This is a genomic window from Acidisoma sp. L85 (genome assembly GCF_009765865.1).
GTDB lineage: Bacteria > Pseudomonadota > Alphaproteobacteria > Acetobacterales > Acetobacteraceae > Acidisoma.
Genome location: NZ_LMUQ01000047.1, coordinates 15,830 through 71,783 on the forward strand (window position 1 = coordinate 15,830; position 55,954 = coordinate 71,783).

Below are 55,954 nucleotides of genomic sequence, written 5' to 3' on the forward strand. Positions count from 1 at the left end.
GTGATGCAGGCGAGCGTGCCCGCGCAGATCAGGCATATGATTGACCGAGCCGTCCGGATCGCCAGCGCGCGGCGCGTTGTCACCTGTTTGATCCTTCCGAATGACCTGCAGTTGATGCCGTATCAGGACCCTCCTATGGCCCATGGCGCGACCCATACGGGGGTTGGCTATGCTTTACCGGCGAAGCTGCCGGATGAGGGCACGCTGCGGGAAGCAGCTTCTATTCTGAACAGCGGCAAGAAGGTCGCCATGCTGGTCGGTGCGGGCGCCTTGGGTGCGACCGACGAAGTCATCGCGGTCGCCGACAAGTTGCAGGCGGGTTGCGCCAAGGCACTTCTCGGCAAGGCGGCTTTGCCGGACGACCTGCCGTGGGTGACGGGCTCCCTCGGCCTGCTCGGCACCAAGCCGTCCTGGGATCTGATGCAAGGCTGCGACACCTTCCTGATGGTCGGCTCGTCTTTCCCCTACAGCGAGTTCTTGCCCAAGCCCGGCAGTGCCCGCGGCGTACAGATCGATATCGACGCCGCCAGTCTTAGTCTCCGCTACCCGATGGAGTTGAGCATGGTCGGTGATAGCGCGACGACGCTGCGCGCGCTGCTGCCGCTGTTGGAGCAAAAGACGGACACGTCCTGGCGCGGGGGGATCGAGAAGGGTCTGCAATCCTGGTGGAAGCAGCTGGAGGAGCGGGCGATGCAAAGCGCCGAACCGCTCAACCCGCAACGCGTCTTCTGGGAGCTGTCGCCCAGGCTGCCCGAGAACGCCATCATCACCGCCGATAGTGGATCCGTAGCCAATTGGTATGCCCGAGACCTGAAGATGCGGCGGGGTATGAAGGCTTCTCTATCCGGTGGTCTTGCCTCGCTGGGTGCCGGCACGCCCTATGCGATGGCCGCGAAGATGGCCTATCCCGAACGCACGGTGATCGCTTGCATGGGAGACGGCGCTATGCAGATGAACGGCCTGAACGTGATGATCACCATCAGTAAATATTGGAGGCAGTGGTCCAACCCCAAACTGATCGTGCTCGTTCTCAACAACCGGGACCTCAATCAGGTCACCTGGGAGGAGCGAGTAACGCTAGGCGCCGGGAAGACTGAAAGCACGCAGAGCATTCCGGATTTTCCGTATCACAAATACGCCGAGTTGCTCGGCCTGAAGGGGATCTTCGTCGATCATCCCGACAAGGTCGGCGCTGCCTGGGATGAAGCCCTGTCGGCTGATCGGCCCGTGATACTGGAGGCTTACACTGATCCCAATGTTCCGCCGCTGCCGCCACATATTACGCTGAAGGATGCGCGCAATTTCATGACGTCTTTGCTTGATGAGCCTGAGCGAGCCAGCGTCATCGTCAATAGCGCTAAGGAGATGCTCGCGAGCGTCCTGCCCGGAAAGGGTTGATCGGTGTGCCCCGATGCGGCGATTGGCCGGGTGACCGCGCGCGCCTACACGGTGCCGACTGACGCCCCGGAGGCCGATGGCACCTTCGCCTGGGACAGGACGACACTTGTCGTTGTCGAGGTCGCGGCCGGTGGCGAGACAGGACTGGGCTACACCTATGCCGATGCCTGCCTTTTGCGCCTCATCGAGAAGACACTTGGCCCCGTTATCGCGGGGGCCAATGCGATGGACATGCGGGCGGCTTGGACGGCCATGCAGCACGCGGTGCGGAATCTTGGACGATCCGGCCTGGCGGCATGCGCTATCTCGGCGATCGATGTCGCGCTCTGGGACCTCAAGGCTAAATTGCTCGGCGTTCCCCTCGCCTCGCTGTTCGGCCAAGAGCGCGCGTCGGTGTCAATTTACGGCAGTGGCGGCTTCACCACTTACGATGACGCGCAGCTACGCGATCAGCTTGCAGGCTGGGTGGAGAGGGATGGCTGCCGGGCCGTCAAGATGAAGATCGGCACGCATACCGATCAGGATCCCCGTCGCGTCGCCATTGCCAAGAAGGCCATTGGAGACGCGGCTCTGTTTGTCGACGCAAACGGGGCTTTCGGAGTGCGGGAAGCTCTCCGCTTCGCGCATGTCTTTGCTGACAGCGCGGGGATCCGTTGGTTTGAGGAACCTGTGTCCTCAGATGATCTTGAGGGCCTACGGCTCGTTAGAGAGGCGGCGCCAGCCGGGGTGGATATTGCCGCCGGCGAATATGTCTACACCCAGGACGATGCCCGGCTTATGCTAGGCAGCGGGGCGGTTGATGTGCAGCAGGCGGATGCCACGCGTTGTGGAGGGATAACGGGCTTCCTCGCCATCGCAGCACAGTGCGAGGCGCACCATATCGATCTCTCCGGGCATTGCGCCCCCGCTCTCCATCTCCATGCGGCCTGCGCCGCACCGGTTTTTCGCCATCTCGAATGGTTCCACGATCATGTGCGGATCGAGCACATGCTGTTCGATGGCGCCCCGGTTCCGAAAGGTGGCGCCATCCGTCCTGACCTCTCGCGCCCTGGCCTCGGCCTGACCTTCAAACATTCTGACGCCGAGAGATACCAAGTATGAATACAACGAGGCCGACAGGCGATGTGGCAACGGCCATCGCTCTGCTGAGCGGGGCAACGCTATTGGGTGGCGTCGCCTTGGCGTTGCGTCCGCCGAAGGCGCCGACCGACCCGCGTGAGACCACGCTGCGCGCCGCGCGCCGCCTCAACCGGGCCGCCGGCGCGCTCGCGGCTTCGGTGCTCGTCGATAGCGCCATCGAGCACTATCGCGGTTCCTTCCACAACAAGGCGATGGTGACACCGCTTGTTACGGCATCCCTGTCCTTACTGGCGAGCCTTCACGGTACTGGCGATCGCCGCTACGGCGCCCATGTGGTGCGGGACATCATCTATGCGGGCGCCGCGTTGACCGGCGTGATCGGGACGGGATTTCATCTCTACAACATCAGCAGAAAGCCCGGCGGGTTCGGATGGCAGAACCTTTTCTACTCGGCACCCCTCGGCGCCCCGGCTGCCATGTCCCTATCCGGGATGCTCGGCTTTCTGTCCGAGCGGCTGCGTGACAACCTCCCCGGATCCAGGCCGACGATCCTCGGCATCCCCGCCGGCCGTGTCATCGGCGTCATGACGAGCCTCGGCCTGCTGGGCACGACGGGTGAGGCGGGGCTGCTCCATTTCCGTGGCGCCTATCACAACCCCGCGATGTACTTGCCCGTTACCATGCCGCCAATAACGGCCCTCCTGCTGGGCGCCAGTGCTATGGGCAGCCTCGGGAAACGGCGCAGACTGACCCGCTGGTGGCTGCGCTTGACGGCGCTTCTAGGCTTCTCGGGCAGCGGCTTTCATGCCGTCGGCGTGGCTCGCGGCATGGGCGGATGGCGGAATTGGAGCCAGAACCTGCTCAATGGGCCGCCAATCCCGGCCCCGCCCAGCTTTACGGGGCTCGCAATGGCCGGCCTTGCGGCGCTCGGGCTGATGGAGGATTACCCCGATGACTAACCTCTATCCAGGCTACGATGTGCTTGCCAAGCGCCGCACGCCGTCTTGGAATGAAAAGACGCGAGCGGTGATCGATCATCGCCTGGCGATTCCGCGTGAGCCGCGTTTCCTGTCACCAGAGCTGTTCGTCATCCTCGAAGCATTTTGCGCGCGCATTCTGCCGCAGCCCTCCGATCGACCGCCAGTGCCGCTTGCGGCGCTCGTCGACACGAAGCTGTTCACGAATCTTCAGGATGGATTCCGCTACAGCCAGATGCCGGACCAGGGCGAGGCGTGGCGGTGTGGTCTGATGGCACTGGATGAGGCCGCACGCGCGCATTACGACCGCGGGTTTACGGCCCTCAGCGGCGAACAGCAGGACGACGTCCTACGCCGCATGGAGCGCGGTGAATTGTCAGGCGGAGCGCTAGGCGACATGCCCGCGGAGATGTTCTTCGAGCATCGTGCTGTGCTCGACATCGTCTCCTCCTACTATGCGCACCCAACGGCCTGGAGCGAGATGGGTTTTGGCGGTCCGGCAAGCCCGCGCGGCTATGTCCGTATGGGCCTCGATCGTCGCGACCCGTGGGAGGCGGCGGAGGCCAAGTCCGATGAGGAGGAGCACGCACGGCGGGAGAACCAAGGTGTCGGCTGATCCCTTCGCGGCGCCGCGCGCAATTGGCGGCCGGGCGCCGGATGTCTTCAAGCCCGGCGCCTGGGTGGAGATGCAGCAGTATGAGGAGGATGAGGCGGTCGATTTTGTCGTCATTGGCACAGGGGCCGGCGGCGGCCCGTTAATCGCCCGCCTGGCGGAGCAGGGTTTTTCGGTCGTCGGCTTTGATGCAGGTCCGTATTTCCGCCCGCTTGAGGACTTTGCGTCTGACGAGATGGAGCAGCAAAAGCTCTATTGGCTTGATCAGCGCATCATCGACGGCGACAACCCGATCCGCATGGGTGGCAAGAACAGCGGCAAAGCCGTCGGCGGCAGCACGGTCCACTTTGCTATGGTCTCGCTACGGTTCCGGCCTGAATGGTTCAAATCCCGCAGCGTGCTCGGCTACGGCGCGGATTGGCCGCTCGATTGGCGCGAGATGTGGGATTACTACCGCCGCGCCGAGAAGGCGCTCAGCATTGCCGGCCCCGTCAGCTATCCATGGGGACCGAAACGGCCGCGCTACCCTTACCGTCCGCACGAACTGAACGGCGCGGCCGAACTGCTGGCGCGCGGCGCCGAAGCTATGGGGTACAAATGGACTGCGACGCCACTCGCCACCGTTTCCGCGCCGCACGGTGATTCGCCGCCCTGCGTCTATCGCGGCTTCTGTCGCTTTGGTTGTTCAACCAATGCGAAGCAAAGCCAATTGGTGACGTTCATACCGCGCGCCATCGCGGCCGGCGCCGAAATCCGCGATTTGGCGATGGTCGGTCGGATCGAAACCGGGCCGGACGCGCGGGCGACCGGCGTGCATTATCATCGCGAAGGTCGCTGGCGATACCAGAAGGCTCGCAATGTTATCGTCGCGGGCTATGCGATTGAGACGCCACGCCTGCTGCTGGCCTCTGCCAATGATCGCTACCCTGAGGGCCTCGCCAACAGCTCCGGTCTTGTCGGCAAGAACCTCATGACCCAGTCTAACCAAGCGGTCTGGGGCGTCATGGATCAGGAGGTCAGGTGGAACAAAGGTCCTCCTTCGCTCAGCATCACCGAGCACTGGAATTATGACGACCGCAAGGACTTTCACGGCGGCTATTGCTGGATGGCGCAGGGGCCGTTGCCGATCGAGTGGGCAACCGTCGTTACCGGGTCGCGGAAGCTCTGGGGGACACCGCTGCGCGAGCAGATGATGCGCTACAATCATCAGGTTGGACTCAAGATGGTAGGCGAGATGTTACCCGACGAGCGCAACCGCGTTACGCTGACTGATGAAGTCGATCAATACGGCCTGCGTATCCCCCGTATCACCTATAGTTGGAGCGATAATGACAAGGCATTGATCCAACATGCACTTGGCCAGATGCAGACGAGCCTAGAGATGGTCGGGGCCGAGGATATCTTCCGGCAGGAAGATGACACCAACCACCTAGCTGGCACCGCCCGCATGGGCACCGATCCGCGCAGCAGTGTCGTCAACTCGGATTGCCGAAGCTGGGATATTCCTAATCTCTGGATTTGTGACGGCTCGGTCTTCCCGACGACCGGCGGCGTCAATCCGTCTCTGACGATCACGGCCATCGCACTGCGCGTGGCCGACCGAATCAAGGCACTCGCCGCGCGGGGCGAGCTGTAGGGCGCTCGTGCGGTGGTAATGGCCTGTATCGAAGCGACGAAACGCCGACACTCGAGCAGGGCGCTGGATGCCGAGAATAGCTATTGTGACGGTAGCCGCCGGTGTTGGCCGCGCAACGGTTGGGGCGTGTTCAGCAGAGGTTATGACGTGATGCTTCCTAATACGGGAACAGTGCTGTCTCGGCAACGCAATTACCGAGATCAGAACATCTGGCGTGCAAAACGGCCGTCTTCTCGAGGGATGTCTCCGATGCCCCTGCAGTTGACAGCGCCGCCGAGGCTATCAAAGGCGAGCTTGTGCCCATCGATGTCCGGGTCATTGTATGTTCCCAAAGTCGAGGGCGCCATAGGAGATTTGAATCTCAACCGAAGTCCGGGGAATCGTCCGGATTAGTGCTCGTCAATCGGTGACCGCAATCGACATGACGCAAGGTTAAATGAAATGAATCGGACTCACACCATTCGATCCACCCCACTATGTCACTCGCTGTCTAATACGTCATGTCCAAGACCAGCACAGGCCTGATAACGCGCGCCGTGGGCAGTCCTATTCGTCGGCTGCGCAAGGGCGTGACAATGGGCCTAACGGTAATGGCGGCCGGTCTGCTTTCAGGCTGCTCGGTGCTTAGCCGCGGATTTCTGGGAGCGGCCGGCCCGGTCGCTGCGGCTGAGCGGCACGAATTCTACCTCGTTGGCGCCGTTATGCTGCTGGTGATCGGGCCAGTGCTACTACTGACACCACTCATTGCCTGGCACTATCGGCTGGCCAACACAAAAAGCGCCTTCCGTCCGCAATGGGGTTTCTCCTGGATCTTGGAAGGGCTGATCTGGATCCCGCCCACCATTATCGTCATTGTACTTGCGGTCTTCCTGGTGGATGACACAGTGCGGCTGGATCCGTATCGGCCCCTTTCGCCTGGCCTGTCACCGCTGCAGGTGCAAGCCGTTTCGCTGGATTGGAAGTGGCTGTTCATCTATCCGGACCAGCACATCGCCTCCGTCAATCAGCTGATCCTACCTGCCGGACGGCCTGTGCATGTCAGTCTGACCAGCGGGACCGTAATGCAGTCGCTTCTGATGCCGCAACTCGCCGGACAGATCCTCGCCATGGCCGGAATGACCACGCAGCTGAACTTCGCGATTTCGCAGCCCGGAACGTATTGGGGAGAAAATGCCCAGTATAACGGCGCGGGTTTCGATAAGCAGAAGTTTCAGGTCCTGGGCGTAAATCCGGTTGATTTCAACCGCTGGGTTGCATCGTCTCGACAGACACCTCGCCTGCTCGATGACGCGGCCTATCGTACCCTGTCGCGCGAATCCGTGCTGTCGCAGCCCGTGACCTTCGGTAGCGTTGAGCCCGGCCTCTTCGCCAAAATTGTTCATCAGGCCATCCGGCCCGGCTATCTGCGCCAGCACGAGGACGCCAACTCTCATGGGTGACCGATGACCTTCTGGCATATCCTGCTCGGACGGTTGACCTGGGACTCCCTCGTGTTCGTCGAGGCCTGGCGGAATCCGACGATCAGCGAAATCATCGGCGGTCTCGCGGGCGGCGTCGCGGTGCTGGGTGCAGCGCTTCTGTTTGGATTGATCACGATCCTCGGCAGATGGCGATACCTCTGGACCGTGTGGCTGACGAGCCTCGATCACAAGAAGATCGGGATCATGTACATGGTCTTCGCCGTGATCATGCTGTGCCGAGCGCTCATCGAGGCAGTCCTCATGCGTACGCAACAGGCAATCGCTATCAATAATCCCGGTCTGGTCGCGCCCGATCATTTCGCGCAGCTTTTTTCAACCCACGGGACGATCATGGTCTTCTTCGTGGGCATGCCGCTTCTTACCGGGCTCATGAACTTTGTGATGCCCCTGCAGATTGGCTCTCGCGATGTGGCCTTCCCGTATATGAACTCGATCAGCTTGTGGCTGACGGTCGGTGGCGGCATCATGATGATGGCTTCACTCGTTGTAGGAAAATTCTCAACCGGCGGCTGGAGCGGCTATCCGCCCTACACGGAACTCGCCTTCAACGGCGGCGTTGGACCCGACTACTGGATCTGGGCGGTTTCGCTCAGCTCGCTCGGCGCGATGATGACGGGCATCAACTTTGCGGTGACGGTCTATAAGTTCCGGTCGCCCGGCATGAGGTGGATGCGCTTGCCGCTCTTTACATGGACCACTCTCTGCACCGCCATCCTGATGATCTTCGCGATGCCTCCGCTAACAGTCGCGACCTTGCTCCTGGCCGCAGATCGATACCTCGGGATGCACTTCTTCACGAATGATCTCGGCGGCAACGTGATGAACTTCGTCAACCTCTTTTGGCTTTTTGGCCATCCGGAGGTCTATATCCTCATCTTGCCGGCCTTCGGCGTCTACTCCGAGGTAGTTTCTGCCTTCTCGTCGAAGGAACTCTATGGCTATACCTCGCTGGTAATCGCCACTATGGTGATCGCGATCCTATCCTTTACGGTCTGGCTTCACCATTTTTTTACGATGGGGCAAAGCGCCGGCGTCAACTCGTTTTTCGGCATCGCGACGATGCTGATCGGTATCCCTACCGGCGTGAAGATCTACGACTGGATCTGGACAATGTTCTGGGGAGAGGTGCGGTTCAGCACCTCAATGCTCTTCTCCATCGCCTTCATGATCACCTTCGTAATCGGCGGCATGACCGGGATCATTCTGGCAACTCCGCCTCTCGACTACTTGGTGCACAACACGCTCTTTCTCGTCGCCCATTTCCACAACATGCTGATCCCGGGCACGCTCTACGGCGTGATCGCCGGTTATTACTATTGGTTCCCGAAGGCCTTTGGCTTCCGCCTCTCGGAGAAATGGGGGCGCATCGCTTTCGTCTGCTGGGTGCCCGGCTTCTATCTTGCCTTCATGCCGCTCTATGTAATGGGCGCGTCGGGAGTGGCGCGGCGCACGCAGGAGCTTTTTGATCCGGCACTTCGGCCCTGGGTTATCGCAGCCGAGATCGGTGCTTTGCTGCTCCTTGCGGGGCTCGCCAGCCTCTTCATCCAGCTCTATGTCAGCATTAGACAGCGTCACACTACGCGTGTGCCCGTCGGCGACCCTTGGGATGCCCGTGGACTGGAATGGTCAATGTCTGCGCCGCCGCCCGAATATAATTTCGCGGTGATCCCTCAGGTCAGCCGACGAGACCCGTTCCATTGGCAGAAGATCAACAATGGCGCCTATAAGCCCGCCGACCACTACCGGGATATTGAAGTGCCTAAGAACAGCATGTGCGGCGTTTTGATCGGGCTTGGCATGACCGCCTGCTTCACAGGCCTCGTGTGGCATATGTGGTGGCTCGCCGTCTGCGGCTTTACCTTTTCACTCGGCACCGCCATCGCACGCAGCTTTATGCGCGATGTGCGGCGGACGATCCCGGCGGCCGAGGTGGAAGCACAACACCGGCGGTGGTTGGAAACCACCGCCGCAGCTCTACCGATCCCTCGGCACCTGGAAATGACGCCGGAGAATGAGGGATTAGCCAAATGGCAAGGTTGACGACCGAGCCGGAGCTACGCCATGCCGGTCTCAACCTCGCCGACGACCCGCGCGAGGTCCGCGAACAGGTAGAGAGCGACGTCTTCGGGTTTTGGGTCTTTCTGATGAGCGACGCAGTGATGTTCGCGTTGCTTTTCGCCGTTTACGGCACGATGCGCCATGCCACCGCCGGCGGACCAGGGCCAGAACAGGAGTTCAAGTTCCATTCCGCCTTCTGGGAGACGGCGCTCCTTCTCACCAGCAGCTTCGCCTATGGCATGGTATCGCTTTCTATGAAGCATGCGCGCGGACAACTTTGGCTCGCTTTGTGGCTCGGCATCACCTTCTGTTTGGGCGCCGGCTTCTTGAAGATGGAGATCCATGACTTTTTAACGATGTTCCATGACGGTGCAACGCCCGAAAGAAGCGGCTACCTCTCTTCCTTCTTCGTGCTCGTCGGTATGCACGGCTTTCATGTCTTGAGCGGCCTCACCTGGATCCTGCTGATGGGCGTGCAGCTCGCCGTCTTCGGTCCGGACGACCGTGTCAAGGTCAACCTCATCCGTCTCGGATTGTTCTGGCATTTTCTCGACCTGATCTGGGTCGTGATTTTTTCGGTCGTCTATCTGGAAGGTCTCAGTCTATGAGGAGCTCCTCATCCTTGCGCCGAGACTTCATAACCTATTGCTTCGGCTATCTAGCCGCGCTTTCTTTGACCGGGATCGCCTTCGCCTGTGTCTTCTATCGGCTCCTACCGCCGGTCCAGACCTTTGCACTCGTACTCGTGCTGGCGCTCATTCAGGTAATCGTACACATGCGATGTTTCCTGCATATATCGCTCAAGCGGTCGGCGCGGGCTGACCTGCAGCTGATACTCTTCTCAGCCATGATCATTCTGCTGATGGTCGGGGGCACGCTCGTGGTGCTCTTTAATCTGAGCGCACGCATGATGTAGGCCCGCGATGCTCCGCTGCGGCCAAACGAAAGCTAACGCCTCATGACAAGACGAATTGACGACTACGCCATGATCGGTGACGGCCAAACCGTGGCGCTGGTCGGACGGAACGGATCAATAGACTGGCTTTGCTGGCCGCGCTTTGACAGCGATGCCTGCTTTGCCGCCCTACTCGGCGAAGACGAGAACGGTTGCTGGGCCCTTGCGCCCGAAGGCCGTGAGATCAAACGCTCCCGTGCCTATTGCGGCAACACACTGGTGCTGGAAACGGAGTTCACAACTGAAGCCGGAGCCGTGCGTGTGGTCGACTTTATGCCTATCCGCCACGGGGAAAGCTCCACCATCGTCCGAATTGTCAGTGGCCTGGACGGCGTTGTCGATTTGCGTTCTGATATCCGGCTACGCTTCGACTACGGCAGCGTTGCGCCGTGGTTCCAGAAAGCAGAGGGCGCGATCATCGGAACGGTTGGACCGGACCTCATCGTGATCCGCAGCGACGTTCCGCTTGAGCGAGATGCGGAGACCATCAGTTCCCGCTTTGCGATACGCGCTGGACAGAGAGTGACCTTCACATTGCAGCATACGGCATCCACCGCTGCAGCGCCTGCGCAAGTTGATTCGGACAGGTTACTTGGCGAGACGAAGACTTGGTGGCTCGACTGGATCGGCAAGTTCAGCCGGCAGACGGAGTGGCCGGACTTCGTCAAGCGGTCTCTCATCACTCTCAAGGCGCTGACCTATTTTCCGACCGGTGGCGTGATTGCGGCGCCGACCACGAGCCTTCCCGAAAAGCCCGGCGGTAGTATGAATTGGGATTATCGCTATTGCTGGATACGAGATTCCACCTTCACGATGACGGCCTTTCTCAATGCCGGTTTGAAGGATGAAGCGTCGGCATGGTTGCGTTGGCTCCTTCGAGCCATCGGAAACAGTCCCGACAGCATCCGCATAGCCTACCGCGTGGATGGCGGGCGGCGGCTGGAGGAATGGACGGCGGGATGGCTAAGAGGCTTCGGCGGCGCGCGGCCGGTGCGGATTGGAAACAGTGCGGCGGGCCAGCGACAACTCGATATCTTCGGGGAGGTGCTGGATTCAGCCCATCTCGCGGAACGCGCCGCGCTCGACCGCAGTGACTGGGAGTTTGGGATCGAACACCGTCTCGTGCAACATGTTTCCGAAATCTGGCGGCAGCCTGACCAGGGCATGTGGGAATCCCGAGGCTCGCCCAAGCAGTATGTCTACTCCAAGGTCATGGCTTGGGTCGCGGTCGACCGCTTTCTCAAGATGGGACGCGCGAAAGCCGAGCTTCCGCCGGCCACCTTCGAGAGATTCCATAAGCTGCGGGATGAGATGCACACCGAGATCTGCCAAAAGGGCTTCAACGAGAAATATAACACCTTCGGTGCGCAGTACTATTCTCATCAGCTCGATGCGAGCCTTCTCCTGCTTCCGCTCGTCGGCTTTCTGCCGATAGATGATTCGCGCATCGCGGGGACGATAGCCGCGATCGAATCTCAACTCATGGAGAGCGGACTGGTCCGTCGGCATAGGGCTCCTGCATTCGGAACTGAAGAAGGCGCCTTCATCGCCTGCTCTTGCTGGCTGGCGGACTGCATGGCTCTGCAGGGCCGACGCGATGAGGCTCGCGATCTTCTAGCGCGCGTCATCGCACTCGCCAATGACGTGGGTCTGCTGTCTGAGGAATATCATGTGCCCCAGAAACGCCTCGTCGGGAACGTACCGCAGGCGCTCTGCCATCTTGCAGTTGTCAACAGTGTCCTCGGTCTATCCGGTCCGGTATTGCAGCGGGGCGGCGGATAGAACTACCTGTCCGAGTATCGAGGATTGTTGGGAGCATCGGTGTTCTCGGCAGGCCCCCGGGCGCGCTCAATGTAGGCTTCTTGGACCACCACGAGCGCCACGGCTGCGATGGGCGTCGCCAACGCGACACCCGCGAGCCCATAGAATGAGCCCACGATAGACATTGATAGGAGAGTTACGGCCGGGGGCAGGTCGACGGTTCGGCGCTGCACGAGAGGCGCCAGAAGGTAGCCCTCGACGAGATGACAGAGCAAAAATAGGCAAACGGTCCAGATTGCCGTCTGCGTATTAACCGTGAGGGCCATCAGAATGGCCGGCACTGACCCAATCCAAGCACCGAAATAGGGCACGAAAGTAAAAAGTCCCGCCAAAGTGCCGAGTGTATATGGCAACGGCACATGCAGGATCAGCAGACCCACGGTCGAAATCGTCGCGACAGCCAGCATGTCAATCGCTTGTCCGAGCATCCACCACTGCAGAGCGTGCCCGCAGTCTCGCATTATGCGGGAGACCTGAGCGCGCGTTTCCGGTGGAAACATCAGCACGACCCCGTGTAAATATCTGCGAGGTGCCGCGGCGATGTAGGTTGCTGCCAGCACCACCACAACAAGCGTGCTGATCAGGCCAAAGCTGATCCCAAGCACAGAGACTGCGGGCCCCTCCAGACCCTTAGCCCCAGTGCGCAGATGCGATATCAGGTACTGGCCCCATGAAGTTGAACCGTAACGTGCCTCCAGGCTGGCCACGGCCGGGCTTAGCTTTTCATAAAGGTCCTGCAGCTCGGCGATAAAATGCGGGCCGCGATAGTAAACACTGATTCCACTCAACAGCACTAACCCGAGGGTCACGATGGCAACCGCAAGGCTTATCGGAAGCCGCGGTATCTTGGCCAATAACTCCCCAAGTCCGCGCAGGAGCAAGCTCAGCATTGCGACGACAAACAGCTCAAGCACCAGGTCATTCAGCAGCCAAAGTATTAGTCCAACGCTCGCGACTATTGCCAAGACCCGCAAGGTGCGGGCAATCATTGCGAGCGATTGTTCAGCGGGCAAGTCGGCGCCGGTTCTCCGGCGGAAGATGCTCATTCCCGGCAAACCGGATGACCGTCAAGGGCCAGCGGCGGTTTCGACGTCCGGATTGCGTTATCCATGTTCGGATGCCCTGACCCGTGGCCGATTGCGTGCGTATCTTGCCAAGATCATTCAGAACGCACAACGGGACGCGACCAAAAAGCGACTGGCTGAGCCGAAGGCAGGCAGGGTGAGAATAACGGAGCAAACCAATCACCTTCGACATCCTGGCTTGCCGGATAGCTAATGGAGGTCTGTGATTATTCGCGTGTGACTCGCACAAACGTGTGAGCACCGTCGTTCAGTTCGGCTAAAAGCGCTACATGTGATGGTTTCAAGCCGGGAGGTGCTTCTATTGACGGCCGAACGGATTTGCTTTGAAGACGACGATCAGCTCTTGTTCTGGCTCAAGGGCAGTATTGCTCTAGTGCTGCGCGGCCGAATAAGTCGAGATCTAGGGATGCGACAGCTTGCTGTCTTGCTGATATGCCACACCTCTAGTCGCCGAGAGACGATGACGACGCTTAGCGAGAAGTTGGGTCTTCGTGCGCAAGCAGCCCATTACTCGATCAACCGACTGACGGGGGCAGCTCTAGTGCGACGTCTGCCACATCCATCTGACAAACGCGCATCTTTGATCCAGGTAACCCAAAACGGCAGAGCGCTTTGCCGGCGCCTGAGGCAAACGATCTAACTCTCCGGATTTAATGAAAGATGCAACTGACATTCCGGAAATTGAAGTGGTTGGACCGACATTAATAGTCGCTCGCACTAGCTATGGAATTGATGCCGTAGCGCTGACAAGGGGCGTTTTTGGTTATCCTCTCGACGATGAGTTGCGCCACCCTTGCAGCAGACGATGAGCCAGTATTCGGAAAAGGGCCTCTCTTTTGCGGACGGGGCAGTGCTTACTTTAGTGGGAGCCTTGGGCATTGGTGCGCCGCCTTGCCTGAGGTCAGGCGCGGGCGGTGGCGTCACCGCCGTCCGCGCCGCATTATCTGCGTTGCCCGGATCGCCCCAAGGCTTCATGTGATGCGCCTTACTAAAAGAGGAACCCAGGTTAAGGGATATCAGTGGGCAGAGAAGAGATGTTGCGTGTCCGCGGCTTCACTGTGCGGGTTGAGAAGGGACGGGGAGGCCTTCACCGGCCCAGCTTCGCTCTGGGATGGCATGCTTACCGTCTGGACCAAGAAAGGCAGCAAAACGAGCCCAGTCGGAATCCGGTCTGCAGCGGTTGTTGGAAAAATGCTGCTCGAAAGCAATTGTTGATTAGATCAAGTTGGTGCGTTCCAATGTTTGACAAGCTACTGCTTGCGGCCTCTGGTGCAGCGCCCTAGACGAACCGCCTATGGGCACCTCCGGCGAGGCTGCACGGCGGCAACCCAGTCGGCGTTGGCAGCCCTCGCCTCGAGCCGAAATCGAGCCGTGCTCGAAGCGACCAATAAACTATATCACGCCGCTCGGGTGCTCAAATGAGCAAATATCGGGACGGATCCAGGGGTGATCAATGTATGCACTGATGGCCAAGTTCCTCACCCTTCCGGAGACGCGTGACGAGTTTATTCAGATCGTCTCCGCCGGTGCAAAGGACATGGCCGGGTGTCTGAGCTATGTCATTGCCAAAATTCACTTTACAGGCTGACGTTTTGTGGGTCACAGAGATTTGGACCGACAGCGAGATCCACACGGCATCGCTCAAACTGCCTTCGGTCCGCGAGGGCCTGGCGAAGGGTAGGCCGTTGATTACCGGCATGGGGCCTAGAATTAACGGAGCCTGTAGCAGGCGTCTGATGAGACAGCTCGGCTTCGAGTTCAGTTCATCGACAATGCCTCACAAGCCTTCCTCGATCTCGCATCCATGATTGCGAGAAGGAGCGGCGTTCGCCAAGCACGGGTCGCGGCCATTGATTGACCAACTGCGGCATTGGCAACCTCCCCGTCCTCCTGACTTCAGGCCATCTAATACAATAGCGCATCGGTGCCGAGGAGCACAGTTTCCAAGGGGCTCAGGTCAGCCTCTTCGAATCCCCCGGCGAAGTGCTCATCCCGTTCGATGAAATTCAGGTCTTCATCCAGTGCTCGAAGTCTTGAGTCATGAGTAAAGGTCCTCGTGTCGTTCAAGCTGCCGTCGGTGATTATGTCGACGGTTTTCTTAACAAGCCACTCGCGCCAGGTGGCAATTCTCCAGGATGCCAATGTGGAGAGGGGGCCAGCGCTCCCGAAACGCCGATCCACTAGTCTAGTGTCTTTCCCTGGAGTGTCGGGCGGCTGAGCCTTCAGGCTGTGAAGGTTTCGCCTTGTCGGTGCTTGTGACCGAAGAGGGGCTTGACATTTTGTCGCATTGCTGTGCAGTGCAGGCGTTCGATCGTGGCAAGGCCATCATGCCCAGCGTAAAACCTGTCGAGACGACCATGCTCTCGGAAGCGAATACTACCGCGACAAAGTAAAGAAAAGCTGTGATGATTGGGACCTGCAGTTAAACCCACGGATCGTCGTCGGCAATAGCGGTCCGACAATCAGGAGATGATTGCCGCGATCCAGACGCCACTCAAGGCTCCGAGGGAGGAACGGGAGCACCCTGGGGAACCGCCCTGTTTTAAGCGGATATTAAGACCTATAGCGCGGAGGATAACGCGCACGAGCAAACCCGTTGCCGGTGCTACTTTGCGTTCCATCTACCTGAGACGCCGGCAGTTCCGGCAAGGAGACACAAGATGACGACGCCGGAGGATGGTTCGGGGCGCATTCCGATGACGCTCATCAACGAGATGAAAACGGCCGAATTCGTGTCGCGGTTTAGTAGCCTCTGCGGCTGTGGTTGGCTTGCCCATAGGCTTGCCGCCCAGCGTCCCCTCGGCTCGCTGAGGGCTATGCTGAGTGCCATGACCACGTCTCTACACAACGCGCCCGAAGAGGACCAAATGGCGCTGTTGAACTCCTTCCCGGAGCACGGCGATCAACCTGAAGGTGACGAACTCGATCGGCAGAGAGCTGACTATAAGCGGCGCTTTGGCTACCCCTTTATCATTGCAGTAAAGGGAAGATGCGAAAAGTCATCGGTTGAGGCCGCCTTGGCACACCGGCTGCAATCTTTTCAAACCACCGAGCGTGAGACGGCACTGGGTGAGGTGGTCAAGCTTGTCGCGCGCAGGCTTGCGCCTGTTATGGGCGATGGGCCGGGTGGAGCGCACGCTGAGTAGGAGCAGCTGTGAATGAATGTTGAGAAATTGCGCAGGTGTCCCTAGACCTGGGGGAATGCTCCCAGGGTGCTTGCGCTGAAGCATACCCTCAACACCCATTGAGGGTTGCCTGCGGCGGGAACATCGTTGTCTTAAGGCGGCGGCGCGTTAGCGTAGTGGCGGCTGGGCACGCAATTCGTCCGGCCCTGGAGGACGCAATCCTGAAGCGCGTCTACCCGCCGGAGAACGTGCACAATCTGGAGGCAAAGCAGAGCGAAGAGAAAAAGGAAGATGAGCGCAGCAAGAGCGTTGCGGCGGCTCTCGGGTTGGTCGTCCCCGTCGTCCCCTAGGTCGGACGATTCGATAAAAGCGTTGGCGACGAACCACAAGGCCTCACAAAATTTCAGACGCACTGCCCTCTCCAGCCCCGTCAGCGAAAGAACGTGTTTGGGCGGGATTTCAGCCGTGGGTTAATCACGAGTTGCTACAAAACGTAACCAGCCGGGGTTGGGATGCGTCAGCTGGGTACATCCAACGAGTGCCCACCTGCTTCCGCTGCAGGCCGGCTGTGGGCTAAGACGGCGGTCGGAAGATGCACCGCGGCTAGCGCGGGCGGATCGCCGGTGACGCTTGTGTCGAGCAGCATATCGTCTGATCTACTTGCACCGTTGATGGCTACCAAGATATCCCAGTGTTGGTATCCAGCTGGGGGCAATCCGAACTCAGCTCGCTGGCTTGCCCGGGTCGATCCACAAAACCGCGCAAGGTCGTCACCCATCGATCCGTTCCGAAGAGAACCACACGGCTCCTCACCCGCTGCTCACGAAGGAGGCAGGGGTGCTTAGGAAGATGATGTTATTGCCAGCTATGCTGGTGCGTAGACCGGCCCCATGTTGCCGCCTTATGACGCTCGTGCCCGCCATCGCCGATGATAGACCTGAGACGCGCGACGAGTCTGTGACAAGGAAGCGATGTCGCAGGCTTCATTGTCCGCGACCGTGGTCAGAAGAGCTGCCGGTTGGGGCGGTTGCCTGTTACTTTGCTTAGGTTGGATAGGGAGACATGCGATGGGCAAGCCGGTCGTGACAGTGGTTCCAGTTGGTGTTGGTCGGTTTGCAATCCTGATGCTGGATCCGGCGGAGCAGGGGGAGCCCGGGACCCACTGCAGAAACGATCCTCACGGTTATACAGAGGCCGAGCTGCGCGGCATACTCACCAATTGCTATAAGTTGTCTCGCGAAGAGATTGAGAGAAGCATACTCTCCGCGAGAGGTCAAAACGGTGGCGTTAGTTTGAAGGTCGCTGTATCAACATCGTCGCGCGCCGACAGGTTTGTCGGTGGGAAGAGCGAGACATGACGAAGCGTCCCGGCGCTTTTACCCTGAGCAAGGTAAGCCCCGCGATCTATGCAGCCATGCCGCTTGAAAGTTCATCACCGGAGGCACGAGCCCACGGTTACATCTTTTCTTTGATCCCCTGCCGAATAAGCCACCAGTTGACTGGATACGTTGTCGCGAAACCCGCAATCATTGCGATTTGCATGCTCAACCAATAAGTTTCGCCTGTAGGCTCAAGGTGGGGATAGACCCATGCCCGTGCGCCCATGACTATAAACATGCCGATTTCATATGCGAGCAGCGATATCGTATCGATCTTAACAGCGGCCTTCACTCCCTCTCGAAGTCCGAGCTTCTGCATTGGCGCTATAGAGAAATATTGGAAGACGATGCCAAAAAAGTATGCGAGCAAGAAGGCAAGGACAAACTTTGCGCTCAGGAGCGAGCCAAAAAGCGCCAAGCCGCTCGCGAAGGCCAACCAGTCGCCAAGGAAATCGCCCAGTGCGCAGCCGGCGCCGCAATGCGTAGCGCCGCTGAAGGTCGCTTGCCACATGGGCTTCTCGTCGTGATGGTGTTGAGTCCGATCGGCAGCGGGGGCTCGGCCAAACCAACCATAGAAGATAAAGCCAAGCGGTCCCCAGTAGAGCATAGTGAGCGGCCACACGGCATTCATGATCGCCATCGGCTGGCGACGACCGAGGAAATAGATATCCCCAGCCACCAGCAGTCCTGAAATAATCGATAGCGGGATGTAAACGGCCGCCACGTGCTGCAACCACTCAGGAGGCGTCACCCGTTAGCCTTTCCAAAGTCAGCCTGTATGCTTCCCTCCGGGGCAGCGCCCGATAAGTGGATCTCCGAGTCTGCGCGCCAAACCCTCAAAACTGATCCTTAGATCAAGATATCGTGCGGACCTGCTTTGCTCGGGCCGGCAGACAGGGGCAGCTCTTGCTTAGCGGCGAGGCCGGCGGCCCGAAAGATCGGCTCGGGCGCCGCCGGTTCCGCGTGGACTTCCTTACCGTAGCCGCCATCGTGCTAAGCTGCCACGCTGACCGACGAATGAACTTTGTGTCGGAGGCGGAGCCGAAACCATCGCTCTCCTGGCTGGAATGTCGCCAGGTCGAGATCGCTGCTAGCCATGATCGGGTTGACTACTACGCCACTTCACGATCGGCACTTCTTGGAAGCTATAGTCCATCGCCCACCGGTTGGCAAAATCGCTGTATACGGTATGCGTCTAGATCGCCAACGATCGTATCCAGGATTCTCGGATATCGAATTTCGACTAGGCCTTTGCCGCTCAATCGCCGTTTAGGTTGGCCGCTCGCAATACTCGTGTCGCACGCCCGAACTCTTTCGCCAGTCGCCAAGGCGCGTTCATCGTCGGTACAGCGCTAACCTGCACGGAATTCAAACGCGTTTCTTCTATCCGGGCGCGTTTCATGAGTTCTCCCTTGTGCGCCGCTGCCGATCAGCGCAGTCGGCTATTCATTGCTTGACTGGGCTCCCGGTTGAGCCGATTCTCGCTCTTTATCCGTAACTCCATCCGTTCTAACGATCTGACGGATCGCATCATGGTCGCCGCTGGCAATTCAAGCTCTCCTTGCTGGACCCTCGCATTTCACCGTCTGCGCGTTCAACCTACGCCCGTGGGCCAATTGACAGGATAATCGGCACGTTCCCGCAAGGCTAGCTGAGCGCACCCATTGGATCGGCGGATCGCGTTCCACACCCACCATCATCTCTCTAGGTCGCCCTCTATCCTTCAATCGGCGCGCTGCAGGACCAACATCTCGCGGCCCCGATCTTTTGATGAGTTCCATTGCCTTCATGCTCATCATGAGCAATATTCGGCTACGGCAGGACGGGCGTGAAACTGGAATGCACACGTTGATATTGTCGCCGGCAATTCCGCCGTCTCGTTGCCCACTTATACCGAATCTCGTTATGGATGACTCGTGGGGGGATTCCCGAATCGGCTTTAGTGTGATTCAAGATGGCGAACCTCGGAGTTTGCCATGCCGGTCCCGCTTCGAATGGACTTTACCGCGGCGCAGGTGCGTGCTGCCGCGAAGAAAACCAAAGACGGCCCGCAGGCGCGCCGTTTGCTGGCATTAGCGGCGATCTACGATGGCGGCACGCGGAGTGACGCCGCCAAGATCGGCGGCGTGACCTTGCAGATCGTGCGAGATTGGGTGCTGAGGTTCAACGCGGAGGGCGCCATGGGCCTGCTCGACCGCAAGGCGCCTGGTCAACCGGCTAGGCTTTTAGCGGCACAGCGCGCCGCCCTTGCCGCACAGGTCGAGAGTGGCCCTATTCCAGCGATCCATGGCGTTGTGCGCTGGCGTATCATCGACCTATGTCAGTGGCTGTTCGAGGAACACAAGGTAAGCATCTCCAAGCAGACGCTCAGCCGTGAATTGCGCAAGATGGGATACCGCAAGCTGTCTGCGCGACCACGCCACCATGCCCAGGCTGAGGGCGCGATCGAGACTTTTAAAAAAACCTCCCAACCCGTCTGGACGAAATCGCGCGCGAAAAGGGAATTGAACGTAGCGACGTAGAGGTTTGGTTCGCTGATGAAGCTAGAATCGGACAGAAGAACAAGATCACTCGGCGATGGGCAAGACGAGGCACTCGACCCTCTGCCCCGCATGACCAGCGCACGGCCTGGACCTACATTTTCGGCGCTATCTGCCCGAAGAAAGGAACCGCGGCAGCGCTTGTTCTACCTTGGTGCGACACTGAAGCCATGGACCTGCATCTGAAGGTCATTTCGGAAAGCGTCACACCAGGCCGGCACGCCGCCCTCCTACTTGATCAGGCCGGCTGGCATATGTCGCCCAGGCTGAATGTCCCGGAGAACATCACGATCGTGCCGCTGCCACCGAAATGCCCCGAGCTGAACCCGCAAGAGAACATTTGGCAGTTCATGCGCGACAACTGGCTATCCAATCGCGTGTTTTCTTCAAACGAGAACATCGTCGACCATTGCTGCTACGCCTGGAACAAACTCGCCGATCAACCCTGGACGATCATCTCAATCGGATCCCGGGACTGGGCATAGCGGCCATGATCAACGAGACTTGGTATAACACCGTCTTTCATTGAGATCTTTTCACTGCTTCAATGGCGTTGGAGACACCAATCGGCGCACACTTCAGGATGAACACTCATGATGGACGTATCTAGCAGTGATCTATCCAATGGATTGAGGCGACGACAGTTCGCCGCTGTTGGGATTCATGATTGAGGCCCGCAAGTGGAGCCCAATGACGCTCTGGATGTAATACTGTGGAATTCCACCGAGCTCCTCGACGCCGAGAGAGATGACGTGGCCGCCGATAGCCTTTTCCACTCGTTCCGCAGCCTGCTCGATTTTGATCTTTGCTGAGCGAGCAACGTCGACATCCCGAAGAGCACCTTCGGTCAGTTTCGACAGTCCGACGTCGCGTTTATGATTGACTGTGACAACGCTGGTGGTCGCATCAACGCGTGCGTACCGCAATTGGTGGCCCAACGAAACGATCGCTGAGTAGTAACGGCTCCGGTCGCGGACCACAAATCCTATCTCCAGCACGGTACCCCCAGTCGACCGTCCAACGCATGATATCGCTTGAATAATCGATATGCGGACTAACGCGAATCGACGAGTATCCATAGACTCTTCATCTGGTGCATTTAGGCCGACGTATCTCACGGTCGACGGTCCTGCCCTGACGGAGGGACTGCAGAAAGAAGTGATTATGAAGATTAGGCTGACTGAGAAGAGAATGGCTTTCATTCGAAGATGGCTCCCAATGTGCATCGCGCTCTTATAGATCGTTCCCTATGGCGCCGTGAACCCACAGGAGAGGTTCTACCATCTACCTCGTGCGGTCAGCCATGGTGGCCCAGCTGAGACCGACGCCCCGCCACAACGGCGGTAGACGGGCAGGAGCCGCACCAGGTGATCAAAATTCTTTGGGCGTCCGATAGACACCTACGACGGACGCTAACAGGTGTAAGTGCGATCATCTGCGCTAATCTTTGGGCAGCGAATGTCCATGAGAGACTCGCCGAAGCTGAGTCGCTTGGCCCTAATCCGGCCGAGATGAGAGTACATTGTCACAGGCCTTTTGCCTACCGATGCTGATGGTAAACATGTACGACTTGTTTTGGACGGATGCTATCATTCTCGATCAATCTTCAAGTTGGCGAAGCGGGTGTGGTCCAAACACGGCTCGGAGCGGCGACCGCCTTGGTAGCGTTGAGACCAAATCAGATAGCGAAGGATAGGCGAACGGCGAAGACCAATTGAAATTCAACAGCGGGCGCGGTTAAGTTCAATTGCCGCGTCCATTTGGTCGTGGAGCCGCTCCTTATCCAGTCAATCTGGATGATGTAAGAGCTATAAAAAGGGTCTTCTTGCGGCAAGATGCGTAAAGCAAACAAACCGCCGTCTGTCTGCATCGCTATGTGAATGCGCCCGCGGCCTGACCCGGAGAAACGACGGAGTGGCTGCTCACGCCGAGCATGGCGCCGACCAGCTCAGAGCGAGACTGATCCGCCGAAAAGTCGAGCGTGACCGGAGCGACCACCGCGCCATCTTGATGCCCGATGTGGCGCAGAGTGATCAGGACCTTCGACAGCATCCCGAAGAGAAAGGGCATGTCTCGCACACCGAGCGCCCCTTGGCGGAGGTCCACCGCCGACTTGCCGCGCTGGGCGAGTTCCGTGAAGTCAGGGAGACTGGAGACTGACGCAGTTGGCCGAAGCCACGAAACTTTGATGACCGAGCGCATAGCATCGAAAGAGGTCGCGGCAGGTAGCGCGACGGGAGGCGTCGGCTGAGCGAAAGGGTGGCCATGAGAGTTCCTGTGTGAATGACGGCAAGGGATCGTGATGCGTCCGGCAGGTATATTTGAGAAGTAGTGCCTGAAACTCGGGCGTGCGATTGCCCAATCAGGTCACTGGAAGACGCCTCGCACGGTAAATATCGTCAGTGCGGCGGAGGCGAGGAACATCCCGGCAGCGACAAAGAACATCACCCTGGCGGATCTGGCGGCAGCAGAAACGTAACCCGAAAAGCCAACCAGACCCGTCGCAATAGAGATCATCAGAAACATCAGTGTCCATCTGAGCATGGATGGCTACTCCCATGGCATTGAGGACACCTTCGGTCGCTGCGCCTTCCGGGGCCCGGCGCGCATTGTAGATGTCTAATTCGTCTTAGGAGCTGGCTTCGATATCTGATCCGCGGGGTCTGCGGATGCCACCTTGTTCGTGTGACCAGAGGGTGGCACGCCGGTCATCTCTTGAACGTGGAAGCGAATACCATCTTGGACGTCCTTTAGAGTTTGATTTGCCTGGAAGTATTGGTTGGCGGTCGCGAGTGTTTCCGCCTTTTCGACGCCCGCGATGGACTTATTGAGTGGCGCGACTTCAACGTCGAAACTGACGTTGATTGCGGCAAGCTTCAGTGTGTCGATGGCGCGGGCGTGGTCACCGGCTTTCAACTGCGCATTTGCCTTCGCGACAGTCGCCGCCTTCGCGGGGGTGGCGACATAGTCTTCACCGAGGGTCATCGCGCTATCGATGGGAAGCCACTTCACCGCCGTCGTACTTGGACGCGTGTTATTGGTGGCCGCTTGACTGATACCTGCGGGCGGCTTGAGATCCGCTTCCGCGTTAATATAGACCAAATCGTCAGTCCTAGCCCTGCTGAGCGCGGCCACGGCTGCGTTTATTTCGTCTTTAGCGTTTTTTGTGTTGCCGTTGAAGATGGCGAGGCGGGCGAGACGGATGTCGGCAAACGCTTCGTGGCCATCGACCGAGAACTTCCCGAAGTCCTTGTAGGCCGCCTGCTGCGCGGGATCGGCGGCCTTTGAGGCGGGTTGCGCTGCCAGTGCTGGGGCCGCGACGGCCAGCGACAAGGCGGCGGCGGCGAATGAACGAAAATGCATAGCGATGATTCCTTCCTCTTAGACTGAGCGACGGAATTGTCGTGTCAGCCGGGATTCTTGGGAGGAGACCCAAGGTGACTGCGGACTTGCCGCCTATCCAATGTCGCTCTGCTCCCCTATCCTCGATAGTCAGGCGTCGCCGAACCCCCTGTCAGTCAAAACCTGACACCGATCGTGATCTGCTTTGTGCGAGCATTACTTTAACGCTGAGCAGGGAGGTATGATGCGTGTGGTCCTTCGGCATAGTCGGCCGATCGAAAACGATCAGGTCCGATCGACTACGGCTACGGCCGGCTTTAATCACTGGGTCACCGGAGCGGGGCGCACCTGGGTTCTGCTGGTGACGGCGGCCATATTGCCGTTGCTTCTGTTCGGCGGCTTGGCGGCGTCGTTTTCCGCCGAACATACGCGCGCGGCCACACGCGCTCTGGCAAGCGGCACGGCCGAGCAGGTCGCGGCGCGGATCTCGGCCGAGCTCGCGGCCCAGATTACGCTCGCTCAGGCTTTGGCAGTGTCCACCGCGCTCGATAATCATGATGTCCGGGCGTTTCGCATCGAAGCGGAGCGGCTCAAAGCGTTGCATCCGCTCTGGCGTGAGATCGACCTCTTGACGCCCTCAGGGAGCAAGCTGAGGGCGTCAACCAATGTGGTGAGCTTCGCGGGTGACCTCGACAGCTTCCGACGTGCCGTACTCAGCCAAAGACCCACGGTTGGCGGCATAGCGCCAACCGGCGCTGTGTCTGCAAGCCCAGTGGTGGCGCTTCGGGTGCCGGTCATGCGTCAGGGCACACTTAACTACATACTGTCGGTGGCCATGGCCCCCGATAGTATTGGAATGATCCTGAATACAGCTGGGGCTCCACACAACTGGATTGGTGTAGTAGCCGATGCCTCGGGCCATATCCTGGCGCGGACAAGTACGGAGGAGGAAAAGCTTGGACAACTGGCCAGCTTCACCCCCAAACGTGCCCTCGCTCAGCGGTCAACCGACTTCCATACAGGCTACACACTGGAGGGTTTGCGGGTCGAGACGGTGACCCGCATCCTGCCGAACACGGGCGGCTGGACCGTGGCATTCGGCATTCCGACGACCGCTCTTCAGCAACCGGTGCTGCGAGCCCTCCTTGTCCTTGCTGCCGCGTGCCTTGCAAGTCTGATGCTGTCTGCGCTCCTGGCGTCCCTGGTAACGCGAGATATGACCCAACGGCGCGTTGATGAGCGCGCTCGGGCCGAACGAGCGCTCCGGGTCAGCGAGGAAAGGCGGGTGATGGCGATCGATGCGGCGCAGCTGGGTACTTGGAGATGGGATATCACGGCGGACCACTTCGATGGCTCAGAACGCTGCCGTGCCATGCTGGAGATAAAGCATTTGGGCGCGCCCTCGCACGGCGGCTGTTGGCAGGCGGCCTTGGCGGCCGTCCATCCCGATGATCGCCCCACGCTGGACGACGCCGTCCAAAGGTGCCTGACCGATAGCGGCAACTTGTCAACCGAGTTTCGCGTTCGACGGCAGGATGGCGGCCACCGATGGATCCGGGCGACCGGGCGCATACTGTATGGCGACGATGACCAGTCGCGCAGCCTGCAGGGTGTCATCGACGACATAACTGCTCGCAAGCGTGCGGAAACGGACCGCCGTGAGCTGCTGCGTCGATTGATACTGGCTCAGGAAGATGAGCGACGCCGCATATCGCGAGACCTACATGATCAGGTAGGCCAAACTGTCACCGGCCTTTCGCTTGGCCTCAAGACGCTGGAGCGACAAGGGGGCGGCCCACTCGCGAGCATTCGCCTGCTGCAAGAACTGACAGCCGCGATCGGTCGTGACATACACCGAGTGGCCACGGACCTTCGGCCGTCCGCTCTTGACGACCTAGGATTGAGCCGGGCTTTGCAGACCTTGGCTGCCAATAGTGCGGACACATCTGGCATCAGGATTGATGTGCAGCCGCTCGGGGAGGAGGGTCGCCTATCCCCCGAAATCGAAATCGTGATTTATCGGTCGGTCCAGGAGGCCCTGACCAACATCCTCAAGCACGCCGATGCCCGGGCCGTTAGCGTGCTGCTGAATTGCAGCGCCGATCACCTTCGCGTCATCGTCGAGGATGATGGCGTTGGTTTCAAAGCCGAGATAGATGCGGAGGGGGGCCATGCGCCTCATCTTGGACTTGCAGGCATGCGTGAGCGACTGGCTTTGGTTGGTGGTAGCATGACGATTGAATCAGAAGAAGGAATAGGCACGACGCTCTTCATCCAAGTGCCAATCCTTCGGCTGCGACAAGAATTATCTGCGTGACAAAGGTCAGGGTTGTCTTGGTAGACGATCACCCCGTCGTGCTGGCCGGGATCAAGTCGCTTCTGATGACCGCACCCGAGGTCACCGTGGTGGGCGAAGGCGCGACTGGACATGCCGCCCTCCGCTTAATCTTGGACACCTCACCCGACGTCGCAGTCATCGACATCTCCTTGCCCGACATCAGCGGCATCGAGTTAGCGGGGCGCTTGGCTGAAGCCTGCCCCGACGTCAGTCTACTAGCGCTATCGGTGCATGAGGATCGGGCATACGTGCAGCAGCTGCTGCAGGCTGGCGCCAGAGGATACCTGCTAAAAAGATCGGCCGCGGAGGAGCTTGTTCGCGCCATACGGGCAATTGCGGCCGGCGGCATGTATCTCGATCCCGCTGTAGTCAGCAAAGCTATGTCTGACGTGCATGCGGGGGGGAGCGCAATGGGAGAACATGATAGCCTGAGTCCCCGGGAGCAGGATGTGCTTCGTTTGATCGCTCAAGGGTTCGCCAACAAGGAAATTGCCGCACGTTTGCAGATCAGCACTAAAACGGTGGAGACCTATAAGGCGCGGGCCGCGGAGAAGTTGAGCCTGCGCACCCGGGCCGACATCGTCAAATACGGTGCCGCTCAAGGCTGGCTCGAGACACTGTGACGATCAGAGGCACCCCGATCGCTCCCTGTCAGGCTTTACCTGACACGAGATCGAAAAGCCCTGACTGTGAATGCAAGGGAGGAAGAGAGAAAAGACTTCGATCATAACGTAAGGTCAGCCTTATGGCCCGACAGCCGCACTCGATGCTTCAGACCAAACCACCTGCACCAATCTTCTGGTTCGCTATAGCGTTCTCCGTGGCTGCCGGGACCTTCTTGAGCAGCTACTACGTCGACCGGCGGCACGTAGCAATTCCTGGAACAACTCTGCAGATGGAGATCAAAGCGGTTCGGTCGGGCCACGATGCGGACGCGTTATCCATATTCAAGCCCATCGCGGAGAAAGGCGATCCAAAAGCACAATATTGGATGGCGGACATTTATGAGAACGGGCTAGGCGTTAAGCGCGACATGCCGACGTCACTGAAATGGTTGACCAAGTCGGCTTCGCAGGGGTTCATGCCTGCGCAGCGTCACCTTGGCGGCCTTTACCTTCGAGGCGACAAGACGCTTCAGGACTTCGGATTGGCGCAAACCTGGCTGAGTAAAGCGGCGTTTGCAGGCGACAATGGATCGCAACGCGAGCTTGGCAGAATCTATGGCTCAGGTTTAGGAGTGCCCGTGGACGTGCCCAAAGCCTATGCCTGGCTGGAAAATGCGGCCCTGGGCGGAGATGATCTGGCCCAATCAATGCGGAACAAGATATTGGTCGGCATGTCCGAGGCAGCGGCCGCGGAGGAACAGGCAAAACAGATTTCTTCACAAATCCAGTATGGCGCAATTCAGCCGGCATCGAAACGGGAGACAGGTCTCTCCGCGTGACGACGGTAGTTGACACCCAAACGGTATAGGCGGTCAGAATCAATACAGACCGCGGGTGTCCGAGGCCTGCTGGCTGCCCACCCAGGAACATCCCACCAGCAGCTTTCAGCCGGTCTAGACCAAAAAACGGCCACGCTTAAGCAGATTGCGTGGATATTCACACACGAGAAGGCGCATACCACCGGGCGTCGCGGGCTCTCACACGAAATCGGCTGCGGCCGACGAGGCATGCAGGGGCCCAAGCGGCCCGGTCAAGAAAAGGGACGGGCAAGTGATATTCGCATCAAGAAGGCTCAAGGGCTTTAAGGTAGAGATGATAGACGGCGGCCGTGGAACGCTAGCTGACGTCCTCTTTGAAGATGGGGGATGGAAGGTCCGCTGGTTCGTTGTTGCAATCAAAGACTCCTTGGGTGCGCGGAAAGTCCTCATTCCTCCATCGGTGGTCGAAAGGGTCGACACCGAGAGTCGAGTGATTCAGGTGACGCTTACGACAGCAAAGGTCCAAGGAAGCCCAGGAATTTTTCACGATCAGCCAGTTTCTTTGCAGAAGGAGCTGGATCTTTGGAGGTATTTTGGAATGGACCCACTCTCGGGCTATGGCGAACACCTGAGACAGATCGCTGCGGCCCGAGCGAGTGGGGCGTTCGCCGCCAAAGGCATCTCGCCAATGCGGGCCACCGATCTCGACGGTGGTGAGAATGTCGTTTCTCAGCTTCGCAGCATTTCCGCCGTAACCGGCTACCACATCCAGGCAAAGGATGGCGCGATCGGGCACGTTCAACAGCTGTTGCTCGATGATATTGATTGGTCGGTCAGCTATGTCGTAGTCGATACGAGAAACTGGTGGTTTGGAAAGCAAGTGGTTTTGCCTCCAATCACAGTCGCTAAAATAAACTGGGACAGCAGGACGTTTTATTTGGCCATGACACGTGCGGACGTTCGCTCTAGTCCGGCTTGGAAGCCGAAGAATATGCGTGCCCGCGCCTACGAGGAGAGGTTGCAGCTAAACTGAGAGGGTATGAAAGGTTTGACGTTGAACCGTTGAGAGCAAGCCGCGGCCAGATATCACATCGAAATAGGCGCTCTCGCAGCGGTGACCCGATGCACGGCTAGTTTGACGAAGAGCAGTGGACTTCCGAAAAAAGAGCTCCACTCGAATAAGGCAAGGCGTTGCTGGGCGAAAGAACTTCATTTGTTCGCGAGCGAGAATCCGACTGCCGAACTTATCCGGGCCGCGGTTGCAGCAGCAACGCAACAGTGGCGCTCCAGCCGGTCTGGTGGGAAGCTCCGACACCACGGCCGCTGTCACCGTGATAATATTCGTGAAAAAGCAAAAGGTCCCGGCTCTCGAGGTCACCCTGAAGTTGTGGGTAGGCTGCCATAACCGGCCACCTACCGTCAGTTCCGACGGTAGAGGTTTTAACCAAGCGTTGGCTCAGCAACGTCGCAACTTGATGAAGCGATAGCATGGCGCCCGAACCCGAGGGGTATTCGACCATGAAACGATCGCCGTAGTAACGATGGAACTCGAATAGCGCTTCGATCAGGCGGTAGTTGATCGGCATCCAAATCGGTCCGCGCCAGTTGGAGTTCCCGCCAAAAAGGCGCGAGTCCGACTCCCCGGGCAAGTAGCGGACCTCCGCATGATGACCGACATGATCAAATACATATGGGTTCTTCTCGTGGAACTTTGAAACCGCCCGAATGCCATAGGTCGAAAGGAATTCCGCCTCGTCTAGCATCCGTTTCAACAGGGATTTCATCCGATGGCCGCGCAACAGGGCGAGCAGGCGCGTTTCACCTTCTCCAGTGGCGCTCCAGTTGGAGATAAGACGAGCAAGATCGGGTCGGTTCACAAGAAACCAGTCGAGCCGCTCAGCAAAGATTGGGAGAGAACGAATCACCTCTGGCTCTAGCACCTGAACCGCGATGAGAGGGATCAATCTAACGAGGGAGCGCACCCGTAACGGCATCGTTTCTCCACTTGGCAGGCAGAGGGCATCGTAGAAAAACGAGTCTTGCTCATCCCAAAGGCCGGAACCATGGCCCGCTTGGCTCATCGCTTCAGCGATATACAGGAAATGCTCGAAAAACTTGGTGGCGACGTCCTGGTACGCCACGTTAGCGCACGCGAGCTCCAGAGAGATGCGCATCATGTGTAGTGCATAGCTTGCCATCCAGGCGGTGCCATCGGCCTGATCCAAGTTGCCTCCAGTGGGGAGAGGGGCAGAGCGGTTAAAGATCTCGATATTGTCCAAGCCGAGGAAGCCGCCCTGAAAGAGGTTGCGGCCTCCAGCATCTTCACGATTCACCCACCATCCGAAATTGAGAAGCAGCTTATGGAGAACACGCTCAAGAAAGGCATGGTCGGCGCGACCCGTCAGCGCTTTATCCATTTCGAAGACCCGCCAGGCGGCCCATGCGTGCACCGGCGGGTTAGCGTCACCGAAGGCCCAATAATAAGCGGGGTTCTGGCCATTGGGATGCATGTAGCGGTCGAGGAGCAAGAGCAGAATTTGAGATTTCGCGAATTCTGGGTCGACGAGGGCGAAGCTAACGGCCTGGAAACCTAAATCCCAGGATGCGTACCATGGGTATTCCCACTTGTCAGGCATCGAGACGATATGGGCGTTGCTCAAGTGCTGCCATTCGGAATTGCGTCCCTGACGTCGTGCGGATGGGGGCGGTGGCTGCGTCGGATCACCCTCTAGCCAGCGTCGGACATCGAAATAGTAGAATTGTTTGGACCAAATCAGGCTAGCAAGTGCCTGGCCCTGTACGAGGCAGCTGTCGGCATCCTCGATCCCGCGCTGAAGCGCCTTGTAGAACTCGTCGGCCTCCTCCTTCCGTTCTGAGAAGATCGTGTCGAAGTCAATGAAGGATACTGTAACAGTGTCTGCAAGCCGGAACCGAAGCTTGACAGTGCTGCTGCCAAATGGCGCAAGTTCGATTTGAACATGGGCGGCACATTTGGTTCCGCAATCTTTGCGGACAGCCTCCACATCCGACTCTATGAGAAAATCATTGATGCCGTCCTTAAAAGGGCCGGGCGTATCGACGCTATAGAGGCGGCGGACGTTGGTCTCATTTTCGCAGAAGAGCCATGTGACCGGTTGGTCGGCTGCCAAGCGCATCGGTGGCAGCTCCGGGTGTTGGGCTAAAACAAAGTCGCCTTGGAGTTCTAGTCGTGGCTTTGCCACTCCTTGGTCCCACGACCATGTATTGCGCGCCCAAAGATGCGGGAGAACATGAAGTGAGGCCGATTGGCTCGATCGGGTCCGTACCGTAATGAGCATGAGCAGGTCGTCGGGATCCGATTTCGCATATTCAACCATCACGTCACAAAGTATGCGTCGCCCTCGAACACACCGGTGTCGAGGATCTCAAACTCTGGTTGGCTTTGGTCGCGTCGCCTATTTTCCTCTAGCATCTGCGCATAGGGGAATGCTTGATGGGGATACTTGTAGAGCATTCGCATGTAGGAATGCGTCGGCGTTGCATCGAGATAGAAATAGAGCTCTCTGACGTCTTCACCATGGTTTCCTTCGGCGTGGTCAAACCGAACAACCGCTCTTTGAGAATCGGATCGTGACCGTTCCACAAGGAAAGCCCTAGACACCACAGCAGTCGCTCGTCGCCAAAGCCGGCTATCGCGTCTTCTCCCCATCGGTAGGCGCGACTTCGCGCATGATCGTGCGGGAAATACTCCCAGGGATTGCCCTCCTCGCTGTAGTCTTCCCGCACTGTCCCCCATTGTCTGTCGCTCGGGTAGGGCCCCCAGCGACGCCAGCCAGCCGAGTCTGCTTCAGCGAGGCGCCGACCCTCGGCAGTCTCTAGTAGACCAGCAGGTAGCGGTGGGGCCGTGAGCGGAGCGCCGGAGTTCGTCACGATGAGTGATCTTTCTCAGGGTTTGAAGTAGATATCACGAACGACCTTCGGGCGCGGAGCAGCTGGGCGCCAATCAGGCCCGAAACCGGCACCCGACGCTAACGCCAGGGGCATTGTCTTAACAATTTTTTGCGTGGCGCGCGTCAGGCCGCCCTGCAGGGACGGCAAATAGATGCCCAATCATTGTTCGCGCGGCTAATATTGCTGCCCAGCGGCGGGAAACTGTTGCACGAAGTCCATTGCAAAATCTGCACTTTCCCCAGGCCTTCTCGCGTTCGCGGCTGGCAAAATGCCGCACTGGTGCTAAGTGGCTAGCACACGGCCGGGTTTTGAAGAAGGCGCTCAGTTGGATTGGTCGAGCTGGTAGGCGGTATTGACCATGCCGCGCAGAATTCACAGCTTGTGCACCTCAGTCGATAATGACTTCGACGCCCTTTTCATTGGCGATAACGGCCGCGGATGAACCATCTGCATGCCGTGTGAACCGCAACGACACGGTGGCATCTCCGATGCTGACCCGGTGCAGCACCAGCGTGTCGACGCCGTCCGGTAATAGCGGGCGGCGTACGTGCAGGCGCCTGGCGAACCCGTCTGCGTCCAAGCCAAGCAACTCGCTTACCATGAACGGCATCGCGGCCGCCGACCAGGCTTGCAGCGGGTCGGCCCGGGGCGTGTGGGTGGGCGCGTCGCCCGGCAGGCGCTGCACGCCCGCGATGAACTCCGGCAGCCGGCCGTTGCGGAACCCGCGTGCTGCGTCCAGGGTCGCGGCGGTGATGCGCAGAGCCGCCGCATCTTCGCCATACCTGCGCAAGCCGGACACGATCAGCGCGTTGTCGAACGGCCAGACACTCCCTTGCTGATAGGCGAGCGGATCGAAGGCAGCATGGTCCGCTGAGAGCGTGCGGATGCCCCAGCCGGAGAACATGTCCGGCCGCATCACGCGCTCCGTCGTTTTGCGAGCGTGGTCTGCCGTCGCGATGCCAGTCCATAGCACCTGAGCCGCGTTAGACGTAACCGATGTGATCTGGCGGCCATCCTGCTCGAGACCGAGGCAGTAGCAACCTTCGCCATCCATCCAGAACTCGCGCAGGAACCGCTCCTGTAGCTTAGCTGCCGCAAATTCGAGTGCGTCGGCCCTTCCATCATCGCCGGCGCGCCGCAACACGGCCGCGATCAGTAGGCGGGCCTGGTAGGCGTAGCCCTGCACCTCGACCAGGGCCAAAGGCGGCCGCGGATAGCTCCCGTCCGAACGCAACACGCCTGTCCCGGAGTCACGCCAGCTTTGGTTGACCGGTTGGCCGCAGTCGGCGAGGCCGTCATAGGTGACGTATCCCGCCGCGTTCTCGGCTGTCTTTCGATCCAGCCAGGACAGGGCGCGATCGACGTTGGAGCGAAGCGCGGTGAAGATCTGCAGGTCGCCGGTCCAGCGAACGTGCTTGGCAACCGCGATCAGGAACAAGAGCGTCGCATCGACCGACGCGTAACTCGGCGTTTGCGACACCTCGTGCAAATGGGCCAATTCCCCAACCCGCAGTTCGTGCAAGATCTTGCCGGGTTCCTCCCGGGTGAAGGGGTGGTCCCTGGTGCCTTGCCAAAGGGCAAGCGCCTTCGCCGTGCGAGCCCCTAGGGAGGGGTTGTAGGCGAGGCATTGGATGGTCGGCAGTAGGCTGTCGCGACCGAACAGGCCGACGAACCAGGGCATCCCGGCCGTGGTGAACCTGCTCTCGCCTCGCCTGACCTCCAGCAAGGCAATGTCCGTGAGCGAACGCGCCAGCACCTCGCCCAAGCCCTGGTTCGCGGTTTCGATCCCGGCGTAGCCGTCCAGCAGCGCTGCGGACGCCGTGGCTTGCGCCGCGCGCATTGCCGAAACACTACGCGGGGCGCCGGCAGACAGGAGCGTTTCGCTGCCGACTGGCCGTTCATCGACGCGGCAAGTCACCATGAGCTCCTCCGTCGCCATTGGCGCGAGGTCGAGCTGAAAGTGGGCGATGCCCTGCTCGGTCGTTTTCGGTGCCAAGACCGGCGTCAGGGAGAACTCGACCAGCAGCGTACGCAGAATATCGTCCGCACCGTGATAGGCGAACCGCAATGCGGTTCCGTCCCAGCGTGGAATTTGAAGTTGGCCTCGCTTCCCTACGGGTGAGCCACGCAGCACGAACATGCTCTCGAAGGTGGTCGCGAACTCCAGTGACAAAGGGAGTGTCACGTTGTCGGTGGAGAAATTACGCACGCTGATCGTATCGATGAACACGGGACCGTCGGCCAGAACCAGAAATGTCCGCCGTAGGCTAAGTTTGTGATCGGCGATCACCCGTCCTTTCGCGGTGGAGAGATGGCTGTTCGTGAGGTTCATCTGCGCCGCTATACCCTCTCCGTCAGATGACATGAGTAGCAGCGGCGCCGTCCCATGGAGGCGGAGCGCATAGAACGCGAGATAACAGGTGTCCCGATAGAACAGGCCAAAACCCGGGATTAGCTGCGGGATCTCACCGTCTTCCCGCGTCAGCAGGACAAGGTCGTTCGCCTTCAGCATCAGCGGATGGCGGATGTCGATCGAGAGGGGGCGATCTGCCATGAAAATTCCTATCGAGTAGGCCGGATCGCCGGTCCGGTTGCATCGGTCGATGGTATCTTCCAGGTGACCCGGGCTGCCCACTCGTTCACCGGTGAGCGTAGCCTGTCCAAACCACCGAGGTCACGCTCGAAAGCCGAAAGGACTGCGGCGAGCCCGTTACGGTGACCGTGCAGTTTTCGACGGCAGCCAGGCAAGTTCGGCGAAGCGGGGCCTGCTCGCCGGGAGGCACCAAGCAGTTCCGCGCTAAAGTGGTCGGATTGCTATTAGCCTGCGTGTGATCGCGCCGATTGTGGATGGGAGGACCAGGACCTTGCGGCTGGTGATCTCAGCCTGTGGGATGAGCGACGTAGCGCTGACATCGACACCTACTATGGCACCAGTCCCGGCATCGGTCCCGCGCCAGGCCTGGGTGACGCTGGACTGGGAGTAGGTGGGGCTGTCCGTTAAAACAGCTCGAGTGGCAGTGGCGTTCGGCGGCGACGTCGGGCGCCACTGCACCGACCCGTCACCGTGACTAGACGACCTCATGAACCGCCGCCCACTCGTCTGGAAGCCATGGCACACCGCCCCAACCCCTGCCGACAACGCAGAAGCGTAGTAACGCCGCCTTCAGGGCGCGGCGCAGGGCGAATGACCGGGCCGCGTGTTCAGCGTTCTGAAGATGGTCGAGCGATGAGCCGTCATCAACGCAATGAAGGACTCTGTCGTTCACCGGGGTGACATTTGCCATCGCGGGCAAGTGAGTTGTCCGTCCCGGCGCTTCCGCTCACTGTGCAGGGATGACAACAAAAAGCCCATGAACGTCGCGCTGGCTCCCAAGTGGTGCCTGAAACTGCTCGCGTCCGACGGGGAACACGAGGCAGAACGGCTGTTCTACGATCTCAGGGCTTTACTCGGCGCCGCACGCCAACTTCGCGAGGAGCGCCCGGAGCTCCGTCTTGTTGTGACAGTTCCATCTGAGGCTTCCGAGGAAGATCGAAGCCTTCTCAAACAGATCGCCAGTCGCATCCCCTTAGACTCCGATTAGCTAATCGCGGCCACAAGCACTGAAGAAGCGCCCGCTTGTTTAAGACTGGCTGGCTCGACACCTTGGACCGCAGCACCGACAGCATCGCCTCAGCTCTGCCTGGCGATCAGCGGCGTTCGGATGGATAGCGGGCGCGGATCATAAGCTCGAAGTATCGACCTTTGGAGCCAGCAGTTAGCAGATTCTCGTATACCGTCGCCGGCACGTTCTGGTAGGTGCTGTGCTCCGCGCTGTCCCGGAACCACAACTGCAGCTGGCCGGTTTGATAGTCGTATTCAGCCTGCGAAATGGAGAGTCCGGGAATTCGGGCATGATCTCGAACTTGGGCGTGGTCGACGTGTCACAACTCAACCTGTCGCGACTAATGCGTTCAAAGGCGGAAAGTGAAGAACCGCACCAGTCAATCCACTCCATAGATGGCGGCAGCCAGCAGCGCCCAGTTTACGAAGGCGGTCCAAGTCTGCGTGATCGTGCCACCCAATGCCGCGAAGACCATGTTGCCGACAATCACGAGCACAACGGACGCAACCAGGCAAGCCAGTAGATGACGTTGCCGACCCGCTCAGGCATCTCGCTGGTTCGAAGCTCCATAGTAGCTGCGGAGTATCCCGGGCCCCGAGTCTAGCTAGAGGGAGATTGCCTAGGCGTGAAGGGCTGCGAACTTCCGCTCATGAAGCTTGACGAGCCGTCCATTGGGTCATCCTATCCTGGCAGAGGCCGCCGTCATATGGCGCAGAAGTCGGGCGGACGAACCAACGCGCATCTACCAAGAGGACCGCGGCTTTGAGGGAACCGACGACACCAGACGAGATTACGCCCGACTATCTCATGGGCTGTATAAGGGCCCTCGCAACCGTGATCGCCACGGCAGTTAAGACGCTGCCCTCGGATCAGCAGGAGTCGATCGTCAACGACATTTCGCAGGTCCATGTCGCTTTTGAGGCGAGATGGAAGAATGTCTACCCTGATGAAAAGGGAACGCGCGTGCAGGAAGTCGGCACCAGCGACACCTACGGGTTATTTGTGGCTAAGGTTCTCGATTAGCATTCGCACCCGATTTCGCGAATAACATCCCGTCCTGCCCAGTCGTGGCCCGACCGCGGCCCGAGGCCGAGAGTAGGGATCATTCGGTGTAGGTTAGCAGTCCAGCTGGTAATCGCTTGAGGGTGAGACAAAGCGGAACGTCCTGCCATGATCCAGCATCCCCAGCATCTCGCTGTTCTCCTGGAGAGTTATGATGAACTTCTCGCCGGGAACCGGCTTCTCTCCGACAGCAACATCAATCTGCGCGATGTTTGGCATTCTATGAGCCCTTCAGGGTGTTCGGAATGCCTGGAATTATGTCGCCTGCGCCGACCGGCAAGTCATCTCTCCGTTCCCTCATCACCGAGCTCGCCTCAAACTGTGATGAGGCCGCGGGACTATCATCCCCAACTGTCCCGTGAGGGCGGTCTCAGCGGCAATGACGGTCGGAGGACATCTTGATGGCTGAGCACGAGGATTCTGGTTCCGACACCGATGAGGCCTTAAAAATCCGGTCCGCTGGCAGACAGGCCCGGGACGCGGGAAGCCCGTGACGGCTTGTCCTTAACCGGCCAACACTCAGGCTAACTATCAATGGGTCAGCTGTTGGACGCAGCCTCCGGCGATTGCCCCGGAGGACGCTAGATCCCACGGGACGGGTGCGGCCGAACGGCAGGCGGCACGGACAGGGGTTCCAGCCACCCGTCCGTGCCTCGCCCCTGGAAGGTCTCGCAACATGCCAGCGGCTGGCGGGGAGGCTACACCTATCGGCCGCGATGCTTGGCTCATATCCCTGTGTGGTGAGCCCATGCAGATCGAGAACGAGATGGATCGGTTGTCTGAGGCCGCTGGGGACGGCATACCGGGCTCTCCCGAACTGGCCACCAGTGTGCGTTTCGACCAGCAGGTTAGAGATCGGCGCAACGAACTGATTTCATCGATCTACGCGACATCAGTAACGACGCTAGGGGGGCTCGCCGCGAAAGCCGCAGTCGCCCTCAGGCTGGTCAGAACGACCCTAGCAATCAGCCAGCATACGAGTATCAGGCTGGTCACTCGCTCGCGACCTACATCCTGGCGCAAGCCGCCAAGGTCCAGGAGCCGTACAGCGAACTGGTGGAAGTCGCGTCCGACTTCCACCGCATGCGCGGCGAGGACAAAGCTTTCTGAAGGCGATCAAGGACAATCCCGGGAACAATCACGCGGACGCCTCTAATGCGCCAGACGGCCTTTGGACCCGCATTGGCGTCGTCATCCAGCGAGTGTCGAATTTAATCGCTGCGACACCCGAGGGATTGCGGGCGAAAGCAAGCGTTCTCGAGGAGATCATCCGCCAAGAACACAGGCGACAACTCGAGGAGGGCTGCGAAAACAAGGAAATCAAGGTCGCACTGTCGCTTGTCCGCGACCTGCTTGGGAGGGCAGGCGTATGAGCGCCCGGCCGTTGCAACGGCCGGGGTTGTCGCGGATCTCAGTGCCTGGGTCGATGTGGTGATGGCCACACTCTCACGTTACTTCGGCGCTTCACAATAAGCGCCAATAGGTAGATCTGCGACGAAATGGTAGAGCAGAAATAGGCAAGCGGTCGGATTAACGTCTACGTATTGACCGGAAGGGCACCAACACGGCGGGCGTCGATCCACAAAGCAAGCGCTGAAACGGAGAACGTCCTGCCAAGGTGTCCAGGTTGTGCAGCAATGGTATATGAAGGATCAGCAGGCTCACGGCGGAGATTGTTACGATGGCCAGCATGTCGGTCGTCTGTCAATTACGAACTAGTCGTACTGCGCGGCTTGCGAATTGCGGTCAGGGGTGGCGATACTGCATCCGACGACGGTGTGGAGGAACCTGATGCGGCGGTGGCTGCCTCCTCAGATAGTTCTGGCGATCGCAACACTTTTCGGTGCTCTCACAGTTGGGCGCCGCTGGAGCGGCGCAGAGGCTACCCATCAGGGACGATCGAGCGCACATCTCACGGGGCATTTCCTCACCAGTCTGAGGTGCGCGTCGAGGGCCAAGGTGGTTCGGGCCATGCAAGTGTCCGGCCGCACCAGCTACGATGGTGGTCTCAGCTTTATGAGCAGCTACGGGAGCGGCTACGGCGCGCGGTCAGGGACGGTTATCTTCCATTTCGACATGACCGGGCGGGTGTCTAGCATTCATGCCGTGGTGGTTCGCTCGCTCGGGCCAAACATCCAATTCATTTGGAACGCCAAGCTTGGAGGATGTTCGGACTTTCCTGGGAGCAAACAGCGCTGCAAGGCGAGCTAGGTGGGCTAACTTTCGACGCGTCGTCTTGCACCAAGGTGCCGCAACCGCCTGCTCCCGGTCCTAAGCCGGCCGCAGCCCTTGGAGGGAATGGTCATGTTGAGCCGGATTGCTGTCATCGTCTATTGGGCCTGCGTCGCCGCTGCGTTTGCACTGCTCTTCATCGGCATCTCGAAGGTGTTCAAGGAGAATATGTGGTTTATGAGCAATGGGTTCGTGATCTTCGCCGGGGCGCTCTGGATTGTCGCAGGCTATGTGTTCGGCTGGCTCATTCGGTTCTCGTTTTGGATCTAGAGCGGAATCGCATAACTCTGGATCGTAGCCTGCGGCGATGAAGTGGTTTGGTCCAACCCCGGGGATCAGATCAACAGCAAGCTGCGGAGCCACATCCCTCAGCGTCCCGTCCAGCTGCTCGAGGAGACAACGATGCCATCGCCGGCAGCTATATCGTCTTGTCCGTTTCCACCACAGGCCTTGTCCTCCTGCAGGCGAACGTTGTTCATGATCAGCAGAAAGGTGATGGAGCTCATCATCGATGAGGGGATCCAAACGATAAGGCCGCCGAGATGCTGGTCGTGCAGGGCGCTCACCGACGGGAAAAGACGTCCGCACAAATCATAGTAATTATAGAGCGCGGTGCCGCCGAAGGTAATCCGCGCCCCGATCAGGATCTGTGGAAATATTACCAAGATGACGGTGAGGAGGCGGACGGCATAGGCGGATCGGGCCGGCGGCGCTGGACGGGGATCAAGCGCGAAGAACCAGAAGAGCAATCCATCGATCACCATGCTCCAATTCATGATGTCGTATAGAACCGGCGAGACCATGGCGTGGAAGTGGATAGAGGGCTGGAGCCAGAGGGATATGAGTCCGACGAATAGCACGCCTGCTACGACTGGATTTTGGACGACGTGGAGTGGCGTCTTCACTAATCGGCTCTGCAGCTTGAGGCGGATCGCCGCCGGCATGCCACGGCCAATCGTGTCACCGGGCCATGATAGCGCGATGAGGAAGGGAGCGAGATGATGCATCGCGAGATGCTGCACTCGGTTCAGAAAGAACATGTGCTGCGACATATAGACAAAATGGGTCTGCAGCACCGTATAGATCATCGCAACGCCGCTGATGAAGGCGAGCTGTCGTGCGAGGTTTGGGCGCTCCTGTTGCGGCGAACGGACAAGACCCCGCAAATACCAGAACAGCGGCAGCAGCGTGCCCAGAAACTCGAGAAGGGAGAAATCCCAGGGAGCGATGACTGGCAATTCCGCTGGGTAACGTCGGGAGGCCCACCAGAGGACGAGGCCGCCAACGATCAGCGCACCGGAACCGAAGTCGGTCTCATGCCACGTCGTGCGATAGACGCTCTTCGCTGCAGTCATGCTGTCCGGCACGATCCCATATCGTCCCGGTGCGCCCGCAAAGCGCTTTCTGCAAGTTACAGAATCTTCATTTCCTAGCTATCCGCATTCTCGCGGACAAGCCGAAATGAAGGAAATGTGCCGCACACTGGGTGGTCCCTCCCGATGGGTTCGTCGACATCGGGTTGCTCGCTCGCGTGCTTGGTGCGAGTGTCAAGTGACACGACAACTGCGCCTCATGACCCGCGGATCTCCTTCATCCCACGCCTCGCAACAATCCACTGGAGAGCTATGACCGCAGACGGCAAATCATCGATGCGACCTCGCAGGGACGTAGCTGAGGAGACAAACCGAAGCCGAAGGCCGCGCATGAGTCTGGTTGAGCGCCGCATTAGCGTGACCCTGGCGTCGATCTACGGCGTCAGGATGCTTGGCCTCTTCCTGATTCTTCCCGTCTTTGCGATCTATGCGAGAAGTCTTCCAGGCGGAGACCGACATAGCCTCGTCGGCTTGGCCCTAGGCATCTACGGCCTAACGCAGGCGGTGCTGCAGATCCCGTGGGGCATGGCGAGCGATCGCTTCGGGCGTAAGCCGATCATGCTTGCGGGTCTGTCCGTCTTCGCAGTTGGATCGATCTTCGCCGGCTTCTCGCACACCCTGCCGATGATCATCTTGGGGCGCGCGATCCAAGGGGCAGGGGCCATCTCGGCTGCGATTTCAGCGATGATCGCAGACGGTACGCATGAGGAGAATCGCACTAAGGCTATGGCGATGGTCGGCATGATGATCGGGATCAGCTTCATCATCTCGCTCGTCGCCGGCCCTGTTCTCTATCGCCTCGTCAGCGTACCGGGAATGTTCTTTCTAACCGCCCTGCTGGCCTTCATTGCCATGGGCCTTGTAGTATTTGTGGTGCCCGACGTGCCGATGGCACCGGCAGCCCAAGCAACGGCTCTAGAACCGCTGCGCACTATCTTGACGCCGACGTTGATGCGCCTGCATTTTTCGATCTTTGCACTTAACTTCATGCAGGTGACGCTCTTCCTGGTCGTGCCTTTGGCTCTGGTGACCCATGCCGGCATCGCGGTCCAGGATCACTGGCTTGTCTATCTGCCGACGACCATTGGGTCCTTCATCATCGCCGTTCCCGGCATCATTTGGGCGGAGAGCCGAGGCTTGATGCGGCCGGTGCTGATTGGCGCCGTCACGCTGCTGACGCTGGCCATGCTCGCCTTCGCCATTGGCTATGACAGAGCGTCCGTTCTCGTTGGTGCCCTGTTCCTCTTCTTCGTCGCCTTCAACCTTCTCGAGGCGTTGCTCCCTTCCCTGGCATCGCGCAGCGCGCCAGCGGCGCGCAAAGGCCTAGCTCTCGGTGTCTACAATACAGCCCAGTCGGCCGGGCTTTTCGTCGGGGGCGCCTTGGGCGGACTTGCCTCGCAGTACGGCGGTCCTGCCGCCGCCTTCTGCATGTGCGTCGCGCTCGGTGTGGTCTGGATGGCTGTCGCCGCCTTCATCCAGCCGCCGCGGAAGTCTGTTTGAAATTGTCTCTTCGACCGCTGGCGGCGTCGCTTCCCAGCTGCATCCGCCTTCCGTAGAGGCGGCCTCCTCAGCATGCCGCTGTTGCTCGTCCCGCCACATCCTCTCGAGAATAAAGAAGGCCGCGACAGCACTCATCATGCCGCCGCCGAAGCAGACGATCGAGCCGCCGATCTCCTGGTCGAGCTGAGCCCCGATCGCCGGGAACAAGCGTCCGCAAAGGTCGTAATAGGCGTAGAGGTCTCCGTTCGTGAAGAGAATGACTCCGCCGGCGATAATCTGTGGCAGCTGCACCCCAAAGACCAGCAGCAGCCGGACAGCGTAAGAAAGGGGCACGATGGGCTGCGGTCTCGGATCCAGGACCAGAAACCAGAAGAAAAGGCCATCGAGCACCATGCTCCAGTTCATGATTGCGTAGAGGCGTGGACTGATCATCGCCCGGAAATGGATGGAGGGCACGAGCCAGAGCAGAATAAGACCGGCGAAGAGAAAGGAGGCAAGCACCGGATGCTGGACGGCACGGATCGCCCCGCTGAGCCAGCGGTTCCGCGTCAGGCGCAGAACGTGCTGCGGGGCGCCTTTCCCCAGTGTCGCGCCGGGCCAGCTTGCCGCGATGAGAAAAGGGCCGATGTGGTGCATCACCAGGTGCTGTAATCGATTGAGAAAGAAAACATGCTGCGCGAAGTAAAGGAAATGTGTCTGCAAAACGGCATAGACAGATAGCACCCCAACGCCAAAGCATACCTGCCGCAAAATCGAGGGTCGGGCCTTGGATGGCGTGCGGATCAGTCCTTGCCCATAGCACCACAATCCGCCGGAGCAGCAGAGGAAGGTAGGCCAGGAGAATTCAGTCGGCGCCCAGACCGGCAGGCGCGACGGGTAGGTTTGACAGAGCCACGCCACCATGAGACCGGCGAACAGGCAAAGCATATAGCCGCAGGCATCCCGCCCGGGTGGCGAATGGGCATGTGATCGGGCGGAGCTCAACGCTCTTTCCAGATACTAGGCTGACGTATCCGTTCGACTAGAATTCAAGAGGCCGCCGAACTCCCGGACGGGACCATCCAAATAATGTTGCGATCACCTTCAAGCTCCACAATTGACGAACGGCTAATGCGGCCAAAGTACGCGACCTCGTCCAACACCACCTCTAGCTCATGGTCTGCGTTGATGGACTGATCGAGATTGTTCCGCCCGACAGTTTGGATGGGTCCTCTTTCGGCCCCGTTTCCACCAGTTCGGTCGGCCATGAAGCTCAGGTGCTGGAACAGGCATTGCCAACCCTTACGCCATGTTGTTTTCGATCGACATCATCCGGAATAAATCTCGACGCTACGTGTGATTGTGTCGGCGGGAACTAGGATGGCCGAAGGTCCCCAGGCTTGGCGAGGTGCGCGGGCGCGCACGGTAAGCGAAAGCGAAGTGTTCCAGGAACAGAATGTTGTGAACAAGGCCAATTAGTCTCGAAACATGACCGCGCCGGCACCTACGATAACGCGGACAACGAGGGCGAGGAGGTGGCAGAAGGCTGATCTGATAGAGCGGTCGCCGAGACGGTCGATCTGACATCTCAAGCAGGCGCATGCCGATTAGCCGTGGATCTCCTCACGCCGTGTCGTTAGTTATTCGATCTTTCTTGCCGTGGTCCGGCTTTCCGACATCTGTTACTCAGCGGCAGGGAGACCGCTGACATAGCGCGCGACCGCACTCCGCTCCCGCGCGGTGAGCTTGCCGGCGATGATCCGCATGATCGCATTGCCTTTGCCGCTCGCGAAGAATGTGAGGCGCTCTTCCAGCAACGCCACCGGCCGCCCGGCCAGAGCCGGTGCCTCCATGCCAGGACGTCCTCGGGCTTGCAGGCCATGGCAGGCCGCGCAGGGTGCGGCACCCTCAGGCGACCCATGCATGTAGATGTTCTGGCCACTCACATCATCGGAGGCTGTTGCCGCGTTGAACGGCACGGCGACCGCTAGAGCCAAGCACAAAACGGTGGTCAGAAGAGTCAGGCGTCGGTTCATACAAGAGCTTCGAGTTTACCTAGCCAGGTCGGATGGGAACGAGTGAGCCGCTGGAGGTCTTCCGCAAGCCCGTCAATGTCTGGCGTCTGGGATGCCATGGAGGGAACTAGAAGTTTCGCCGCACCGCTTTGGTCGAAGACATAGATCACCGCACTATGGATAACCTCGTACCCGTGTCCGTTCCCCGGCGGAGTTACTGAGTAGGCAACCCGGTATCGCTGTGCGAGCCGCGCAAGCTGGTCCGGCGTCCCACGCAGACCTACAAAGTTCGGTCCGAAGAGACTCATGTATTGGCCAAGAACGTTCAGCGAATCACGATTAGGGTCGACGGTCACGAATAGGAAGCGAATCTCAGACGCAGCAGGCCCCAGCCGTGTCAGCGCCTGGTTGACATTTTGCAGGGTCAGCGGACACACGTCCGGGCAGAAGGTGTAGCCGAAATAGAGCATCACGATCTTGCCGCGCATATCAGCTTGCGTAACTAGCTTGCCGTCCGGGGCACGCCGCAACGTGAACGAGAGCGATGGCGATGTGCCACTTACATCGATATCGTGCCACGGCGGAGCTTGGTCGCAGGCGACAAGCGGAGCCGCCAGCGCCATACTTGGAACGAGTGCCAATACATCGCGACGATAAAGGCTCTCTGTTGCCCTCACGGTCGTGCCCCCCGCACTTGGAAACTCGCGGAGAGGTGCCCGCCGTCGGCGAAGTGAAGAATGGCTGTCGTCATCCCGCCAATCCGCAGAACCTGGGGATCCGGCCCCATGCACATCAGATGATAGCCGCCGGGCGCGAAGCGAATTGTGCCGTGGGAAGAAATCGACACTGACGAGACCATTCCCATCGCTTCGCTCCCGCCGCTATTCGTGGAACGGTGCAACATGACCGAGCTACAGCCTTTTATCTCAGCTCCAACTAGGACGAGAGACGTGGCACCAAAATTACTTAGGGTGAAGTAACCAGCGGCGGGTCGCGAAGGAAGCAAGAGTCGGAGCCAACCATCCGTCAATTTTGCATCGGGCGTGGCCGCGGAGGCCGATGGGAGCGTCGATAACAGACTTCCTATCACGAGGAAGACTACCCATTTGAGATAGTTGGCGTTACCGACGAGCTGCCTGAGCACTCGGGCGAGCGGCAATAGCCCACGTTGCAATATTATTGTGTCCATCCCGATCGCCTACTCCTCCTGCAGCCGGATATTGCTCATGATGAGCATGGAAGGCAATGGAGTCGGCAATCAGCGAATTTCACGTGAGATGAGGGTCGTGAGCGATGCTAGTTATGCAGGCGCGACTCAATATGGAAGTAACCGCAGAATCATGGCGGGCGGTGAGGGCGACCGCGCCGGAACGTGATCCAACTCAATAATTCCGCTTGAACGTGACGATTCACACGCCCACTGCCAACGGTTTAGGATGAATGCCTGGAGGCGAAATACCAGACCCTGGATGAAAGCAGGATAGTCAACATCTGTGCGGCGGGGCTCAAAGAAAAGATGTAATGACGGATCCTAACTCAAAACGGGGGCATTTCAGGGGGCAGGGTCAAGTGCTATGACTGCCTCCCTCCACAATGCCCCTGGATAGAACCAAGTGGCGCTCTTGAACTCAGAGCTTTCCTCCGATCGATTCACCGAAGGCCGATACAACCCGGCTCTTCAGTTCAAAAGGGGATCATTGAGGCTGCTCTGCGAGGCTGACAGAGTTTTTTGTGTCTTCGTGAAAGCCACAGGCGATCCGCATACCTGCGCCACTCGCGACCTCCCGCCAATTGTCCATGGCGTAGCTCAAACCGACCAGTTTGCCGCCCGCCATGTGGCCCGAATACATTTCATAATACAGACCGCGTCGCAGCTGTGCATTGCAGTCATACTCGACTTGATATCGGATCGAGCGAATCCTCTTCCCTCCGACTGTCACGCGGTCTCTGAAATCCTGCAGCCTCCAAAGTATCACGTCTTCGCCGCTTCGCACAATGTTGGTGTCGTCCACGTACCGAGCTATCGGTCCCGTTACGTCGAGGCCCTGCCACCCACCTTGCCGCGCCGATGCCGCGTGCGCATGGCACGCAGGCCCGAGAGCAAGCAACGGCAGCAAAATTGAAGCAGCATGAGGCTTCATGTGAGACTCCAGGTATCTAAAGCGTGGCTTCTGTGCGAACAACGTCGAAAGAGTTTACCGCTAGCGACGCGGTCTGGCTGCTCAAACCGTAGTCGGCCACTGCTAACGCTGTCAGCGCTACACCAGTTTGAAGGGCTCAAGTACTGATTCTGTGTAACGAACAGTTACACGATGAAGCTTTAACTAACGGATCCATCGAGAGCACTTCGAAGCTATGGAACGCACTTCGAGATGCCGTCGACGCTGTTCAATTTGGGGCACCGTCCACGGCGACGGATCGGCACCCCGACAGCCGGCCAGAGTGGCATTATTGGGCGTCAAGATCCAATCTTTCAACAGGTCCCGCGACTGATGGATCCCCCCCAGAGGAAGCGTCTGTTGCAAAAGACTGCTGTACACGCGCCTCAATCTTGACGGCTCGCACCCTCGACGAGCAGCTCGGTCTCTGGCCCACAGCGAGGCGGCGCAGCTTAACCCGCATCGGGAAAGATGAAGTGATCATCGGTTTCTGAGGAACTCGGGTTGCGACAGAGGTACAGAGGTGGGCGTCGTACCAGCTCCTTACCTGAGGAGCGGTAACAAAATGAAATCGATTTCCGGGTGTCACGAGGTGGGGACGCGAGCATGATCGCTGCGAAACTAGGGCCACGGAGGCTTCATGCTCATTCGCCTGTCTGTCGCTGTCTATTGGCTGAGCGTGGGGGCGGCCATTGCCGCGCTCGCGATCGGCGGAAGCGACCTTTCTGTGAATGGCCGCGCCCTTATGGACGGCTGGTTTGATGCTTTGTGTTGGGTGGCACTTGCTGCCGCGATCTACGCCTGTGGGTGGTTGTTCCGCTACTTGTTCGGACCCCAGACGCCGTCTTTGAATGTCGACCGCGATCTCTGAGCGAGGCCTTCCGTCACGCCGCGGAACACCATTTGCGGACTGATGGATGTAAGCGTCGGCCGACTTGACGGGCGACTTGACCGGTGCAGGCAGCTTCACCTCGGCCAATGACTTGGTCCGTCTCATAGCCGACCCTCCTGGAGCAGGCGAAGCATCTCGGTCCCACCTACGGACATGTTCCCGCCGTCGACAGCGAGGAGGGAGATGACGCCGATCTTTGACCTCGCTATTCATACGGCAAAGACGGGCCGCGCGCGGGCAATCGGTCGGTACATGAAATCGACGGCACTTTCCCAGGGGTAGCCTGCAAGTCGGCACTGCCGACTGGGTGTATGATACACTTTACTGCGCACGTGGCCAGGCCGAGAACCTGATTAAGATGCACAAGGGCCAACTTGCCCCCGACCGAACGTCATATCGCTCCCCGATGGCCAACCAGATGCGCCTGATCCTGCATACCGCCGCCTATTGGCAGCTGCTGACCCTGCGCGATGCGCTCTCGGCACCACAGGTCTTGCACGCGCGGAATTGGCGCTCTCCGCTTGCGCCTGCTCAGTATCGCGGCACGGGTCACCGAACGGCCTGCCATGTCCGTATCGCCTTCGCCGCCGCCTGCGCCGAAGCTGCATCGTTCCGCGGCGTGGCAAATGCGCTCACCCTGTGACCGATCGGGCGCAGACACCACCGGCCCGTCCCGCAAACCAAAAAAACGCCCGCATAGCTCGGCCAGCGTCAGAAACAGGGGAGCCCCGGGCGGTCTAGTGAATAAGTGATGCCCAGTTATTGTTGAAGGTTTCTAAGACATTATCCCAACATCGTCTATTACTCAAGGGTGCTATTTAGTCGAGGTAACCTTGCCGGTCTTATTGTTAATCAAGTAGGTCCCCTTCGTGGCATTCTCACCCACCCAGTTGCAGTCCTTGTCCTGCATAATGTTATTGGCCGGTTCGTACCCTGCAGCATCAGCAGCATATCGGGCTTGAGGTTCGGTGAGACCGCCTTTGCAATTCTTATTCGTCGCCATTTCCATCGACGGTGTAACTTGTGCGAACGCGATACCGGCGCTGCCAAATAACAATACGGCCGCTAAAGCGAGTTTCATACTACGTCTCCCCTTCATGCACGGCGCTATTAAAGGCCGCGCCAAGATCGCTCTGCGCAGCCAACATATGTACTATGCCATGAGTGAACGGAATTCCGAAGATGGAAACTGTAACGCAGAGTTACAGCGTTCCAGTAGAAGTGCTATGGTAAATAGCGGTCGGGCCGGTGGAAGATGGTGGTCAATCTCGGCCGTAGCCCCGAGGCAGCTCGTATCGTTGCCCCTCAGTTTCCGGACAGTGGGACCTCACCGGTTGAAGTTGCTTTGAGAGCGATGAACTCCCGAAGGGACCGATAGCCAAGCGAGCGGTGGGGATGCAACGCATTATAATGGTCGATCCAGGCGGCGAGCGATTGGATGACGGTCACGGCGTCGAGCCTTGGGATTGAACGCCACATAGTCGCGTTTGAACGTTCGCACGAAGGCTTCTGCCATGCCGTTGGACTGCGGGCTTTCAATTGGCGTTCGCAGAGGAAGGAAGCCGATATTGCGCGCATACCGCCGCGTGTCGGCCGCTGTGTAGCACGAGCTGTTTCGGTCAGCTATTCAAAATATCGGGCAACCGGTTGAGACGGCCGAAGTGCTGCTCGACAGCCGTGACCATCAGATCGCGAATATCCTCGCCCTTGATGCCCGCCGCTGTCGCAATATAGCTCATGGCCTCGCGGTCGCAGCAGTCGAGCGCAAAGGTGACGCGAACACGTTCGGCATTGTCGCAGGCAATTTCAAAACCATCGGAACACCAGCGGAGATGGATTGCTCTACAGCCATGCGGCCATCATTCAGACGTTCTGCCTGACCAACTGCATGTTTCTGCAGGAGAAGGCGGCGTTTCTTAATGAGCCGGGTATACACGCTTGCGGTTCGCGGGTGGATCGCCTCGGGCCTTGGATCGGCGGCGAAGCACCGCCCATACCCGCGGATAGCCGTAGGACGGCATCTCAGAGATCACTGCCATGATCTCGCTCAGCAACGGCTCATCGGGCAGAGGTGGACGCACCCTGCGTTTAGAAGGCTCCTGCGCGACGCGGCGCGCGATATTCGACCGCGCCACCCCGAGCGTCTCGCAGACGGCTGTCATCTGCCCCTTCCATGGAGAGCTTCCAGAGTGGTCGTGACTTTGCCGCATGGCTCGGCCTCCTTCCCCGGCAGTTTTCATCCAGTGGCAAGGAGCGGCTCGGACGGGTCTCAAAAGCGGGACAAGCTGATATCCGACGGCTGTTGATTGTGGGCGCGATGGCGCGGGTGGGTTGGACCAGCCGCAAGCCTCCCGCGCCCGGCACCTGGCTGGCGCGGATGCTGGCCCGGAAGCCTCGCATGCTGGTGGCGATCGCGCTGGCCAACAAGATGGCGCGGGCGATCTGGGCCATGCTGACGAAGCAGGAGAGTTATCGGGATCCGGTTCTGTTCGCGACGGCTTGAGTTGATCTCAGCTGCATCTGAACAGAACCGGTAGGGGTGTGAGAAGGCGATGACCCATATGGGCGCATGATCGAGCCGATCCGGATCAGGGAAACCAGCACAGGTCTGGGTGCTTCGAGTACGTTTATGAGATTGGGACCCGATCCGCAGATCACTATATCGGCCAGCGGCTTTTGAAAACGCCGCATTCAAAGGCCTCAAAGACCGCAGTCGATCACTGGTTCAGTGAATCAGAAACTTCTTGCACCACGGACGGCAACCACAGAAGACCTGTGCGCGGCACGCTTTCTGCTAGAACGACGACGTTGAATCCGGCGCCGCGCATGTCGAGGCGCAAACGCCCGTTCTCTTGTTGTGCGGCTCATGTTTGCCCACCTATGTCTGTTTCTCAAACACCGCGTAGCCTCATTATCGTCGCGGTTCGCTTGAGATTGTAGACGATGACTGTCGGTTTGACTTGAAGGCTGGCTTTCGGCAGGCTGCGCCGTCTGCTTCGTATCCGTCCGCATCTCGGGATCAGCCACCGCATCGCCTTTGCCTCAGCAGTATAACCCCCACGTCTCGTAACGGCTTTGCCGGGCGCACTTCAGGTCTTCCGGAAGCCTGGGCCCGTGCTCCGCACCCCTGCAGCAGGCAGCGGCCGTCTAGCATCCAAGGCTGGTGGCAAGGGCTCCCAGCCGTCCCCTCCCCACATATCGAACCCGCATCGTGCGGGACTGGTGGACGGAGTTTAACCCTTAGGAACGCACGAGAGGTTTCCGCTCACATCGCGGGCGCAGGGCGGCAGGTCGATCCATAAGTTGACACTTAAGCTCCACTGCCGCCGCACCCAAGAAAGGTTTCCGGTGGGTGCGTTAAACGGTGGTTTTCTTGATTGACTGGCCGATGCCGATTCCTATCGTGAAAGCGGGTAATCTCTGGCATTTTGATTCGAGGTTTGGCCCGCAAGAAATTGTGGACCGCAGGATTGGCGGAACGAGGTCGCTACCCGACTTCTTCGGACCAGACGCTCGCCAGTCGCTACGCTGCCGCACTCTAAGACTTTGCGCAGGCGTCGGACACCCACGATGGCACCAGAGGGTCGTGCAGATGCTGCTCAAGTAGCGTGCGGAACTGAAAAGCACGACTGCATCAACACGCGATAATCATCGTTCTCGCGTGTTAGTAATTTGGGAGAGATGGCCAGCAAGGCTTGCTCCTCAGCCCTGAAGCGCTATCGACACGGGTCTTTTACCGCCGACCCGTCCGCCATCCGTGAAGCTTCCCATGTTAACTACAGAAATAAGATCGCGAGTAAACATCGACGGCTTTGGGCGCTCTGCGGGCCGGGGTACCCCGCCGGATCAAGTCTCTGCTGGCTTCCTCTCGTTGTGCCTTGCTAGCAGTGCCTCCGCCCGCGCCAGCACGGACGTGGGTAAGCCTGCCATGGCAGCGGCCCTCAAGCCATATGATTGTCCAGCTCTGCCGAACGCGACCTTGAATGTAAACACGTCCCCGTGGCGGCCAGCCGAGGCGTCCATCGCCATGCAGGCCGCGTGCTGCATGGCGTCCGCGGCATCGGCGAGCTCGTGAAAATGGGTCGCGAACAGGGTCCGGCAGCCCACCACGTCGTGCAGGTGCTCCATTGTGGCCTGCGCGATAGCCAGCCCGTCCTGCGTCGACGTGCCGCGTCCCACCTCGTCCAGGATCACCAATGAGCGCTCCGTCGCCTGATGGAGGATCGCAGCCGTTTCCACCATCTCGACGAGGAACGTCGAGCGTCCCGCCGCCAAGTCATCGGAGGCTCCGATGCGGCTGAACAGCTTATCCACCACTCCTACCCGCGCCCGCTCGGCCGGTACGAACGAGCCCACCTGCGCCATGAGCACAATGAGTGCGACTTGCCGCAGAAAGGTCGACTTGCCCGCCATATTTGGGCCGGTGAGGAGCCATATGCGGCTGCCTTCGCCCATGCCACAGTCGTTCGCCACGAAGCTTCGGCCCTGCGCCTCCAGCAGCCGTTCAGCCACGGGGTGGCGGCCGCCCTCAATATGCAAGACGGCGCCCTCGACCAGCTCCGGCTCAGTCCATAGTCCCTCCGCAGCGGCCTGGGCTAGACCGGCGACGAGGTCCAGCGCGGCCGCGGCGTGGGCCACCCGGGTTAGCTCATCGCGGACGTCGAGCACCGCGTAGGACAGCCCAGTGAACACGGCCTGCTCCTCCCTTGCGGCCCGAGCAGTGGTCTCCTCCAGCTGCGTCGCGAGCGCATCCAGCTCGGCGGTGCGGAAGCGAGCGGACGACGCGAGCCCCTGGCGCAGGGTGAAGTCCTTGCTCAGCGCCCCGGCCTGCCCTGACGGCACCTCCACGTGGTAACCCACCAGCGTATTGACCCGGATCCGCAGCGCCTTGATCCCGGTTTCGGCTATGTAACGCGCCTGAAGCCGGTCGACCGCCTCTCGGGTTCGGTTTGCTTCCAGGCGCGCTTCGTCGAGGCGTACGGCGTAGCCTTTTGCCACGTAGCCCGGCTCCTTGGCGGTTGCAGGTAGTTGGCCGGTGAGCGCCCGGCCTAGGCTGCGGCTGGCGGCGGCGCAGGTCCCCTGCGCAGCCGTGGCGAGTTCCCGGGCGACAGACGCAAGCCCTGGCGGCAGGTCTCCGGTGCCACTTAGCCGGGCCGACATGGCAGAAGCCCGTTCCAACGCGTCGCGGACGGCCGCAAGGTCCCGCGGACCGCCTTTGCCGAGCGAGAGACGACCGCAGGCGCGCAGCACATCCGGCATGGCGCCGAGATCATCGCGGCAATCGGCCCTAACCTGAGAACTGGCCACCAAAAAGCGCACCATGGCCAGCCGCCGCCCGATCTGTTGCGGGTTGGTCAGTGGCGCCGCGAGCTGGCGCGCAAGCAGCCGCGCCCCTGCTGCGGTCATGGTCCGGTCGAGGACGGACAACAGCGACCCTTCCCGCCCGGACCCGGAGGTGAGTACCTCGAGGCCACGCAGCGTCGGCGCGTCCACCTGGACGGTATCGCTCGTCAGCGTCCGCCGCGGTGACGGTAGCCCGCGCGGCAGCTCACCCAGCGTGGCGCGCACGTAGTCGAGCAGGACCGCCAGAACGGACATCTCCGACTGCGAGAAGCCGCGCAGCTGGTCCCGCCACCCCTCCCCGTAAGCTTGCCCTAGCATGGCGCCGGGATCGGCCTGCAGTTCACCTGCTTCCTGCAAGTCGGAGAAGGGCGCGCCGGAGCTGCGGACGGCGACGGCGAGCGCCTCAGAATGTTCCGGCCAGCGTGCCACCAGGATTTCGGAAGGCGCGACGCGTGCCAGAGCGGGGCCGCAGCCCTCAAGGGAGGCGGTGGTCGCGCCGGATTCCCCGGTGGACAGGTCCATCCAGGCAAAGGTGACGGAGAAGTCGTCCGCAAGCGCCACGGTTAAATTGTTATTCCGGTCCATCGGGACGACGTCGGCGTCCACTGACGTTGCGGGCGTGAGGCGTCTCAGCAGTCGCTCGCCTCCGTTTTCCGCGGGCTGCTCCGAGATGGCGACCTTGTGCCCGCCCCCCAGCAGCCGGGCAACAGCCTGTACCGATGAGCCGGCGGGAATCCCGCACATTGGGACATCATCGGCGTCCTTCTGGCGTCGGCGGGTTAGCTGCAGGCCGAGCGCGCGGGACACGGTGGCGGCATCCTGGCCCAGCACCTCGTAGAACTCGCCCACCCGATAGAGCACGAGGTAGCCTGGCGCGGCGGTCTGCGCCGCCGCGTAGGCGAGCATCATCGGACTCGTGCCGAGTATCGCAGAAGTGTCCATGCTATTATTCTAGAGCGCGTCTACCTGAATTTGGAAATTCGCTACGTGTTCATGGCGCGTCTCCTTCGCTACTAAGGAGCGCGTGGGACGAAGAGGCCCGAGGCACTGAAACCCCTGGTCGATGCCTCGAAGAGGCTTGTGCAGGTGTCCATGGCGATTACGCGGCTGATGCGGGGTTCGCGTGCGCTGCGCGGATGAGCAGGCCACCGCCGAGGGAGAGTTCCAGTAGGGTAAATTCGGTCAGGGCGAAGTAGTCCAGGATGGCGGCAACCGGCAGGTGCCAGTCTGGGGTCATCGGAATGCCCGCGTCTAGCGCCGTGCCCTGGCGCGGGCCGTCGGATATCACGGTGTCCAGGCCTGCGTCGCGGAGGGCGAGCGCCGCAGGCAGCCATTCCATGATGTAGCTGTCGTAGTCGCCGAAGACGACGATCGTCCCGCGCGGCTGCGCCGGGGTGAACCGGTAGCCGACAGATGCGTCTGCTGGTAGGTAACCAAGTGGTGGTCATCCCAACGAACACATCGCTCGCGTAGTTCCTGGCTATGAGTCTCGACCCTCCTAGTCACGAGGTTCTCGAACCACTGCGAACCTCGCTGCCGCTGATGCGGTCTTGCATCTTAGCAAGCGCTCTAACCAAGCCCCTGGCGTGATGTCACTGCGTTGGACAGCCTTGTCAGCAAGTTGAGTTTTCTTGTCGAGCAGTCCCATGAAACCTTTGGAAAACTGTTGCGCAGCTTTCTTATTTGATCTCTCCTTTCGCGGTGATCAATCGGGCCGAGCCGCTACCAGCGGAGGAAGTGAAGCTTGGTCGAAACTGTCGGTCGGTATGAAGTTGAAGCTCATGGGCCGGGGAGCAACGCGTTCGGTGGGCCGAGCATCATGAAACTGACTGTCTGAAGTCAGCCCGCTAAATTGGAGAGGCCTGAAACTCTAGCTTGGTTCCGAGGTGGAAGAGGGTCCCCGAACCACAACTCAAATGTCGGGATGTCGACCTCCAGGCGCGAACTGAGAAGCAAACCGGGGGAGCCAACCCGACATACGTTCTCGTGGCAACACCATGTTTTCCTCGAAACCCGATCGCAAGGCTCCATATCGCAGCGGGAGCACGCCGGTCCCCATTTACTGCTGCTCCCTTCAGGAGGCTGCCCTATGGCAATTAGCGACGACAAGGCGATTTCGCGGCGCAACGTGGTCGGTGGAGCTGGCATAGGACTGGCCGCTGTCGCGGCGGCCGTGACGCCGGCTCTCGGTCAACAGACGTCGTCACCGCCGTCGCCGTCGCGGCCGTTGCAAGACCCGACCCACAAATACCCACGACCGCCTTTTAAGAAGCAGTTGCAAGCCTGGCCGGGTTTGGCCAGCAAAATGGACCCCCGCCCTGACCATGGCGAGCAGAGCTACCGGGGATCAGGTCGACTCGCTGGACGCAAGGCTCTCATCACCGGAGGTGATTCCGGGATGGGCCGCGCTGCTGCTATTGCCTACGCGCGCGAAGGAGTGGATGTCGCAATCAATTACCTTCCGGCCGAAGAACCTGATGCCCGTGAAGTCATCGCACTCATCAAGGCAGAAGGGCGGGTCGCGGTTGCAATCCCAGGCGATATCCGCGACGAGGCCTTCTGCCAGAAGCTTGTTGCTGATGCAGTCGCCGGTCTCGGCGGTTTAGATATCCTGGTGAGTAACGCCGGTCGTCAGCGGGCACATAACTCGATCTTGGACATTTCGACCGAGCAGTTCGACTGGACGATGAAGACAAACATCTACGCGCCGTTTTGGATTATCAAGGCAGCGCTGCCACACATGCCGCCCGGTTCCGCCATCATCGCGACGACGTCGGAGCAAGCATACGATCCCACGCCCGATCTTTACGACTATGCGCAGACAAAGGCCGCGACGATGAATTTTGTCAAATCTCTAGCCAAGCAGCTTGGCCCAAAGGGTATTCGTGTAAACGGCGTGGCACCCGGGCCCGTTTGGACGGCGCTTCAGGTGACAGGCGGAGCGTCACAGGAGAAGCTCGAGAAGTTTGGAAGCATGACACCGCTTGGTCGTCCCGGTCAGCCCGCGGAGCTGGGCTCGATCTATGTTCAGTTGGCAGCTGCGGATGCTAGTTTTGCGACTGGGCAAGTCTACGGCGCGGCGGGAGGCAGCGGTCAGCCGTAGGAATTCTGTTCGACGCAATAGGCGCCGCGGTCGCTGTCGATACGGGGACCGTTCTTGTTTTTCCTTCGACCGAGTCGACGGGACGATATTCGCCGGCGGGATGTCCAGCGGCAATCCACAACGCCACTGTAAACCAATGAGCGCGCACTCGCAGCCTCGACCTGTCAGCATATTTGGGGATCACCTTTGCAACGATAGAGACTTCGTCAGCGGCGGCAATTGCCGGTTTCCGAGCGCAACCGTCACCGTCGGTGGTCTGCGGCTGCACTGCTAAGTCAGCGATCTGGGCGGCCAGCCGGTAATCCTTTTGCATGGCTTTCTCTCAACGGGATACGCATGCCGAAAAGCGGCGCCTGCGCTGGCCGAGGCGGGACTGGCCGCGCTGATCCCCGACATGCGTGGCTACGGCGACAGACGATAAGGTGGACGACACGAAGGGCTACGTCGCCCGCGCTCTTGCCGAGGAAGGGCATTCCTTGGTCGCCGAGCTTGGTTTCGGTCATGGCAAGCCGATCATCCATGCGGCGCATGACATGGGAGCTGCTGCACTGCTCTGGAGCGCCGACCACCCGAGCGAGGTGGCCGGCCTGCTCCATATCGAAGCGCCCGTGGTCCGCCAGTCCGTGGCGCGAAAGACCCTCGACATTGGTCTAGCGCATTACGGCCGCGGCGACCTTGAGGCGGTGCAAAACCGCGGTGAGATGCTGCACATCAACGTGCTGGGCTTGGCCACCGTCGCCCGAGACGTCACGCCCGAGTTGGCCCGCGCGACCATCGCCTCGGTGACGGTCTTGGGTGCGCTCCATGCCAGTGCCGAGGTCAAGGCCGCGTTGGCGGACCGAACGAACTAAATCAACGCTGACGGGCCAAGCGTCGCCCGTCAAAACGACGACGATCCACTATCGACGGAAGCCGATATCGGTTCCGCACGGGATGCCTGATGGGGTCCCAAAACACGAAAGTCACAGCCATGAAGAATCACCTGCCTGACGGGCTGCTACAGGCGACACGTTTGACAACGGGAGGCCGTCTTGCGGAGGCCACCGCCGCTTTGCAGAACATGCTTGCCGGCCGACCAGCGAGATCAAACGCCGATGTGATCCCGCAACTGAACCCTCTTACGATCGAAGGCGTGGTCGAACCGGCAAGATCGGCAAGGGGCGACCACGCACCACAAACATGGGCTAGGTTCGGTAAAGCCGGCGGCGGCAGGACCTTTGCCTCCGGGCAGTTCAATTTGAAGCCGGCGGTCTCTCATCCGTCATGCAATTTCTTTGGGCAAGGCACCTACGGCAATTTCGAGTTGCCGGTCGGTGGTCTAACTCCACTGTCTCCGAACCGGGCCCCAGTCATTGTGCCGGATGGTGCGCGGTTTCTTGCCAAGACCTTCAGCAACCAGGCCGGCAGCCGCCCTTATAAGCTTTATGTGCCCAGCGGCTACCATGGACAAGCCGTGCCACTGATCGTGATGCTGCACGGCTGCACACAGTCGCCGGATGATTTCGCCGTCGGC

Annotated in this window: 49 protein-coding genes and 3 pseudogenes; 31 read left to right on the top strand and 21 right to left on the bottom strand. The window is 59.7% G+C overall.

All coding sequences use genetic code 11. The features are described from left to right. From GSQ83_RS13250 to GSQ83_RS13295, 10 genes are all read left to right on the top strand, one after another. A partial coding sequence (locus tag GSQ83_RS13250; protein ID WP_158803362.1) for a thiamine pyrophosphate-requiring protein occupies positions 1-1,398 on the top strand: 1,398 nt, incomplete at its 5' end. 30 nt (positions 1,399-1,428) lie between these two features. Continuing rightward, complete coding sequence (locus GSQ83_RS13255; RefSeq protein WP_254065665.1) at positions 1,429-2,499, top strand: enolase C-terminal domain-like protein; 1,071 nt, start codon at positions 1,429-1,431, stop codon at positions 2,497-2,499. After that, positions 2,496-3,437, top strand: a complete 942-nt coding sequence (locus GSQ83_RS13260; protein ID WP_158803364.1) for a hypothetical protein — start codon at positions 2,496-2,498, stop codon at positions 3,435-3,437. Before GSQ83_RS13255 ends, GSQ83_RS13260 begins: the two co-directional genes overlap by 4 nt. Next, positions 3,430-4,071: a gluconate 2-dehydrogenase subunit 3 family protein gene (locus GSQ83_RS13265; protein ID WP_158803365.1), complete on the top strand. Its 642-nt coding sequence runs from the start codon at positions 3,430-3,432 to the stop codon at positions 4,069-4,071. Before GSQ83_RS13260 ends, GSQ83_RS13265 begins: the two co-directional genes overlap by 8 nt. After that, the gene (locus GSQ83_RS13270; protein ID WP_254065666.1) at positions 4,061-5,704 is read left to right on the top strand and encodes a GMC family oxidoreductase; all 1,644 of its coding nucleotides are present in this window, start codon (positions 4,061-4,063) and stop codon (positions 5,702-5,704) included. The genes GSQ83_RS13265 and GSQ83_RS13270 overlap by 11 nt, the downstream gene beginning before the upstream one ends. A 575-nt stretch (positions 5,705-6,279) precedes the next feature. Next, a complete protein-coding gene (locus tag GSQ83_RS13275; RefSeq protein WP_158803366.1) occupies positions 6,280-7,143 on the top strand; it encodes a COX aromatic rich motif-containing protein in 864 nt (287 codons plus the stop codon). A gap of 3 nt (positions 7,144-7,146) precedes the next feature. After that, positions 7,147-9,225: a cbb3-type cytochrome c oxidase subunit I gene (locus GSQ83_RS13280; protein WP_158803367.1), complete on the top strand. Its 2,079-nt coding sequence runs from the start codon at positions 7,147-7,149 to the stop codon at positions 9,223-9,225. Continuing rightward, positions 9,213-9,851, top strand: coding sequence for a cytochrome o ubiquinol oxidase subunit III (locus GSQ83_RS13285; protein WP_158803368.1), 639 nt, complete (start codon positions 9,213-9,215; stop codon positions 9,849-9,851). The genes GSQ83_RS13280 and GSQ83_RS13285 overlap by 13 nt, the downstream gene beginning before the upstream one ends. Next, positions 9,848-10,159 (top strand): cytochrome o ubiquinol/quinol oxidase subunit IV, encoded by a 312-nt coding sequence (locus GSQ83_RS13290; protein WP_158803369.1) that lies wholly within the window; start codon positions 9,848-9,850, stop codon positions 10,157-10,159. The genes GSQ83_RS13285 and GSQ83_RS13290 overlap by 4 nt, the downstream gene beginning before the upstream one ends. 42 nt (positions 10,160-10,201) lie before the next feature. Continuing rightward, the gene (locus GSQ83_RS13295) at positions 10,202-11,980 is read left to right on the top strand and encodes a glycoside hydrolase family 15 protein (protein ID WP_158803370.1); all 1,779 of its coding nucleotides are present in this window, start codon (positions 10,202-10,204) and stop codon (positions 11,978-11,980) included. A gap of 2 nt (positions 11,981-11,982) precedes the next feature. Here the strand turns inward: GSQ83_RS13295 and GSQ83_RS13300 are convergent, their stop codons facing one another. After that, positions 11,983-13,008: an AI-2E family transporter gene (locus GSQ83_RS13300; RefSeq protein WP_158803371.1), complete on the bottom strand. Its 1,026-nt coding sequence runs from the start codon at positions 13,006-13,008 to the stop codon at positions 11,983-11,985. Between the two features lie 502 nt (positions 13,009-13,510). Between GSQ83_RS13300 and GSQ83_RS31255 the strand changes: the two genes are divergently transcribed. The 4 genes from GSQ83_RS31255 to GSQ83_RS13320 all read left to right on the top strand — a co-directional run bounded on the left by GSQ83_RS31255 (position 13,511) and on the right by GSQ83_RS13320 (position 17,587). After that, on the top strand, positions 13,511-13,744 hold the full coding sequence (locus GSQ83_RS31255) for a MarR family transcriptional regulator (protein ID WP_371418014.1): 234 nt from the start codon (positions 13,511-13,513) through the stop codon (positions 13,742-13,744). An 825-nt stretch (positions 13,745-14,569) separates the two neighbouring features. Continuing rightward, the gene (locus GSQ83_RS30885) at positions 14,570-14,692 is read left to right on the top strand and encodes a hypothetical protein (RefSeq protein ID WP_256367231.1); all 123 of its coding nucleotides are present in this window, start codon (positions 14,570-14,572) and stop codon (positions 14,690-14,692) included. Between the two features lie 1,072 nt (positions 14,693-15,764). Continuing rightward, positions 15,765-16,250: a 2-oxo-4-hydroxy-4-carboxy-5-ureidoimidazoline decarboxylase gene (locus tag GSQ83_RS13315; protein ID WP_158803373.1), complete on the top strand. Its 486-nt coding sequence runs from the start codon at positions 15,765-15,767 to the stop codon at positions 16,248-16,250. A gap of 1,046 nt (positions 16,251-17,296) precedes the next feature. Then, complete coding sequence (locus GSQ83_RS13320) at positions 17,297-17,587, top strand: hypothetical protein (RefSeq protein WP_158803374.1); 291 nt, start codon at positions 17,297-17,299, stop codon at positions 17,585-17,587. A gap of 97 nt (positions 17,588-17,684) precedes the next feature. Here the strand turns inward: GSQ83_RS13320 and GSQ83_RS13325 are convergent, their stop codons facing one another. Next, the gene (locus GSQ83_RS13325) at positions 17,685-18,359 is read right to left on the bottom strand and encodes a DUF4396 domain-containing protein (protein WP_216850143.1); all 675 of its coding nucleotides are present in this window, start codon (positions 18,357-18,359) and stop codon (positions 17,685-17,687) included. Positions 18,360-19,584: 1,225 nt separating this feature from the next. Between GSQ83_RS13325 and GSQ83_RS13330 the strand changes: the two genes are divergently transcribed. Beyond that, positions 19,585-20,633 (top strand): IS630 family transposase gene (locus tag GSQ83_RS13330; RefSeq protein ID WP_158803375.1). Its coding sequence is split into 2 segments (ribosomal slippage): positions 19,585-20,071 and positions 20,071-20,633, totalling 1,050 coding nucleotides; the frame shifts between segments, so codons are not numbered across the junction. Positions 20,634-20,765: 132 nt separating this feature from the next. Here the strand turns inward: GSQ83_RS13330 and GSQ83_RS13335 are convergent. From GSQ83_RS13335 to GSQ83_RS13350, 4 genes are all read right to left on the bottom strand, one after another. Beyond that, positions 20,766-21,146 carry a hypothetical protein gene (locus tag GSQ83_RS13335; protein WP_158803376.1) on the bottom strand — a complete coding sequence of 127 codons (381 nt, stop codon included), beginning with the start codon at positions 21,144-21,146 and terminating at the stop codon, positions 20,766-20,768. An 874-nt stretch (positions 21,147-22,020) separates the two neighbouring features. Continuing rightward, positions 22,021-22,254, bottom strand: a complete 234-nt coding sequence (locus GSQ83_RS13340; protein WP_158803377.1) for a hypothetical protein — start codon at positions 22,252-22,254, stop codon at positions 22,021-22,023. A gap of 261 nt (positions 22,255-22,515) precedes the next feature. Continuing rightward, the gene (locus GSQ83_RS13345) at positions 22,516-22,692 is read right to left on the bottom strand and encodes a DUF1328 domain-containing protein (RefSeq protein WP_158803378.1); all 177 of its coding nucleotides are present in this window, start codon (positions 22,690-22,692) and stop codon (positions 22,516-22,518) included. Between the two features lie 75 nt (positions 22,693-22,767). Next, positions 22,768-23,481: a YfdX family protein gene (locus tag GSQ83_RS13350; RefSeq protein ID WP_158803379.1), complete on the bottom strand. Its 714-nt coding sequence runs from the start codon at positions 23,479-23,481 to the stop codon at positions 22,768-22,770. A gap of 253 nt (positions 23,482-23,734) precedes the next feature. On the opposite strand from GSQ83_RS13350, the gene GSQ83_RS13355 reads away from it, so the two are divergent. The 4 genes from GSQ83_RS13355 (at position 23,735) to GSQ83_RS13370 (ending at position 28,284) form a co-directional block, all read left to right on the top strand. Beyond that, a complete protein-coding gene (locus GSQ83_RS13355) occupies positions 23,735-25,807 on the top strand; it encodes a PAS domain-containing protein (RefSeq protein ID WP_216850145.1) in 2,073 nt (690 codons plus the stop codon). Next, positions 25,804-26,451 (top strand): response regulator transcription factor, encoded by a 648-nt coding sequence (locus GSQ83_RS13360; protein WP_158803381.1) that lies wholly within the window; start codon positions 25,804-25,806, stop codon positions 26,449-26,451. The genes GSQ83_RS13355 and GSQ83_RS13360 overlap by 4 nt, the downstream gene beginning before the upstream one ends. Positions 26,452-26,666: 215 nt before the next feature. Next, entirely contained in the window at positions 26,667-27,272 is a 606-nt protein-coding gene (locus GSQ83_RS13365) for a tetratricopeptide repeat protein (protein ID WP_158803382.1), read from the top strand. Between the two features lie 271 nt (positions 27,273-27,543). Continuing rightward, positions 27,544-28,284, top strand: a complete 741-nt coding sequence (locus tag GSQ83_RS13370) for a PRC-barrel domain-containing protein (RefSeq protein WP_158803383.1) — start codon at positions 27,544-27,546, stop codon at positions 28,282-28,284. A gap of 211 nt (positions 28,285-28,495) precedes the next feature. Here GSQ83_RS13370 and GSQ83_RS13375 read toward each other — a convergent pair whose 3' ends face one another. Both GSQ83_RS13375 and GSQ83_RS13380 read right to left on the bottom strand, forming a co-directional pair. Further along, on the bottom strand, positions 28,496-30,472 hold the full coding sequence (locus GSQ83_RS13375; protein ID WP_216850146.1) for an MGH1-like glycoside hydrolase domain-containing protein: 1,977 nt from the start codon (positions 30,470-30,472) through the stop codon (positions 28,496-28,498). 1,097 nt (positions 30,473-31,569) lie between these two features. After that, positions 31,570-33,735 (bottom strand): glycogen debranching N-terminal domain-containing protein, encoded by a 2,166-nt coding sequence (locus tag GSQ83_RS13380; protein WP_158803384.1) that lies wholly within the window; start codon positions 33,733-33,735, stop codon positions 31,570-31,572. 796 nt (positions 33,736-34,531) lie between these two features. Here GSQ83_RS13380 and GSQ83_RS13385 point away from each other — a divergent pair. Further along, a complete protein-coding gene (locus GSQ83_RS13385; RefSeq protein ID WP_158803385.1) occupies positions 34,532-34,762 on the top strand; it encodes a hypothetical protein in 231 nt (76 codons plus the stop codon). Positions 34,763-34,868: 106 nt separating this feature from the next. On the opposite strand, the gene GSQ83_RS31260 is transcribed toward GSQ83_RS13385, so the two are convergent. After that, a complete protein-coding gene (locus GSQ83_RS31260; RefSeq protein WP_158803423.1) occupies positions 34,869-35,066 on the bottom strand; it encodes a KTSC domain-containing protein in 198 nt (65 codons plus the stop codon). Between the two features lie 479 nt (positions 35,067-35,545). Between GSQ83_RS31260 and GSQ83_RS13395 the strand changes: the two genes are divergently transcribed. After that, positions 35,546-35,806, top strand: a complete 261-nt coding sequence (locus GSQ83_RS13395) for a hypothetical protein (protein WP_158803386.1) — start codon at positions 35,546-35,548, stop codon at positions 35,804-35,806. 93 nt (positions 35,807-35,899) lie between these two features. Here the strand turns inward: GSQ83_RS13395 and GSQ83_RS13400 are convergent, their stop codons facing one another. Then, on the bottom strand, positions 35,900-36,064 hold the full coding sequence (locus tag GSQ83_RS13400) for a hypothetical protein (RefSeq protein WP_158803387.1): 165 nt from the start codon (positions 36,062-36,064) through the stop codon (positions 35,900-35,902). Between the two features lie 2,085 nt (positions 36,065-38,149). On the opposite strand from GSQ83_RS13400, the gene GSQ83_RS13405 reads away from it, so the two are divergent. Next, complete coding sequence (locus GSQ83_RS13405; protein WP_158803388.1) at positions 38,150-38,347, top strand: hypothetical protein; 198 nt, start codon at positions 38,150-38,152, stop codon at positions 38,345-38,347. 98 nt (positions 38,348-38,445) lie between these two features. Here the strand turns inward: GSQ83_RS13405 and GSQ83_RS13410 are convergent, their stop codons facing one another. Then, a complete protein-coding gene (locus tag GSQ83_RS13410; RefSeq protein ID WP_158803389.1) occupies positions 38,446-39,432 on the bottom strand; it encodes a cytochrome c oxidase assembly protein in 987 nt (328 codons plus the stop codon). 348 nt (positions 39,433-39,780) lie between these two features. On the opposite strand from GSQ83_RS13410, the gene GSQ83_RS13415 reads away from it, so the two are divergent. Further along, positions 39,781-40,950, top strand: coding sequence for an MFS transporter (locus GSQ83_RS13415; protein ID WP_158803390.1), 1,170 nt, complete (start codon positions 39,781-39,783; stop codon positions 40,948-40,950). 102 nt (positions 40,951-41,052) lie between these two features. On the opposite strand, the pseudogene GSQ83_RS30545 reads toward GSQ83_RS13415, so the two are convergent. The 5 genes and pseudogenes from GSQ83_RS30545 to GSQ83_RS13440 form a co-directional block, all read right to left on the bottom strand. Continuing rightward, a pseudogene (locus tag GSQ83_RS30545) lies at positions 41,053-41,877 on the bottom strand (cytochrome c oxidase assembly protein); the annotation flags it as partial. 734 nt (positions 41,878-42,611) lie between these two features. Continuing rightward, complete coding sequence (locus GSQ83_RS13425; protein ID WP_158803392.1) at positions 42,612-42,965, bottom strand: hypothetical protein; 354 nt, start codon at positions 42,963-42,965, stop codon at positions 42,612-42,614. Beyond that, entirely contained in the window at positions 42,962-43,621 is a 660-nt protein-coding gene (locus GSQ83_RS13430; RefSeq protein ID WP_158803393.1) for an SCO family protein, read from the bottom strand. Before GSQ83_RS13430 ends, GSQ83_RS13425 begins: the two co-directional genes overlap by 4 nt. Further along, positions 43,618-44,133: a copper chaperone PCu(A)C gene (locus GSQ83_RS31265; protein ID WP_371418010.1), complete on the bottom strand. Its 516-nt coding sequence runs from the start codon at positions 44,131-44,133 to the stop codon at positions 43,618-43,620. Before GSQ83_RS31265 ends, GSQ83_RS13430 begins: the two co-directional genes overlap by 4 nt. A gap of 505 nt (positions 44,134-44,638) precedes the next feature. Next, complete coding sequence (locus tag GSQ83_RS13440) at positions 44,639-45,085, bottom strand: surface-adhesin E family protein (protein WP_158803395.1); 447 nt, start codon at positions 45,083-45,085, stop codon at positions 44,639-44,641. Between the two features lie 658 nt (positions 45,086-45,743). Here GSQ83_RS13440 and GSQ83_RS13445 point away from each other — a divergent pair. Next, positions 45,744-45,974, top strand: coding sequence for a hypothetical protein (locus GSQ83_RS13445; RefSeq protein WP_158803396.1), 231 nt, complete (start codon positions 45,744-45,746; stop codon positions 45,972-45,974). 328 nt (positions 45,975-46,302) lie between these two features. Then, positions 46,303-46,638, top strand: a complete 336-nt coding sequence (locus tag GSQ83_RS13450; RefSeq protein WP_254065667.1) for a transposase — start codon at positions 46,303-46,305, stop codon at positions 46,636-46,638. 171 nt (positions 46,639-46,809) lie between these two features. On the opposite strand, the gene GSQ83_RS13455 is transcribed toward GSQ83_RS13450, so the two are convergent. From GSQ83_RS13455 to GSQ83_RS31615, 3 genes and pseudogenes are all read right to left on the bottom strand, one after another. Next, the gene (locus GSQ83_RS13455) at positions 46,810-47,076 is read right to left on the bottom strand and encodes a hypothetical protein (RefSeq protein WP_158803397.1); all 267 of its coding nucleotides are present in this window, start codon (positions 47,074-47,076) and stop codon (positions 46,810-46,812) included. Positions 47,077-47,300: 224 nt separating this feature from the next. Continuing rightward, entirely contained in the window at positions 47,301-47,573 is a 273-nt protein-coding gene (locus tag GSQ83_RS31270; RefSeq protein WP_371418011.1) for an integrase core domain-containing protein, read from the bottom strand. A 62-nt stretch (positions 47,574-47,635) separates the two neighbouring features. Continuing rightward, a pseudogene (locus tag GSQ83_RS31615) lies at positions 47,636-48,166 on the bottom strand (IS3 family transposase); the annotation flags it as partial. Here GSQ83_RS31615 and GSQ83_RS13470 point away from each other — a divergent pair. Next, positions 48,160-48,498: pseudogene (locus tag GSQ83_RS13470) on the top strand (transposase); the annotation flags it as partial. The pseudogenes GSQ83_RS31615 and GSQ83_RS13470 overlap by 7 nt on opposite strands. A gap of 885 nt (positions 48,499-49,383) precedes the next feature. Continuing rightward, positions 49,384-49,602, top strand: coding sequence for a DUF2950 family protein (locus GSQ83_RS31280; RefSeq protein WP_158803424.1), 219 nt, complete (start codon positions 49,384-49,386; stop codon positions 49,600-49,602). A gap of 239 nt (positions 49,603-49,841) precedes the next feature. Here GSQ83_RS31280 and mutS read toward each other — a convergent pair whose 3' ends face one another. Both mutS and GSQ83_RS13485 read right to left on the bottom strand, forming a co-directional pair. Next, on the bottom strand, positions 49,842-52,280 hold the full coding sequence (gene mutS / locus GSQ83_RS13480) for a DNA mismatch repair protein MutS (RefSeq protein ID WP_158803400.1): 2,439 nt from the start codon (positions 52,278-52,280) through the stop codon (positions 49,842-49,844). A 157-nt stretch (positions 52,281-52,437) separates the two neighbouring features. Then, positions 52,438-52,677, bottom strand: a complete 240-nt coding sequence (locus GSQ83_RS13485) for a hypothetical protein (protein WP_158803401.1) — start codon at positions 52,675-52,677, stop codon at positions 52,438-52,440. Positions 52,678-53,427: 750 nt separating this feature from the next. Between GSQ83_RS13485 and GSQ83_RS13490 the strand changes: the two genes are divergently transcribed. From GSQ83_RS13490 to GSQ83_RS30555, 4 genes are all read left to right on the top strand, one after another. After that, positions 53,428-54,441, top strand: a complete 1,014-nt coding sequence (locus GSQ83_RS13490; RefSeq protein WP_158803402.1) for an SDR family oxidoreductase — start codon at positions 53,428-53,430, stop codon at positions 54,439-54,441. 307 nt (positions 54,442-54,748) lie between these two features. Continuing rightward, positions 54,749-54,862 carry a hypothetical protein gene (locus tag GSQ83_RS31285; RefSeq protein WP_371418012.1) on the top strand — a complete coding sequence of 38 codons (114 nt, stop codon included), beginning with the start codon at positions 54,749-54,751 and terminating at the stop codon, positions 54,860-54,862. Between the two features lies 1 nt (position 54,863). Further along, positions 54,864-55,292: a hypothetical protein gene (locus tag GSQ83_RS13495; RefSeq protein WP_254065668.1), complete on the top strand. Its 429-nt coding sequence runs from the start codon at positions 54,864-54,866 to the stop codon at positions 55,290-55,292. A 209-nt stretch (positions 55,293-55,501) separates the two neighbouring features. After that, positions 55,502-55,954: PHB depolymerase family esterase (locus GSQ83_RS30555; protein WP_254065674.1), on the top strand; the 453-nt coding region annotated here is incomplete at its 3' end.

Excerpts from the sequence above, each read along its gene's own strand:
- GSQ83_RS13260 (WP_158803364.1), top strand. The coding sequence starts at position 2,496 with ATGAATACAACGAGGCCGACAGGCGATGTGGCAACGGCCATCGCTCTG.
- GSQ83_RS13265 (WP_158803365.1), top strand. The coding sequence starts at position 3,430 with ATGACTAACCTCTATCCAGGCTACGATGTGCTTGCCAAGCGCCGCACG.
- GSQ83_RS13275 (WP_158803366.1), top strand. The coding sequence starts at position 6,280 with ATGGGCCTAACGGTAATGGCGGCCGGTCTGCTTTCAGGCTGCTCGGTG.
- GSQ83_RS13280 (WP_158803367.1), top strand. The coding sequence starts at position 7,147 with ATGACCTTCTGGCATATCCTGCTCGGACGGTTGACCTGGGACTCCCTC.
- GSQ83_RS13285 (WP_158803368.1), top strand. The coding sequence starts at position 9,213 with ATGGCAAGGTTGACGACCGAGCCGGAGCTACGCCATGCCGGTCTCAAC.
- GSQ83_RS13290 (WP_158803369.1), top strand. The coding sequence starts at position 9,848 with ATGAGGAGCTCCTCATCCTTGCGCCGAGACTTCATAACCTATTGCTTC.
- GSQ83_RS13295 (WP_158803370.1), top strand. The coding sequence starts at position 10,202 with ATGACAAGACGAATTGACGACTACGCCATGATCGGTGACGGCCAAACC.
- GSQ83_RS13300 (WP_158803371.1), bottom strand. The coding sequence starts at position 13,008 with ATGATTGCCCGCACCTTGCGGGTCTTGGCAATAGTCGCGAGCGTTGGA.
- GSQ83_RS31255 (WP_371418014.1), top strand. The coding sequence starts at position 13,511 with ATGCGACAGCTTGCTGTCTTGCTGATATGCCACACCTCTAGTCGCCGA.
- GSQ83_RS30885 (WP_256367231.1), top strand. The coding sequence starts at position 14,570 with ATGGCCAAGTTCCTCACCCTTCCGGAGACGCGTGACGAGTTTATTCAG.
- GSQ83_RS13315 (WP_158803373.1), top strand. The coding sequence starts at position 15,765 with ATGACGACGCCGGAGGATGGTTCGGGGCGCATTCCGATGACGCTCATC.
- GSQ83_RS13320 (WP_158803374.1), top strand. The coding sequence starts at position 17,297 with ATGGGCAAGCCGGTCGTGACAGTGGTTCCAGTTGGTGTTGGTCGGTTT.
- GSQ83_RS13345 (WP_158803378.1), bottom strand. The coding sequence starts at position 22,692 with ATGCTCAGATGGACACTGATGTTTCTGATGATCTCTATTGCGACGGGT.
- GSQ83_RS13355 (WP_216850145.1), top strand. The coding sequence starts at position 23,735 with ATGCGTGTGGTCCTTCGGCATAGTCGGCCGATCGAAAACGATCAGGTC.
- GSQ83_RS13380 (WP_158803384.1), bottom strand. The coding sequence starts at position 33,735 with ATGGCAGATCGCCCCCTCTCGATCGACATCCGCCATCCGCTGATGCTG.
- GSQ83_RS13385 (WP_158803385.1), top strand. The coding sequence starts at position 34,532 with ATGAACGTCGCGCTGGCTCCCAAGTGGTGCCTGAAACTGCTCGCGTCC.
- GSQ83_RS13400 (WP_158803387.1), bottom strand. The coding sequence starts at position 36,064 with ATGCCAAACATCGCGCAGATTGATGTTGCTGTCGGAGAGAAGCCGGTT.
- GSQ83_RS13405 (WP_158803388.1), top strand. The coding sequence starts at position 38,150 with ATGTTGAGCCGGATTGCTGTCATCGTCTATTGGGCCTGCGTCGCCGCT.
- GSQ83_RS13410 (WP_158803389.1), bottom strand. The coding sequence starts at position 39,432 with ATGACTGCAGCGAAGAGCGTCTATCGCACGACGTGGCATGAGACCGAC.
- GSQ83_RS13415 (WP_158803390.1), top strand. The coding sequence starts at position 39,781 with ATGAGTCTGGTTGAGCGCCGCATTAGCGTGACCCTGGCGTCGATCTAC.
- GSQ83_RS13425 (WP_158803392.1), bottom strand. The coding sequence starts at position 42,965 with ATGAACCGACGCCTGACTCTTCTGACCACCGTTTTGTGCTTGGCTCTA.
- GSQ83_RS31265 (WP_371418010.1), bottom strand. The coding sequence starts at position 44,133 with ATGGACACAATAATATTGCAACGTGGGCTATTGCCGCTCGCCCGAGTG.
- GSQ83_RS13440 (WP_158803395.1), bottom strand. The coding sequence starts at position 45,085 with ATGAAGCCTCATGCTGCTTCAATTTTGCTGCCGTTGCTTGCTCTCGGG.
- GSQ83_RS13445 (WP_158803396.1), top strand. The coding sequence starts at position 45,744 with ATGCTCATTCGCCTGTCTGTCGCTGTCTATTGGCTGAGCGTGGGGGCG.
- GSQ83_RS13455 (WP_158803397.1), bottom strand. The coding sequence starts at position 47,076 with ATGAAACTCGCTTTAGCGGCCGTATTGTTATTTGGCAGCGCCGGTATC.
- GSQ83_RS31270 (WP_371418011.1), bottom strand. The coding sequence starts at position 47,573 with ATGCGCGCAATATCGGCTTCCTTCCTCTGCGAACGCCAATTGAAAGCC.
- GSQ83_RS31280 (WP_158803424.1), top strand. The coding sequence starts at position 49,384 with ATGCCGATTCCTATCGTGAAAGCGGGTAATCTCTGGCATTTTGATTCG.
- mutS (WP_158803400.1), bottom strand. The coding sequence starts at position 52,280 with ATGGACACTTCTGCGATACTCGGCACGAGTCCGATGATGCTCGCCTAC.
- GSQ83_RS13485 (WP_158803401.1), bottom strand. The coding sequence starts at position 52,677 with ATGGAATGGCTGCCTGCGGCGCTCGCCCTCCGCGACGCAGGCCTGGAC.
- GSQ83_RS13490 (WP_158803402.1), top strand. The coding sequence starts at position 53,428 with ATGGCAATTAGCGACGACAAGGCGATTTCGCGGCGCAACGTGGTCGGT.